Raw genomic sequence first — 57,671 nt, 5'->3', positions numbered from 1 at the left:
CATTGACTTTGTGAAAATCAAGGTGCCTTCTTACAATGTGCCCTTGGGATCGTTGATTCCGCAGGGGGTAGAGGGGCTGATAGTAGCCGAGAAAAGCATTGGGGTGACCAACATAGTGAACGGGGCTACCCGTCTGCAGCCGGTAGTGCTGGGTATTGGCCAGGCGGCTGGCGCATTGGCGGCCGTGGCGCTCAAAAACAACGTGCAGCCTAAAGATGTGAACATACGCGAGGTGCAGCAGGCCCTGTTAGATTCTAAAGCCTACCTTATGCCGTACATTGACGTGAAGCCGCAGGATCCCCATTTTGCTGCCCTGCAACGCATAGGCGCCACCGGCATCTTAAAAGGAACCGGGCTGCCGTACAAATGGGCGAACCAAACGTGGTTCTATCCAGAGCGCCCCGTGAGCGAATACGAACTGGTATCTGGCCTTAAGCCTTATTATGAAGCCTTGAAAACCTTTCAGGCCTCAGGTGCCAATCTTACCCTCAAGTTTCTGGGCGAAATTCTGGGTACAGTGAATTCCGCTGTCACTTATGACAAAGTAGCCGCTGAATACGGTGCCTTGCAACTAAACAGAGCTGCATCACCTGAGCTTGAGTTAAACCGCCGCGAGGCTGCGTTGCTGGTAGACCGTCTCTTAAACCCGTTTGCCGTGAAAATCAATTTTGACGGTCAACCTGTAGGGCAATAACTCTTTTATTAATCACCACAATCCTTTTCTCACGCCAAACTAAAAAAATGATGGTAAACCCACCAGGAGGGGCAATTTGCAAGAAACTTCTTGTTGCCCTTATGCTTCACGTTTTTATAATATTCTGTGCGTCTGTGACCGTAATGGCACAGAGTAGAACAGTGACAGGAGTAGTGACAGATGCCGCTAAAGTACCTTTGCCTGGCGTCTCTGTCATTGTGAAAGGCACCACCAATGGTTCATCTACTGATGTGGAGGGCCGTTTCAATGTGCAAGTGACGGAGGCAAATCCAGTGCTGGTATTTAATTACATTGGCTATGAGTCACAGGAAGTGGCGGTACAGGGAAACAGCGCATTAAGCATAGTGTTGAAAGACGCCGCCAAACAAATAGGCGAAGTAGTGGTGGTAGGGTACGGAACCCAAAAGAAGGTGAACCTGACCGGGTCAGTGTCTGTGGTGGAAGGACAGGAGTTGACCAAACGCCCCGTGGCTTCTACCGGTTTGGCCTTGCAGGGTATTGCCCCCGGGGTGAATGTGCAGCAGCAGTCCGGCTTGCCGGGCGGTGATTCCCCTACCATCCGGATCAGAGGGTTAGGTTCTATTGCGGCGGGTAGCAATCCGTTGGTGTTGGTAGACAACGTGGAGATGAGCTTAGATGCCATTGACCCCAATAACATTGAAAGTATTTCTATTCTGAAAGACGCCGCCGCTGCCGCAGTTTACGGGTCAAAAGCAGCGAATGGGGTGGTACTCATCACTACCAAGCGGGGCAGTGCCAAGGGCATTAACGTGCAGTACAACATGTACGCTGGTTGGCAGAAAGCCACCAACATGCCAGACAAGGTGAATGCCCTGGACCACATGAAGTATTTTGACATTGCCCAGGTAAACGACGGCAACCGGCCTTCTTTCACAGATGCCATTGCCCGCTATGAGGCTACCGGACCAGACAATTTCTCTCTCTTCAACACAGACTGGGTAGACGAAGTGTTGTCTAATAACGGGGCTATGCAGAGCCATAACCTCATCCTAACTGGCGGCACAGACAAAATCAAGACCTTTGCCTCTGGTTCTTATCTTAACCAGAACGGACTTACCCAAAACACCAACTACAAAAGGATAGACTTCCGGTTCAATACCGACATGGAACTGGCCAAAGGGTTGATGGCTTCCATGGACTTGGTCATGAACCGTGGTGACAGAACCTGGCCGGGAGATTCTTCCCCTGGGTTCCTCATCCGGCAGGCCATTGGTTTGCCCGCGTATGTGCCCGGCAGATTCAACACCGGTGAGTACGGTGCCGGCTGGGAAAACCGTAACCCCATTGCGCAGGCTGAGGCCTCAGGGTTCAATGACAAGATCACCAACTCCAGAATCATCAGCGGAACCTTGCGCTACACTCCTATTGAAGGCCTAGAGCTATTTGCCACTTACAGCATCAACAGAGCCAATGAACGGAGCACCAACCTGATCAGACAATACCAGGTGTATGAGCCGGACTTGGTAAACAATGTGCTGAAACTGAAAACCCTCTATCCGCCTAACTCCTTTATCTCAGACATGTCTACAGATATTGGGCAAGACCTGTTCCGTACGCAGGCTACGTATAACAAGTCTTTCGGGAAACATAATCTTACCTTGCTGGGCGGTTTTAGCACAGAAGACAATATCTACAATTTCATCAACGGGTCCCGCGCCAATTTGCTGACCCCGGATCTACCGTACCTCAGCAGCGGCGACCCTGCCACACAGATAGCTTTGTCTGGTGGCAGACGCCAGACCATGGTGTCTCTCTACAGCCGCGTAGCCTATAACTATGACGAGAAATACCTGTTGGAGCTGAACGGCCGCTGGGACGCCTCTTCCAGATTCCAGGATGGCAACCGCTGGGGCATGTTCCCGTCTATCTCTGCCGGCTGGCGTGTTTCCCAGGAGAAGTTCTGGGAAGGCATCTCTAACGTAGTAAATGAGGCGAAAATCAGGGCTTCTTACGGTGCTTTGGGCAACCAGAACCTGGGGAACAGTACCTTTGGCTTTTATCCTACCTACCCTTCTTATGCCGCCGGCAATGCTTATAATTATTTCTTCAATAACTCCGTTAGCCCAGGGTATGTGCTGTTAGATACCCCCAACCGGGGCATTCTGTGGGAAACCTCCAAAATCTTTGACATAGGCGCTGACTTTGGGTTGCTGAACAACCAACTCACCATCACCGCTGACTATTTCAGCCGCGACATTGAGGACATGCTTCAGCGCATTCCTATTCCTAACTACGTAGGTGCCGCCGCTCCTTATGTGAATGCCGGTACCATGCGCAACACGGGTTGGGAACTGGGCGTGACCTGGAAAGATGATGTCAAGGATTTCCACTACCAGATAACGGCTAACCTCTCAGACGTGAAAAACGAGGTGACCAACCTGAATGGGCAGGAGTACGTGACCGGAAACCTGATTGGCCGTGAGGGCTATGCCTACAATTCTTACTATGGCTATATCGCCGAAGGCCTGTTCCAGAGCCAGGATGAGGTAAACTCCTCTCCGCGTATTACCGGCAACAAACCCGGTGACGTGAAGTACCGCGATGTGAGCGGCCCTAACGGAATTCCAGACGGCGTGATTGACACCTATGACCGCGTAGTATTGGGTAACTCCATGCCACGCTATGAGTACAGCGCCAACTTTGCCGCCCAGTACAAAGGTTTTGACGCCACTGTCTTCTTCCAGGGCATAGGCAAGCGTGACAACTACATGTCTGGTACCGGCGTGCAGCCGTTCTACTCCGGTGGCTTCCAGGGTACCATGTATGAGTTCCAGAAAGACTTCTGGACGCCTGAGAACACCGGGGCCGCTTACCCACAGCTGAGCATAAAGAATGTGTCTGACAATCCTAACTACCGGCCTTCGTCTTACTGGATCAAGTCTGGCGCATACCTGCGGTTGAAAAACGTGGTGCTGGGCTACACGTTGCCACAGACACTGACCAAAAAAGTAAAAATCAGCTCCTGGAGATTCTACGCCAGTGCCCAGAACCTCTTCACCTGGGACAACTTCTACCCAGGTTTTGACCCGGAAATCAACGACAATACCGGTGATTTCTACCCCATCATGAAAACATTCACCTTCGGGATGAACATCAAATTCTAAGGACTAAGAAGATGAAGAAAAAGGTTTTATATATAGCGAGTTTGTGCCTGTCCATGTCTTTGCTGCCTGCCTGCAATGATTTTCTGGACCAGGTACCATTAGATACCCCCACCACGGCCACCTTCCTGCAGACAGAGGTAGAGATGAACGCCGGCCTCACCGGGGCATATAGTTCCATCAGGTGGGAGAGCGCCACTGTTCCGTTCCAGGTATTCTTTGACCACTGGACCGACATTGGGGTGGAGCGTAACCAGGGCAATGCCGCCGGGGTGTTTGATGTGAACAACGGTTCCGTGTCCAGTTTATGGAATTTCGCCTATACCACCATACAAAGAACCAACAACCTGATTGCCGGCATGGAAGCAGGCAAGGGCAATGTGCCGGAAGCAACCTATAACAGAATTCAGGCCGAGGCCCGGGTGCTGAGAGCATTCGCCTATTACCACCTGGTGTTCATGTACGGTGACGTGCCTTTGATCACCAAGCCACTTGCACCGGAGGAATTCTATACCCAGACCCGCACACCCAAGGCCGAGGTTGTGAGCTTTCTCTACAAAGAACTTGAGGAGGCAGCCCCAGCCCTGAATTGGGCGACCCAAGAAAGAGGCAGGCTCAACAAAGCCGTGGCCTATGGCCTCAAAGCCAGAATTGCGCTTTACAACAAAGACTATGAGACGGCTGCCGCCAGTGCCCAGTTAGTGATGGCAAATGCCGGATTAGATCTCAACCCCAAGTTCCAGGATCTGTTTACTACGGCGGGGCAGAAAGCTAATGTGAACAAGGAGATCATGTTTGAGCTCCTCTACTCAGATGCGTACACCAATTCCATTACTTATGTGCCGTTGGGCCACGGGTCCAGAAGCTTGGGCGGGCAGTCAGGCCGTTTCCCTACCCAGCGGTTGGTAGACATGTTTGAAGGCAAAGACGGCAAACGGATAGACGAGTCACAGGTGTATGATTCTTCCAAACCGCGTCTTAACCGAGACAAGCGCCTGAAATACACGGTGGTCATGAACGGTGATACCATCACAGAGAACAAGCAAACCGCCGTTTTCAATATTTACAGTGACAAAACCAATTTCCTGGAAAACGGGGCCTGGGTGACTAGAACCAATGGTGACTTCTCTAACGCGTTTGGGCCGGTGAAAAACGGGGTTGGGTACCTGTGGGCCAAATACAGCTTCTCAGATGAAACCCTCTTCACCTCCAAGGTAAGCTGGATCTTTATGCGCTACGCTGAGATTCTGCTCACGTACGCAGAGGCCAAAATTGAATTGGGCCAGATAGACAATACAGTCATTGACGCGCTCAATAAAGTGCGTGCCAGAGCCGGTCAGCCAAATGTGGATGCCTCTATTGCGGGCAACCAGCGGGAACTGCAGGAACTGGTGCGCCGGGAGCGTACCGTGGAACTGGCGTTAGAAGGGTTCCGGTGGTTTGACATCCGCCGCTGGCAGATCGCTGAGCTGGTGATGCCGGGTGCCGTGTACGGGGCCGCGCTGAACCCCGCCAACGTACCGGCCACGCCAAACTTTAAACTCACAGATAAGCACGACCTGAACAGCATTCCGGACTATACGGCTTCTGCGGCCCTGCGCTTCAAGCGGGACAACCGCCTCTTTGAGGCCAAGCATTACCTGTTGCCTATTCCGCAGCGCGAGCGTGACCTGAGCAAAACCCTCAGCCAAAACACCGGCTGGAATTAATCAAATTCCTGTTTTTGGCCTCTTTTTCAGAAAAGAGGCCAAAAACAGGAATAACAGTTGAAGCGTCTTTGCACGCTTCCTGGTAGTACTCTGTTTTAAATTTCGCTTACATGAAAAAAATATTTGTACCGGTGATTGGGGCTGCTTTGATGGCTTCCCTGAGCATGTGCTCCAAACCACAGTCAGCCACTCCCGCCGCCCCCTCGGCGCAAGCCAATCCCAACCCCATGGCCAACGCCAAAGGCCGCAACCTGCTGTACTTTGACGCCACTGCCAACTTTAAGCGGTTCTCTTACCAGGACTCAGTGAAGTATTACCTGGCCAAGTCAAAAGACGCCGGCGTGACTGATGTGATTGTAGACGTAAAACCCATCTCAGGCGAGGTGCTGTACCCCAGCCAGATTGCACCCGTGATGAACGAGTGGGCGGGTTTCACCAAAACCGAGAAATTTGATCTGCTCACCGCGTTCATTGAAGAAGCGCACAAACTGGGCATGACAGTACACGCGTCTACCAACATCTTTGTGGCGGGCCACAACCACTTCAGCCGCGGACCGGTGTTCACAGACCCGGCCAAGAAAAACTGGCAGTCATTGAATTACACGGCTGAGGGTATGAAACCCATCAGCACCCTCAAGCACAAATACTCGGCCATGGTGAACCCGGCTTTGCCTGAGGTGCAGAAATACGAGCTTTCCATCCTGAAAGAACTGGTGAGCAAATACCCCAAGTTGGACGGGGTGGTGCTGGACCGCGTGCGCTATGACGGCATTGAGGCAGATTTCTCAGACGCTTCCAGAAAGCTGTTTGAGAAATACATCGGCAAGGCCGTGGCTAACTTCCCGGCAGACATTTACACCTATTCCAAAGACGCCAAGAACAAAGACGGTAAGCCCGAACGCGTTCCTGGCCCGCTGTACAAGCAGTGGATAGAGTGGCGCGCCAAGGTGATCCATGATTTCATCTATGAAGCCCGCGCTGAGCTCAAGAAAATTAACCCCAAACTCATCTTCGGGGATTACACCGGCTCCTGGTACCCTACTTATTATGAAGTGGGCGTGAACTGGGCCAGCAAGGAGTATGACCCGTCGCAGACCTACAGCTGGGCCACGCCAAACTACAAGAACTTCGGCTACGCCGAGGCGCTGGACCTGTACACCACCGGCAGCTACTACTTTGAGGTAGCCAAGTCTGAAGCCAAGAATATTGACGTGAACACTGTGAACCGCACCGAGGCGGGTCAGGGCAAAGGCAAAGAAGACTGGTACACCGTGGAAGGTTCCGCCGAAATGGCCATGAAGATCACCAAAGGCAAAGTGCCGGTGTACGCCGGTGTGTACGTGGACCAATACATTGGGCACCCTGAGCAGTTTGTGAAAGCCTTGAAAATGTGCCGCGCCAAATCTGACGGGGCCATGGTCTTTGACATTGTGCACGTGATCAATGAAGGCTGGTGGGCTGAGCTGAAACGCGGTTTAAAAGAATAGTAAAAAGTCTGTTTTTGCCCTGTTTTTTGGAAAACAGGGCAAAAAGAGCAAGAAGTGCTTCGGCATTCTTGTCCTGATTATCATTCCTGCTTGAAGCTTCTGGTCAACAGCGGGCGTTCACCACACATGGCGTTATTGTTAGCCAGGGCCGGGCAGGGTGATAATTAGAAATACGGGAGGAGATGCTCCTGTCAATATTTTGAAATAAGTAGTATACCAGACCCAAGACACACGCCTTAAACACCATTCGCTATGGCTCTACTTGCCACTCCAACCCTTAAACCAAAACCATTTGCTGAAGCTCCCGCTGCTGTGGGAAAGCCTACGGCTGCACGGGCGTTGGGCATAGATGCGCTGCGGGGTTTGGCTATTATTGGCATGGTGTTCTCCGGGGTGTTTCCGCATGAGGCGCCGTGGCCAGGCTGGATGTTCCATGCGCAGGTGGGTCCGCCCAATTTTACTTATACCCCAGAGGTGCCCGGTATTACGTGGGTAGACCTGGTGTTTCCGTTTTTCCTGTTTTCCATGGGGGCGGCGTTCCCGCTGGCCATGGGCAAGAAACTGGAGCAGGGGCAATGGGCTGAGGTGCTCTTGAACGTGTTCAAGCGCGGGGCGCTGCTGCTGTTCTTTGCGGTGGTGATCCGGCATTTGAGCTGGTTCGGGCTACAAGGGCCGGGCTGGGTGAACCAACTGACCTCGCTGCTCACCTTCGGGTGTTTTTTCCTGGTGTTCATGCGGTTCCCGAAGGTAAGCAACGGTCAGGCTACTGGTTTGAAAGTAGCGGGCTTTGCCTTAATTGCGGCACTGCTGGGCGCGCACCTAATGTTCACTGACTTTACCTTTGACAAAAGCCGCAACGACATCATTATTGTGGTGCTGGCCAACATGGCGGTGTTCGGGTCCATCATCTGGATTCTCACCCGCCACAACCTGCTGCTGCGCATGGGGGCGCTGGCATTTTTTGCCGCTATCAGGCTCACGCATGACTTGGAAGGCAGTTGGACTAGCGTGATCTGGGACTTTCACCCTTCTGTGAAGTGGATGTACCAGTTCATGTTCCTGAAATACCTCTGCATTGTGCTGCCCGGCTCGGTGCTGGGTGATCTGCTGGTGAAATACCGTAGCACTGATGCATCTGCCGGAGCGGGTGTTTCCAGAGGTTGGCTGGGGTTGGTTTGCTTCGCGTTGCTGGTAACTAACCTGTACGGCCTGTACACCCGGCAGATGGGCCTCACGCTGGCGCTGGATGCCGCGTTGTGCGCGGCGGGGCTGTGGCTCCTGCGCAAACCACTTACAGTGCAGGAGCAGCTGTTCCAGAAACTCTTTGGCTGGGGCGTATTCTTCCTATTCCTGGGCCTCGCGTTTGAACCCTATGAGGGCGGCATCAAGAAAGACCCGTCTTCTTACAGCTTCTGGTTTCTGACCAGCGGCCTGGGTTTTTCAGCTTACATTCTCTGCGAGGTGCTTTCGCAGAAACTCTCCCGGAACCTGCTCTGGGAATCCATTATCCAGTCGGGGCAGAACCCCATGGTGGCGTACGTGGCCGCGGGTTTCCTGGTGTCTCCGCTGCTGGCGCTCACGCACCTCTCTGTCGGGCTGGAGGCCCTGCGCGAAACCAATGTGTACCTGGGCGTGGTGAAAACTTTTGTGATTACCGGCGCCGTGGTGGCCGTCACAGCTTTTACCACCCGCAAAGGCTGGTTCTGGCGCACCTAATTATCCTTGAGAACTGACAAACGAAACTAACAAACTGCCCAATAATTAAATTAGAATGAATTTAAGTGTACTAGATATTGCCATCATCTTTGCCTACATCGTGGGCATCTTGGGCATTGGGTTCTACATCTCCAAAAGGGCTTCTAAAGATATGCAGAGCTACTTTTTGGGGGGCAATACTATGAAATGGTACTACCTGGGGCTGAGCAATGCCTCGGGTATGTTTGATGTGTCCGGCACTATGTGGACGGTGATGATTCTGTTTGTCTACGGCCTCAAAAGCGCCTGGATTCCGTGGCTCTGGCCGGTCTGGAACCAGGTGTTCGTGTTTGTGTTCCTGGCCATCTGGATGCGCCGCTCCAAAGTAATGACCGGCGCGCAGTGGATAACCTTCCGTTTTGGTGACGGCAAAGGAGCCAAGCTTTCACACATCATCATTGTGGCCTTTGCCGTGATTAGCGTACTTGGGTTTATCGCCTACTTTTTTGAAGGGATAGGCAAACTGTGCACCACCATTTTGCCCTGGGACATGAGCTTCTACCTGGGTGACTGGTTTGTTTCTTCGGAGCGTTCGTATGCCTTGATCATCTGCGCTATTACCACCCTCTACACCGTGAAAGGCGGCATGTACAGCGTGGTGGCCACTGAGATTCTGCAGTTCATCATCATGACCATCTCGTGCTTTGTGATTGGGTACGTGGCCTATACCTCGGTAAGCGCCGAGCAAATCAACGCGGCCATCCCGGCGGGCTGGAAAGACCTGACCTTTGGCTGGAACCTGAACCTGGATTGGAGCAATACACCGTTCCCGGCGGTGAACCAAAAGCTGGAAACCGATGGCTTTGACCTCTTCGGGCTGCTGTTCATGATGATGCTGTTCAAGGGAATCTTCGCGTCTATTGCCGGTCCGGTGCCGTCTTATGACATGCAGCGCGTGCTTTCGGCGCGCACGCCGTCTGAGGCCGCCAAGATGAGCTTCACCACCATTTGGGTGATGTACATTCCGCGGTACCTCATGATTGCCGGGTTTGCAGTGCTGGCGCTGGTGTACCTGGTGCCTGAACTCAACGGCATGGGCGCGAACATGGACTTTGAGAAAATCCTGCCGTTCGCTATCAACAAGTTTGTGCCAGACGGGTTCAGAGGCTTGCTTTTGGCTGGTCTGCTGGCGGCGTTCATGGGCACGTTCTCGGCCTTCGTAAACTCAGCCCCGGCCTACATTGTGAACGACATCTACCGCAAATACATCAATGACAAAGCCTCAGATAAGAAGTACGTGCGCCTGAGCATCATCTCGTCTATTGTGCTGGTGATGGTGGGCATTGTGTTCGGGTTCAATGCGGGCTCTTTGAATAAACTCACGCTTTGGATTACCTCGGCCCTGTACGGCGGCTACGTGGCGGCTAACCTGCTCAAGTGGGTGTGGTGGCGCTTCACCGGCTACGGCTATTTCTATGGCATGCTGTTCGGGCTCATTGCTTCAACCATCAAGCTGTTCGTGTTCCCTGAGATTGTAGACATCTATGTGTTCCCCATCATTCTGCTGTTCTCTCTGATTGGCTGTTTGCTGGGTACGTACCTGGCGCCGCTGCCTAACCGCGAGGCTGTGAAAAACTACTACCGCGAGACCCGCCCGTGGGGCTTCTGGGGACCTATCAAGCGCGAAGTCATGGCCGAGGACCCCACGTTTGTGCCTAACAAAGACGGCGGCCGTGATGCCCTCAACATAGTGGTGGGCATTGTGTGGCAGATGTCACAGGTATTGATTCCTATCTACTTCATGATTAGGGAGAATTACTATGCCGCCGCCTGGACCGTGGTGCTGGTGATTACCAGTGTAATTCTGAAGAAGAACTGGTGGGACAAGCTCAAAGATGCCGATGAAGTACCGGCGGCACCTCAGCCTGTGAAAGAAAAGCTGGTAAAAATAGGGTAACGACATGGCTAGAAAGGTATTCTATCTTCTTATGCTGCTGGGGGTGCTCTTTGCTGTGGAGGCGTTTGCCCAGGCACCTGCCAAAATTGACAGCAGCTACGCCAACAGCCATTACCGCATGCGCCTGGATTTCTTTCGGCAAATGCCGAACCATAAGAAGGAGATTGTCTTTCTGGGCAACTCCATCACCGAGGCGGGGGAGTGGCAGGAGCTGGTGCCGTGCAAACCGGTGGTGAACCGGGGCATCAGCGGGGACGTGACCTGGGGCGTGCTGGCCCGGCTAGACGAGGTGCTGGCCTCCAAACCCGCCAAGGTGTTCCTGCTCATTGGCGTGAATGACCTCAAACGTGGCATAGACCCAGCCATGATTGCGCAAAACCACCGCCGCATTTTGCAGCGCATCAAAGCAGAATCGCCTAAAACCAGGGTGTACCTGCAAAGCGTGCTGCCGGTGAATGAAAGCCTGTTGAGCACCGCCTACCAGCATGTGACGCTGGCGCGCATCTCGGCCTTAAATCAAGAGCTGAAGAGGCTGGCCGAGCAGCTGCAGGTTCCGTTCCTGGACCTGCACCCGGCCCTGACCGATGCACAGGGGCAACTGGACAAGGAGTTGACCACAGACGGCATTCACCTCAAGCTGGTGGCCTACATCAAGTGGGTGAACCAGCTGAAACTGGCGAAAGCCCTGTAATTCCGTTTTCGGGCTGTTTTTCATAAAACAGCCCGAAAACGGAATTTGGCACTTCCTCCCGGTTATGCCGCGAAGCCCGAGTGAAAGAAAAAGATGGACTGCGTTTTTGACCTGTTTTTCAGAAAACAGGCCAAAAACAGAAACAGAGAAAAATGAGACAACCAATGGTTCGGTTCAAACAAATACTTAAAGCCGGGTTAGGTGCCCTTTGCTGCTCGCTTGCCCTGAACGGTTTTGCCCAAACCACCCGGATTGACAGCAATTACGTAAACCCGCACTATGAGCTGCGCATGAAAGAATTCAGTGCGCAGCCCATTCCCAAGAACGCAGTGGTGTTTCTGGGCAACAGCATCACGGCGCGGGGCAAGTGGGCGGAGCTGCTGCCGGGCGTGCCGGTGGCCAACCGCGGCATTGGCGGCGACATCACGCACGGTGTTCTGGCAAGGCTGGATGACATTTTAGCGACCAAACCCAGGAAGATTTTCCTGCTCATCGGCATCAATGATTTGTCGCGCCGTATTCCGGAGGCCATCATTTTGCAGAACTATGAGCGGCTGGTGCGGCGCGTGAAACAACAGTCGCCTAAGACCAAACTGTACGTGCAGAGCGTGCTGCCGCTGCTGGATGACATGCTAAAGCCCGATTACCTCAAGAACCTGAATCCAGCGGTGACCAGCCTGAACACGCAGCTCCAGGCCTTCGCTAAAAAGCACAAACTCACTTACATTAACCTGCACCCAATCTTCGCAGATGCCAGCGGCCAGCTCAAGAAAGAGTACTCGCTGGATGGCATCCACGTCACAGACGCGGCCTACCCGGTGTGGGTGCAATACCTGAAAGAGAAGAAATACCTGTAACCATACCCCTGAAAACAAGGAAAGCTGCGCCTGGCAGTTACCCCACTTTGAATAAACACGCATGAAGATTACCGGAACCTTTATAGACGAAATCTCCCATGACATTCCGCACCAGAACTGGGGCCGCGAAGAGTGGGACCGCGATTTCGGGTACATGAAAGCCGTGGGCATTGACACGGTCATCATGATCAGGAGCGGCTACCGCCGATTTATAACTTATCCGTCTGCCTATCTGCAGCAGAACTTCGGGTGCTATGAGCCGCCGGTAGACCTGGTGCAGATGTACCTGGAACTGGCCGAGAAACACGGCTTGAAATTCTACTTCGGGTTGTATGACAGCGGCCATTACTGGGATACCGGTAACCTGCAGTCTGAGATTGACGCCAACCGCTACGTCATTGACGAAGTCTGGAAACAGTATGGCCATTTCAAGAGCTTCGGGGGCTGGTACCTGAGCATGGAAATCAGCCGCAAGACCAAAGGCGCCACGGAGGCTTTCAGAACACTGGGCCAACAGTGCAAAGACGTGAGCGGCGGGCTGCCCACGTTCATCTCGCCCTGGATAGACGGCAAAAAAGCCGTGATGGCGGCTACCTCGCAACTCTCCAAAGAAGACGCGGTCTCACTGCGCCAGCACGAGGAGGAGTGGAGCGAGATCTTCTCGGGCCTGCACGGCAGCGTAGACGCGGTGGCCTTCCAGGACGGGCACATTGACTACCATGAGTTGGAAGATTTCTTCGCCGTGAACAAGAAAATGGCCGACCAGTTTGGCCTGCAGTGCTGGACCAACGCTGAGAGCTTTGACCGTGACATGCCCATCAAGTTCCTGCCCATCAAGTTTGAGAAGCTGCGCCTGAAGTTGGAGGCCGCCCGCAAAGCCGGGTATGACAAGGCCATCACGTTTGAGTTTTCACATTTCATGAGTCCGCAGAGCGCGTATTTGCAGGCGGGCCACCTTTACAACAGATACAAAGAGTACTTACAGAGCTTACGCTAATTATAGATTTTATGAATCACTATTCTACGCTGTACAAGCAGGAGTTATTGGAGAATGTCATCCCCTTCTGGATGAAGCATTCTAAGGATGAGCAACACGGCGGATTTTTCACCTGCTTAGACCAATTCGGGAACGTATTTGATACAGATAAATTCATCTGGCTACAGGGCCGCGAAACCTGGATGTTCTCCATGCTCTATGACAAGGTGGAGCAGCGCCCCGAGTGGCTGGACATGGCCGTACACGGCGCCGAATTCCTCAAGAAACACGGCCGTGACGCCGAAGGCAATTTCTATTTCTCCCTGAACCAGCAGGGCCAGCCGCTGGTGCAGCCGTACAACATCTTCTCAGACTGTTTTGCCGCCATGGGCTTTGGGGCGCTCTACAAAATCAAGCCCGAAGACGAGTACGCTGACATTGCGAAGAAAACCTTCCAGAACATTCTGGACCGCCGCCAGAACCCCAAAGGCAAATACAGCAAAGCGTACCCCGGCACCCGCGACCTGCGCAACTTCTCGCTGCCCATGATTCTGAGCAACTTGTCTTTGGAGATGGAGCACCTGCTGGACAAGAGCCTCATTGAGACACTTAGCCAGGAGATCATCCATGAGGTGATGAACGTGTTCTACCATGAAGAAAGCGGCCTTATTCTGGAGAACGTGTCGCCAGACGGTTCGTTTGCCGACTGTTTTGAGGGCCGTGTCATCAACCCTGGCCACATCATTGAGGCCATGTGGTTCATCATGGACCTGGCGGTGCGCCAGGGAGACAAAGCCCTGGTGAACCGCACCGTGGAGATTGCCCTCAACGCCCTGGACTACGGCTGGGACAACGAGTTTGGCGGTCTGCTGTACTTCAAAGACATCAAAGGGTATCCGCCGCAGCAGCTGGAGTGGGACCAGAAACTCTGGTGGCCGCACGTAGAGGCGCTGGTGTGCATGGCCAAAGCCTACGCCGTGACCGGCGATGAGCGTTGCCAGAAATGGTTTGACAAACTGCATGACTACACCTGGAGCAACTTCAGAGATGAGCAGTACGGCGAGTGGTTCGGCTACCTGAACCGCCGCAATGAGGTATTGCTGCCGCTCAAAGGCGGCAAGTGGAAAGGCTGTTTCCATATTCCGCGCGGCCTGTACCAGGTGTACAAGACGCTGGAGAATGTGCCTGCGCAGCCAGAGATTGTATTAGCCCGTTAACACTCTTTTGCCTTCGCCTGCTTGGGTAACCGGGCAGGCGATGCTATTCTTACTTTCTGTTTTCGGCCTGTTTTTCCAAAAACAGGCCGAAAACAGCCCTCATGCTTCGCCCACGCTAAACAAACAAAGCCAATGATCTCATTTTTTGTTGTCGTGGTGGTTCTGGTAGTAGGCTATCTGGTGTACTCTAAAGTAGTGGAGCGCATCTTTGTGATAGACCCTAACCGGCCTACCCCTGCTATTTCTATGCAAGACGGGGTAGACTATGTACCCATGCCGCGCTGGAAAATCTTCCTCATTCAGTTCCTGAACATAGCCGGGTTAGGGCCTATCTTCGGGGCGGTGGCCGGGGCCATGTGGGGGCCGTCTGCTTTCCTCTGGATTGTGCTGGGCTCCATCTTCGCCGGAGGCGTGCATGATTATTTCTCCGGAATGCTGTCTCTGCGGCACGGCGGGGAGAGCATCACGGAGACCACCGGCCGGTACCTGGGCAACGGCATGAAACAGTTCATGCGCGTGTTCACCATTATTCTCATGATCATGCTGGGCGCTGTGTTCATCATGGGGCCCGCCAAGATCCTGAACGACATCTCCGGCAACGCCGGCGGCGGCGTGACCATGTGGGTCTGGATTATTTTTGGGTATTATTTCCTGTCTACCATTTTGCCCATTGACAAACTCATTGGCAAGCTGTACCCGCTGTTTGGGGTGGCCATGCTGTTTATGGCGGTGGGCATCTCCCTGGTCATGTTCAAAGACGGCCTGCACGTGCCCGAGGTCACCTGGGATAGTCTGTACAACCAACACACCAGCCCCGACAAGTTTCCGCTGTTCCCCATGCTGTTTGTGACGGTGGCCTGCGGAGCTATCTCGGGGTTCCATGCGTCACAATCACCCATGATGGCGCGGTGCATGACCAATGAGAAACAGGGTCGCAGTATTTTCTACGGGGCCATGATCACTGAGGGCGTGGTAGCCTTGATCTGGGGGGCCATCAGTATGAGTTTCTTTGGCGGCGTACGTGAATTGAACGAGGTCATGACCCAGCAGAACGGAAACGCGGCCTGGGTAGTAAGCCAAATCTCCAACTCACTGTTGGGCAAAGTGGGCGGTATTCTGGCCTTATTAGGGGTGGTGGCTGCGCCGATAACCTCCGGCGACACCGCCTTTAGAAGTGCCCGCCTCATTGTGGCAGATTTCCTGAAGTCTGACCAGGGGCCTTTCAAAAACCGAATCTTCATCAGCTTACCCCTTTTTGCCGCCGGCTACGCGCTTACCCTCATTGATTTTGGCATTGTGTGGCGCTACTTCGCCTGGACAAACCAGTCTCTGGCCACGGTGGTGCTGTGGGTGGTGACGGCGTACCTCATCAGGGAGAAGAAACAGTACTGGATTTCACTGGTGCCGGCGGTGTTCATGACGGCGGTGGCTACGTCCTATATTTTGGTGGCCCCCGAAGGATTCCAGCTGCCAGTGGAGATTTCTTATGCGGTGGGAATTGGTGCGGCGGTGGTGCTACTAGGGTTCACTTTGCTGCACGTGTCCCGCGTGAAGAACAGTCCAACCACCGTGGAACTGGTGAAATAGTCCCAGTATGACAGGGAGGTCAATGTCTGTTTAGCGGCTCTTTTTAGAAAAACGGCCCCTAAACACACAATTCCTCTCGGCTGAATCTGCCATGGAGTGGCTTGCCGTTTAGCGGCTCCTTTTCTGAAAACAGGCTCAAAACGCATTTTCTATATCTCTGGAGGAAGGAGTTTGCTTCTTCCCAGCTATCTCTTTGCCCAATGATATCCTTTTGCCGCATGTCTAGAATTGGCTTTCTGCTTCTGTTGGTACTGGTCAGCTCCTCTGTTTTCGCCCAAAAAGCCAAGCCCGCCCCCGCCTTGGACCTTATTCCCGAGCCGGTGCAGGTAGCGCAGACCAACGGCACGTTTGAACTCACCGCCAAAACCGTTATTGTACTGCCGAAGGGGCACGAGGCCCATCTTGGGGTGGCGCAGCTCCTGTCACAGCGTTTGCAGGTGCCCACCGGCTATGCGCTGCCCGTAAAAGTGGGAAACCAAAAGAAGAACAGCATTCAGCTGGAGCTGCTCCCGCAGCCAGACCCGGAGCTGGGGCAGGAGGGCTATACGCTGCAAGTAACGCCGCAGGCTATCCTGCTTCAGGCCAACGCCCCGGCCGGGTGGTTCTACGGTATTCAGACACTGCTGCAACTGTTGCCGCCCGCGGTAGAAAGCAAGCAGACGGTGGCTGGCGTGCGCTGGGAGATTGCCGGGGTGAAGATCAAAGATTACCCCCGGTTGGCCTGGCGCGGGCTCATGGTAGACGTGAGCCGCCATTTCTTTCCCAAGGAAGTGATCATGGCCTACATAGACCAGATGGCCAAATACAAGCTCAACACGTTCCACTGGCACTTAACCGACAACCAGGGCTGGCGCGTGGAAATCAAAAGCCTGCCCAAACTGACCCAGGTAGGTGCCTGGCGCGTGCCCCGCACCGGCTACTGGAAAGGTTTTCAGGCGCCGCAACCCGGTGAGGCGGCCACCGAGGGCGGCTTTTACTCCCAGGAAGACATCAAAGAGATTATCCGCTATGCGGAAGAACGTTTTGTGACCATTGTGCCTGAGGTAGACGTGCCAGGGCACAGCCTCGCCTTGATCGCGTCTTATCCCAACCTGTCCTGCACCCAGACGCCGCAGCAGGTATTGGCCGGTGATCCCTGGAACCCCCAGCGTACCAACGTGCTGTGCGTAGGCAATGATTCTACCTTTACGGAGCTGGAGAAAGTCTTCTCTGAGCTGGCCCAGCTGTTCCCCGGCGAGTACCTGCACATGGGCGGCGATGAGGTGACCCGTTCTTACTGGGACAAATGCGCCAAATGCCAGCAACGCATCAAAACCGAAGGCCTCAAAAACTCTGAGGAGCTGCAGACTTATTTCCTGAAACGGCTGGCCCGCATTATTGAAAGCAAAGGCAAGAAACCCATGGGCTGGTACGAGAAACTGGAGGGCGGTTTGGCCCCCAACATGGCGGTCATGAGCTGGAAAGACATGAAAGGCGGCATTGTCGCCTCGCAACAGGGGCATAAAGTAGTCATGACGCCTGCCTTCAACACCTATCTGGATTTTTACCAGGGAGACCCTTATCTGGAGAACGGCCCCTTCACCGTGACCCGCCTCAATGCCACCTACAACTGGAACCCTGTTCCCCTGGAAGCCAATGCCGCCAATATTCTGGGCGGGCAGGGGAGTCTCTGGACCGAACAAGTAGCCCACGAGCGGAAGCTGCAATCTATGACCTGGCCCCGCGCCCTTTCCCTAGCCGAAGTCTTCTGGACGCCTCAACCCAAACGCCAGTGGGAGAACTTCATTCCGCGCCTGGAGGCCCATTTGCCGCGGCTGGACTCGGCGCAGGTGAACTACGCCACCCATTTCTATGAGCCCATTGTCTGGGGGGTGAAAGACAGTGCAGGAGCCCTAAAAGTGGTGCTTTCCTCAGAGATCAAAGACATTGAAATGTACTACACCTTTGATGATTCCAACCCAGACAAGTTCTACCCCAAATACCAGGGTCAACCGCTGGACATCCCCAAGGGGGCGCACCACATCAGGGTGGTGAGTTACCGCCACGGCAAACGGGTGGGCCGCGAGATTAACTTGCCGCTGTCTGAGGTGGAGAAACGGGTAAGGAAGTAACTATTATGTTTCCTGTTTTGGGCCTGTTTTCAGAAAAACAGGTCAGAAACGGAAAGGGATTTCTGCCCATCAATCATCAGCATCAAACTAATTATATAATCCTTTTACATCCTCAAACTTACCATGCGTATGCGTATTCAACCGCTGAAGAAAGTGGCCCTTGGCCTCCTCTTCGTCTCTGTGCTGGGCTGCAAAAGCACTTCGTCTTCCTCTACGTCTAATGGCGGCGCTCAAGACCAGAAAATTGCCGGCGAAATTCCTCCGGAAGCCTCCATTCCCTGTTTCCCCGGGGCCTATTACCGCAAGGTGGTGAGCAGTTATGACACCTGGACGGGCATTACGGGCGTAGTGGTCCTGGGGCACCCCTCCACCGACCCCAATCGCCTAGACAGCCAGCGCAACAACCTGCCGCTAGATAATTTCTCTATTTACATGGGCGGCAACGCCGGCGGGCATTATGAGGTAGACGCGGGCATGACCTGGACGTTCTCCATAGACAAAGCCACCGGCAAAACCAGCGCCCAACGCATTGCCTGGCGGCCGTTCTGGCGCACGAAGGTTTGGAACAACCCGCCCAACGTGGAGCATTACACCTGGCACCCGGGAGACACCATACAAATGTCGGTGGTGATGGTGGCGCCCCAGAAACTGCGCATGGTCATTGCCGATGCCGGGAAACACCCCAAGAAGCGCTTCGAGGTGGACTTTGACGCCGAAGGCTTCACCCCAGACGCCAAGCGCCAGTTCAAACGCGTGAACGCCATTGACCAGGTGCGCAACGAAGGCAAACCCGCCCAGGCCACCACGGCCAAGGTCACAGGTTCTGAATGGCTCTACACCACCCTGCACCACGGTGATCTGCAAGTGCCCATGCCCCCCGCCCGCCTCACCGACATGCGCTGCCCAGATGCCCAATACATTGTGGTCACGCCCACCGCCAATATTCAGCAAGGCGGCGAGAGAATTGATATTGTAGGGAAGCAATAGACTTGGTAGAGCATGCTTGGTTCCCTTTGGCACTTCAAAGAGTGCTGGCGCAGCTGTACACCTGGCCAGTACCCTGTTTTAAGCTGATTTTGGAAAAGTAGCCTTAAAACAGAAGAACAAGCAGACGGCTGCTACAGCAGGGAAAAATCTTTCCTGCCGCCACCGGAATTCGCGCGGACTTTTGGGTTTTGTCTAGCGCTAAACTAAGTTTAAACCTATTCTTAGGCAGACAGCCCAGCTGGGGCAGAGAATCTTTCTCTACCCCAGCTGGGCTGCTTCTTTTAGAGGACAGACACCTCTTGGTAGAGCTGTTTTAGCCTTGTTTTGAGAAAAATAGCCTAAAAACGCTAGAAAAAGTGAGAGGTTGTCTGTTCTGATACAAGAGGAGAGGGCGTAAATATGCCGGTAAAGGAAGAGGGCCGCCTGTCAAGACTTTGTCTAGCAGGCGGCCCTCTTTTGTTGACCTTGTAGGGGTGGGGTGGCGGTTACGGCAATATTGTAATCTCCAGTTCTTTCACCATAGATTTCTGGCCGTCTATAGTGCCGTTGGTGGCCACAAAAGTGACTTTATAGGTGCCCGGTTTGCTGTATAAATAAGCATGCGAGGTCTTCCGTCTGGAGAACTCCTTGATGGCGACTCCACGGTCTGGCGTGACTTTGTTGGGGTTGAACGGTTTAGAGATGGCCCAGTCTTCAGTAGCCAGAGGATTAGTGGCAATATGGTTAGGCGCTAGCTGTAGGTAGCTATTGGCGTAAATCCATTTGTTGTTCGGGTTTTTGAAGTCTACGTTTACCCAGGCGGCATTGGCCAGGTTAGATACCGTGGCCACGGTGCCGTCTGGGAACACATTGGTCATGGAGAGGCTGAAGATACGCCAGGTGCGTTGGGTGGCCACGCTGGTAGGTGGTTTGGCCGCTTTGTACTGGTACGCCAGGTACAGCGGTTTACCGCTTACCAGCAAATCTGAAATGTTCGCCTTGCCTGATTCCTGGTTCGCGCCTACTCCGCCGGGTACCGGAGTGGCCCAGGTAAAGCGGTTGGAGATGTCTGTCCAGGTGGCATTTTTGACGCTAGTGGTGTCATAGCTGCCATTGAAGTTGGTGGAGACCAGTAGTTTGATGTCTCCCTCAGAGGCGTACAACGCCCGGCTCACAAATTCCAGGAACAAAGTTCCGCCGGTTAGCTCCAGCCGGTCTTTGTACTGGTACTCACGGCCCTGCTCCCCTGAATAGAACGTAAGAAAGTCTGTATCACCGGTGAAGTTGAACCGAACGGAATCCCCTAGTTTGTACTGGAGGCTGGTAGGCTGTACGTCAAAAGAGGGAGACTCTACTTCAGTATCCTGGCAGGAGTAGAAGCTAAGTGAAAGCAGCAGGTAAAAGATATAGTTACGTTTCATGATATGGTTGTTTCTTGAATAGGAACGTCAGAAATCTTAAGATACTACCAGCCGCTGTTTTGTACAATGGCGCTGTTGAGGGTGGTCTCACCCGTTGGGATAGGCAACAGCAGGTGCTTCTCGGTCACGTTAGTAGCCGCTCTTCCCGCATAGCCATAACCAGAGGGCGCCGAAACGGCTATCTGGTTAGACAGGGCCCGCATCACCTCCAAGTATTCGCCCCACCGTATGAGGTCAAACTTGCGGAGGCCCTCTGAGAACAGCTCCCTTGCCCGTTCATCCTGGATAAAGGTAAGTAGTTGATCCTGGTCTAGATTTGCCGGTACGTCTGCAATAGTGCCGGCCGCCGGGTTGGTGGGGTCTGGGGCAACAGCGTACGCACGGCGCCTTACCTGATTTACGAGCTCTTTGGCCAGGGGAGTGGGCCCATTTACAGCGTTTTCGGCCTCGGCCAGCATCAGGAGCACATCTGCGTAGCGTAAGATGGGGAAGTTGGCCGGGGAACTATTGGTGTTCTTAGGCAATGCCGTCTGGTAAATGCGTCTCCATTTGCCGTTTTTACGGTTGTAGATCTGGTCTTTGCTGTAAGCAATGCTGTCTTTCCCAGAGTAGTAGAACGGAGCAATATTCCAGTCACGACGGGTATCACGGGAATCTTCTACCGTGATGGTGGCCGGTGTTACATTGGTTCTCACAAGCGTGCGGGTGCCACTGATAGGGTATAGGTCATAGTGGCTTTTCAAAATCTGGATGATACCGTAGCTGTAGCCAATTTCCGGGTCTCCGGTAGGAATCCCACCTGTTACCCCCAATGAACCTTCTTCATACGCAAGGCCGGGCCCGGCGCTGGCAAACTCGGCTTCCCACATAGACTCACGGTATTGTAGATCATAGCGGTCTTGCATGTGGTTAATGAAGATTTGTTTATAGCTGGGGTTGAGGCTATGGAGTCCAGACTCTTTCACTTTGGTGGCCCACTTGATCACTTCGCTGTAGCGGCTTCTGTCATTAAGGGGGGCACCCGCCATTTTAAGGTTTACCCGGGCCAGAATGCCTTGTACAATGGTGTTGGTTACCCGGCCAGCATGGTTGAACTTATAGATGACCGTGGTGCCGCCTGTGTTTTTGGTACCTGTTACCTCCACCATGGCTTCTGCTTCTTCCATTTCCCGCACAATAAAGTCATAGATGGTTCTGGACGGGGTTTTGGGTATGTTCACTTCTTTCACAGAGGCGGTCGCATTCAGGCGCAGCGGCACATCTCCCCAGTTGGTTACCAGCAGGAAGTAGTAGTACGCCCGCAGGAACTTCGCCTGCCCCAGCACCTTTGTCTTGGCATCCTGGGGCATGTCGGCTTTGTCCAGGTTCTCCAGGAGCATGTTGGCGCGGTTAATGCCCAGGTAGAGAGACTGCCATAAACCGGCCACCTTGGTGTCTGTGGCGTCATAGTTGTTTAAAGAAAAGTCTACAATAGCGTTGGAGCGGTTATCAAAGAACTGGTCAGCTACGTCCAGCTCCCACCACAGGGTGCGGCCGTACGTTTGGTTTCGGCCCAGAATGTCATACACCCCGGCCAGGGCGGCATTCACCTCTTCCTCGTTTCGGTAATAGTTGGCTGGTGTCACAAAATCATCTGGGGTGGTCTCCAAAAAGTCTTTGCAGGAGGAGAGACCCAGGGTTGCTAAAACGGTGACGGTATAGAAAAATCTTTTCATGACGGTTCTTAGAAATCAATTAGAAAGTAACATCTAGCCCAACAGTGGTAGTTCTGGCCCTTGGATAGGCAGAATAGTCAAAGCCCTCAGTCAAAGCCCCTGGTCTTACAGATACTTCAGGGTCATAGCCACTGTAGTTAGACCAGGTGTGCAGGTTCTGTGCGGCCACATACAGACGCAGGCTCTTTATTTTGGCACGGCTGAGCAAATGCTGTGGTACTCTGTAGCCCAACTGCACCGTTTTAAGTCTGATAAAGGAACCATCTTCCACAATGCGGGAGGAATAGGTGCTGTACAGCTGGCCTTTGGCGCGCGGAATATTAGAGGTAGGGTTCTCCTCAGACCAGCGGTCTGCAAACGTGGCGTACTGGTTTACGTTGTAGCGGTAACCAGATTCCAGAAAGATTCTGTTGGCGTTGATGACATCATTGCCATATGACCACTGAAAGAAAACGCTCAGGTCAAAGCCTTTGTAGGCGAAGTTGTTGGAGATCCCGCCAAAATGGATGGGGTTAGGATTGCCAATGATGGTTTTGTCATATTCATTGATTACGCCATCCTGGTTAATATCACGGTATTTGATATCGCCGGGGCGTATGCTGTTTCTGGGGGTGCCATTATCAGGTACCAGGTCTTTTAGGCTATACGCCCCGGAGGCAGACACATCAAAATCTTCATAGGTATAGACCCCGTCCCAGATGAGGCCATACATCTGTGCTATAGGCTTCCCTATTTTAGCAATGTACGCAGGAATAGCGGTCCAGCCGTAGTCCCAGCCAATGGCCGTGAGCAATGAGGTTTCGTTCTCAGCCAGAGACAATACTTTGTTCCGGTTGAAGGAGATGTTGATGTCTGTGGTCCAGGTGAATTCCTTTCCCTGGATGGGCGATAACCCCAAAGCCATTTCCAGGCCTTGGTTCTGCACTTTCCCTATGTTTTTGAAGCCTCTGCTGTACCCAGTAGAAAGGGGCAGGTTGGCGTTCAGGAGGAGGTCATCAGTTGTTTTGCGGTACACATCTGCGGTGAATGTAACCCGGTGGTTGAACAAGGCCAGGTCTATGCCCAGGTCTACCTGACGCGTACTTTCCCATTTCAGGTCAGAGTTACCCAGATCAGTGGGGTAAGAACCCTTGCTGGGTTGGTTCCCGAAGAAATAGCCGCCGTCTTGCGGTACGGTAATGCGTGGCATATAAGAGTAATCTCCTACGCGGTTATTGCCCGTAATTCCCCAGCTGGTTCTTACTTTGGCGCTATTGATGAAAGCAAGTTCTTTCATAAACTCCTCCTTGCCCAGCTGCCAGGCAAAAGATCCGGAAGGAAAGTAACTCCACTTGTTGCCCGTGGCAAACTTAGAGGAACCGTCTGCCCGTAAAGAAACCGTGAGCAGGTATTTAGACTTGTAGTTGTAGTTGACCCGGCTTAGGAACGAAAGCAGCGTCCAGTCTGAGGAAGCAGCGCTCACGGTACCAACGGTTCCCTCATCCAGGCCACTCAGGCCCAAGGTCTCGTTGGGTAGTAGCTTTGCGGTGGCGCCATAGGTAGAGCCCTCTGACCCCTCGGCACTGAACACCCCCACCACGTTCAGGTTATGATGGGAGGCAATCTTCTTGTCAAAGGTAAGCGTGTTGATGCTCTGCCAGCTGGTGGAGGCGATGTTGGTGAATCCGCCATTTACTTTATCGTTGGCTTGGGCACTTCTGGACTTGGAGCCGTTAAAGAACTCAAATTTTCTACTGGAGCGGGTAACGCCCCCGGCTACCCGCAGCTTCAGGTTTTTCAGGATGCTGTAGTCTGCAAAAGCGTTTCCAATAAGAGTCTCAAAGTTGTTGTCCCGTAACTCATTCTGCACGGTGAGAATAGGGTTGAACCGGAACTCATTGTTGGTCTCAATCTCAGGGTCATCTGTTAGTTCTATCAGGTTGATTCCCTCAGAAGACACCGGCCTGTACCCCCAAACGCTGTAAAGCAGGTTGTTCTGGCCAGAGCCCTGGCCGGCTGAAGGAGGCGTGCCATAGGATTTATATTGGGAGTAGGAGGCATTCACATTCACGCGCAGCTTTTCAGATACGTCCTGGGTAAGGGAGAATCTGGACTGGAAGCGGTCAAAGCCGGAGTTGATGATGACCCCTTCCTGGTCAAAATAGGAGGCAGACAAGGTATAGCGGGTTTTCTCACTGCCCCCAGAAAGGGAGACCTGGTGGCTCTGAATGGGAGCTGTCTGCATGATAGCGTCTTCCCAGTCATAGCCTTGCACGTTGCGGTAGTCTTCCAGGGTTTTCCCTTTCCCCGCCAGATAGAGCTCTGCGGTTTTGATGGGATCCAGCTCCTGCTGCAGTTTCACAAATTCATACGGGCTGAGTACTGGCATACGTTTGTTGCTTTCCTGAATACCGTAGTAGCCGCTGTAGGTGATAGAAGGAGTGCCAGCTTTCCCTTTTTTAGTGGTGATCAGGATGACCCCATTAGCCCCCCTTGCTCCGTAAATAGCCGTAGCCGAGGCGTCTTTGAGAATATCAATTGACTCAATCTCATTAGGGCTGAGGGCATTGATGCTAGGGTCTTCAATAGGGAACCCGTCAATGACGTAGAGGGGCGCGTTATTTTGGGTAATTGAGTTAGCCCCCCTGATCACGATGTTGATGGGCGAGCCGGGTTGTCCTTCTGAAGACGTTACCTGCACCCCCGCCACGCGACCGGCCAGCGCCTCATCAAACGATTTGACCGGGGCTTTGTACAGATCGGCCATGTTAACGGTACCAATGGAACCAGTCAAGTCTGCTCTGCGGGCCTCGCCGTAGCCAATATTCACCACCTCAATTTCTTGCAGGGCCTGGGCATCTTCTGACAGCTTTATATTATAGACCGTGGCATTGGTAACGGGAACCTCACGGGTGGTGTACCCAATATAAGTGAAGACTAAAGTGCCTGACGCCTCTGGGAGCCTCAGAGAGAAGATACCGTTCCCATTGGTTGAAGTGGCAAGGGTAGTTCCTTTTAATACCACCGTTACCCCAGCCAGGGCCTCCCCGCTGGCAGAGGTAACTTTCCCGGTAATTTCAGTGGGTACAGGAAGCCTTTCCCGCTTTTTCAGAGAGTGAGCTGGTGCCTCTGTCATAGGTTTGCCGGCACTGGCAGCCATGGCGCCCGTGTTTCCTACAGTACACTGTAGAGCTAAACCTAAAAGGACTAAGTTGAAAGGGTGTAAATTTTTTTTCATACAGGTACTAATCACGAACAGATTGGGCGTAGAAAAACTTTAGTAAAGACTGGTAAGGGAATACAGACATGGCCGGAGGGGGGAGTAGACATGCCAAATGTATTTCTTGGATAAATATATATGAACTTATTATTAAATAAAATTAAAATCTTAAATATCTTTTTAAAAAATTGACAAACACAAGATTCATTTAAACCAGAGGGATTAAAAAGAATGGGTTTGGATAAAATTTTATTTCTGGGTGGGGCAACTCCCTGGCCAGTACACGGCTCTCTGTGTATTTGAATTCATGGTGGCGCTGGCACACTCTAAGACCACTGGAGCATAACTATGCAGTGGTTCAATAGTTTTCGGTTCAGAAATGTAGCGATCCAAGTATTTTAAGAACATCTAGGCTGCTCCTGAAGCCAACAGGGTTTTACCCATCTGCTTGTATATGCGTATGTAAGAAAAACTTCTTTTAAGCCATGAATGCCCAAGACCCACGCACTCCTCTTGACGAACGCCTGAAGTGGGTAGAGTCTATCTCCCGTTTACTGGACAACCAGTGTAAAGTGCCCGGGACTAACTTCAGGTTTGGACTGGACCCTATCATGGGACTGGTTCCTATTGTGGGAGATCTGTCTTCCTTTGCCATGTCTGGGGTGCTGGTAATGACCATGGCCCGCCACGGCGCAAGCCGTTATCTGGTGATCAGGATGTTGTTTAACATTTTCCTGGATGCCGTGATCGGTAGTATTCCTATAGTAGGGTGGTTGTTTGACTTTGGCTATAAAGCCAACCAGCGCAATGTGGAAATGCTGCGCCGCCATTATCAGGAGGGGAAGTACCAGGGAAAGGGTACCGGATTCCTGATAGCAGTACTGCTTGCGTTTATTGTGCTGTTTGGCGTGCTGCTGTACGGCCTCTGGAAGTTAGCTGAATACCTGTGGCTCTGGGCTTCCTCGGTATGGTAGACCTGGCGGAGAAGGGGAAGCCAGCAACTACTCCTTATTATAATTTAGGTAATAGAGTAGCACCTGTTTCTATTTGCCCGTAGGGGCAGCCTTTGTTCCCCTTGGTGACGTTGGAGCACACAGGAAGTTTGAAGACTTCTTAGAGGGGCTATCTGTCAGAATATTACTAAAGGCAGAAGAAAGGCTGGTTAAGGTTCTGGAGAAGCGGTTTGAGAGCCTCGCTTCTGCTATTCCCCGCTGTTATTTCTGTGGCTTCTGCCTCTCTCGCTGTGTTTTGCGGTTTTCTGTTTTCGGCCTGTTTTCAGAAAAACAGGCCAAAAACGCCATTCCTTTCTCGCTTTGTTCAAATAACGTGCTCCTCCTCTTCTGCTAAGGTGCCAACAGCAGAGGGGCCAGCCTCAATCCTTTTGGGGGAGAACCCGCAGTGAAACTGGCTGGGCAGCAGTGCCAGGAAGTTCTGCCTGTGCATGCGCTTCACACCGTTTTTTACTACCTTCACTCCGTGGCAGCAGGGGCAAGTGGCGCACGTAGTTCTCCTGCCCTTTACTTCCTGCAGGCTATCTTGCTGCCGTTTTCCCCAGACACCATACAAACACAACTTAATTTTACAGCACACCCATTTGTTAAATGATATGACCACCAGAATCACTGCCTGTCTTTTAGGAGCCTCCGTCTTATTGTTGAGTAGTAATTGCTTTGCACAAAACCAACCTGCCCTCACCGTTGAGAAAATAATGCAGGATCCTGCCCAATGGATAGGCACCTCCCCCAGCAACATTTACTGGTCAGATGACAGCAGGCAGGTGTTCTTTCAGTGGAATCCGGAGAAGGCGAAGCGCGACTCTTTGTACTGGGTCTCTGCCAGGGGAGGGCAGGTGCAGAAGGTGCCTGCCGCCAAAAGAAAAAACAGTACTGCCCCCACCGGGATTTTTAATCTTCAAAAAACCCTGCGGGTGTATGAGCGTGGCGGTGATTTGTACTTGCTAAACGTGAAGAAGGGAGAGGTGAGGCAAATCACCAAAACGGTTGAACGGGAATATGCACCGGCCTTCACCTTTGATGAAAAAGACATCACCTTTCTGAGGGACGGGAATTTGTACACCTGGAACCTCACCAATGGGCAGGTAAGTCAGCTGACAGACTTCAGAAAGGGCCGTAAGCCCTCCAACCCTGATCTGATCAAGGACAAGCAGGAGCGTGCCCTGCGGGAGCAGCAGGTGGAGTTACTGCAGATCATACAGAAGCGGGAGGAAGAACGGGCCAACCTGCGCCGGCAGCAGGCCGAACTTTCAAAGAACAAGCCCAAAGAGATTTATACCGAAGACAAATCTGTGGACAACATTGTGCTGGCCCCTAATAGAAGGTACATCACGTACAGACTGGTAGGGCGGCCGGCCAACTCCAAGATTGCCCAGGTGCCTAATTATATCACCGCGTCTGGCTATACAGAAGACATTCCTACCAGAACCAAAGTTGGGGCGGGGCAGGCTACCTATGAACTTGCGCTGTATGATGTGCAGTTAGACACCACCTACGCCATTTCCTTTTCAGGTTTACCAGGCATTAAGGAGCAGCCGGCGTACCTGAAGCAAGAGCAGAAAACCTCAGCCGCAGAAAACAGGCAGCTGATGATGTTTGGTCCGTACTATTCTAAAGACGGTAAAAATGCCGTACTGGTGGCTAGGTCCCTGGACAACAAAGACCGCTGGATTATGGGCTTTGACCCGGCTACCAGAGCGGTAAAGGTGCTGGACCGGCTGCATGATGAGGCGTGGGTGAACGGCTATGGCCCCGGTGAAATAGGGTGGATGCCCAACCATCAGCAGGTGTGGTTCCTCTCTGAAGAAAGCGGCTATGCCCATCTTTACGTGCTAGATGCCACCACCGGGCAGAAGAAAGCATTGACCTCCGGAAACTTTGAAGTGCAGAATGTCAGGATCTCAGCCGATGAAAAATACTGGTATTTCACCTCCAATGAGGTGCACCCCGGGGAGCAGCATTTCTACAGAATGCCTCTGACCGGTGGCAAACGGGAGCAAATCACCAAAATGACAGGAGCCCATGAAGTAACCCTGTCGCCAGATGAGAAGACGTTGGCCATCAGGTATTCTTACACAAACAAGCCCTGGGAGCTGTACCTCATGCCCAACAAGCCGGGCGCAAAACCGGAGCAGATCACCCAATCTACCACCCAGGAGTTTAATGCGTACCCATGGCGGGAACCCGAGGTGATCTCTTACAAAGCGGCAGACGGGGCAGATGTCTACGCCCGTCTGTACAAACCTGCCAAATCTGCCGGTTCAGGCCCAGCCGTGATTTTTGTGCACGGGGCGGGGTATCTGCAAAACGCCCACAAGTGGTGGAGCAGTTACTTCAGGGAATATATGTTTCACAACCTGTTGGTTGACAAAGGCTATACCGTACTGGATATTGATTACCGGGGCAGCGCCGGCTACGGCCGTGATTGGCGTACCGGAATTTACCGCCACATGGGCGGAAAAGACCTGAGTGACCATGTAGACGGCGCCAAACTCTTAGTAGAAAAATATGGCGTGGACCCTAAACGGATTGGGATCTATGGCGGGTCCTATGGTGGATTTATCACCTTGATGGCCATGTTCACCCAGCCAGATGTTTTTGCCGCCGGCGCAGCCCTGCGGTCTGTAACTGACTGGGCCCATTATAACCACGGCTATACCTCCAACATTCTAAATGAGCCCCAGACAGACAGCCTCGCCTATACCAGAAGCTCACCCATTTATTTCGCAGAAGGCTTGAAGGGCGCACTGCTCATGTGTCATGGCATGGTAGACACCAATGTGCACTTTCAGGATATTGTACGGCTCTCCCAGCGCCTCATTGAGCTGGGCAAAGATAACTGGGAGCTGGCGGTCTATCCGGTAGAAGACCACGGGTTTGTGGAGCCTTCCAGCTGGACAGACGAGTACAAACGTATTCTAAAACTTTTCGAGACAAATCTCAACAAGTAAGCACTCTGCGGTTTCTGGCAAGGAAGCCTGTTCCTGTTTTGGGGCTGTTTTTCTAAAAACACCCCCAAAACAGGAAATTGAAAAACCTCTCTCAGGCTGTGGGCATTCCAGCTCAGGACAACAGATAGCCCTAATACAGAAACACCCGGTACAACAATGCCGGGTGTTTCTGTTTTTGACCTGTTTTTGGGAAAACAGGTCAAAAACGCTTGGTCAACGCAACCCCCTGTAAGTAGTCTCCCGCAGCTGCTTCTGATGAGGGCACCAGGCGCCAGCTGGTTTCATGGTTGTTCTTATGCAGCTCAGGCACTAGAATCCCAATGCTGGCTCCCACCGCGTACCCAATGAGGTTGTCGCTCAGGAAATGCTTTCCGGCCTTCAGCCGAAGATAGCCTACGGTGGCGGGTACAGCGGCAGCGGCCGTCCACACCACCGGCCGCCAGGGCGAATTGGGGTGGAGGTCATGGAACACCTTGGCCGTAAAAAAAGTGGCACTGGCGGTTGCGGCGGTATGGCCGGCAAAGAAGGAATTGGTGGCGTACTTGTGCAGCCGTTCTTCTACGGGGGCATGCGTGGCATAGACATTGGGCCGCTTCCGGTTGGTTAGGCCAGCCGTCAAGGCATACAGTCCTCCCGCCAGAGAAACGGTCTGGGCGTACAGAAAATAGATGTCTGGTGCGTGCGGCCGTGCATTCTGATCTGCCAGAAACAGCAGCGGTAAGGCAAAAGACGTGTAAAAGGGGATATCGCTCGCGTCTTGGGCCTTTTTACTGTAATTACCAGCCGCCCAACGGTCAAATTTATTCACCTGGTCTGGGTTGATAGAAGCCAAATCTGCCTCCGTCAATCGGTCTTTATTAGTAAGCAGCAAAGATCCGGTCACCGCCATGGTCACTCCGCCTGCGGTAATTAAACCATCGCGCAGCAAACTGGTGTGGTAGATCTTTTCTGGCGGTTGGGCATGTAGGGGCAACGGCAGGCTTAGCCACAGAGAAAAGACAAACAGGAACGGGAGCGCTGAAATCCTCATATTAGAACTTGTACTGCAGGGCCACGCCATCTACATACTTTCCGGGGACAGGGATCACACTTGGTGAAATAGAAATACCGCTGTTATTCCCTTTCTTGTGCAGCTGCGGTACCAGAATACCAATGGCGGCACCCACGCCATATCCTACAAGGTTGTCACTCAGGAAATGTTTTCCGGCTTCCAGCCGAAGATAACCCACCGCGGCAGGGACAATGGCCGCTCCGGCCCACACAAACGGGCGCGCCGGCGAATCTGGGTTATAGTCATGGAAAACCTTGGCGGTGAAAAAGGTCATGGTAGAGACAGCGGCAGTGTGCCCTGCAAAGAAAGAGTTTTGGGAATTGGCTCTGGTTTTCTCCCCAATTTCCACCTCAGGGCTATACGTGAGAGGCCGCGCCCTTGGGAAGGCCGCTGAGCTTAACGTGAAGACCGCACCCGTAATAGACATGGTTTCCAGGTAAAGCGCGAGCATTTGCCCGGTGTTGTCATTGATTTTGTCATTAAACAGCAGCAGGGCAGGGGCGGCAATAGAACTATAAAGCATGACGTCACTCACTTTCTTGGCGCTTTCACTATGATTACCGGCCGCAAAGCGGTCAAACCCGTTGACATCCTCCTTGTTCAGGTTCATTGCCTCTGTATTGGTAAACGGGTCCTTCTGCTGCATCAGGTACAGGCCCAGACCGCTTAAACCAGCCCCGGCCACCGTGATAGGGGCATCTACTTTGAAAGATGTTTTGTAGGGAGAGTTAGACTGCCCCATGGTTTGGGTCAGGGTAACTGCGGTCAAGAAGAGCGTATAGAAATATTTCTTCATCATCTGAAAAGAATATAAGTATGGGTAAATAGTAATTGAAAGATGGTTAGAAAACGCGATGCCCTCTAAAAGGTTTTTGTTTCTGTTTTAAGGCTGTTTTCCTGAAATCAGCCCGAAAACAGAAACAGGGGTAGATTCTTGAGGGAAGGCAATGTCCCATAAAGCCTCTGAATTCTTATTCATCTTTTTGCATATCCGGCAATTCGCGTAATTTTGTCTCTCATGGCTCTGCAGAGGGCCTGTTCTATCTTGTAAATAATCTTTTTATAGATGCCTTATCTTTTTACATCTGAGTCAGTTTCGGAAGGACATCCGGATAAAGTGGCTGACCAAATATCTGATGCGCTTTTAGATGAGTTCTTGAAGCAGGACCCCCAGTCAAAAGTTGCCTGTGAGACACTGGTAACCACAGGGCTGGTGGTGTTGAGTGGCGAAGTGAAGACAGATGCCTACGTAGATGTGCAGAAAGTGGCGCGTGACGTGATCAAGCGCATTGGCTACACCAAGTCTGAGTACAAGTTTGATGCTGAGGCCTGCGGCGTGATTTCTGCCATTCATGAGCAGTCTGGTGATATCAACCAGGGCGTGGAGCGCGAGAACCCGGAAGACCAGGGAGCCGGTGACCAGGGTATGATGTTCGGCTATGCCACCAATGAGACTGATAGCTATATGCCACTGGCTCTGGAGATCTCCCATTTGCTGCTCAAGGAGCTGTCTGCCATCAGAAAAGAGGGTAAGGAAATGACCTACCTGCGCCCAGACGCCAAGTCTCAGGTGACCATCAGGTACTCAGACAACCACGTGCCGGAGAAGATTGACACCATTGTCATCTCTACCCAGCATGATGAGTTTGAAGCTTCTGATGCCAATGACCGTGCCGCCTCTAAGGCCGCTGAGGAGAAAATGGTAGCCAAGATCAAAGAAGATGTGCTGAATATTCTGCTGCCGCGCGTGAAAAGCCGGTTGCCGCAGCGTACGGTAGATCTATTCTCCGGTGATATCACGTACCACATTAACCCCACCGGAAAATTTGTGATTGGTGGCCCGCACGGTGATACCGGTCTGACAGGCCGTAAAATTATTGTAGACACCTACGGTGGAAAAGGTGCGCACGGCGGAGGTGCTTTCTCTGGGAAAGACTCTTCTAAGGTAGACCGTTCTGCCGCGTACGCCGCCCGCCACATTGCCAAGAACTTGGTGGCTGCGGGAGTGGCTGATCAGGTGCTGGTGCAGGTGGCCTATGCCATTGGGGTAGCCGAACCGGTTGGTTTGTATGTGACCACCTACGGCACCACCAAAGTAAAAGGCACCAACGGCGAGACCATGACTGACGGCGAGATTGCCAATAAAGTGAATGAGCTGTTTGAGATGCGCCCGTATGATATTGTGACCCGTTTCGGGCTGCAGAACCCTATTTTCTCTGAGACTGCCGCCTACGGCCACATGGGCCGCCAGCCGGGCACCAAGAAAGTGCAGTACACGGTGAACGGAAAGTCTGAGGAGCGTGAGTTTGAAACCTTCACCTGGGAAAAACTGGATTACGTAGATAAAATCAAAACTGCCTTCAACCTGTAAGAAGTGCGTTTCTGACCTGTTTTAACGAAAAGAGCCCCAAAATGGGGCTCTTTTTATTTATGGTGTATTCAGTGCTTAGTGGGTGGCAATTTTCTCTTTGTACCTGATAAGCTGCTTCTTCATGTCATCTACCGCTTTGTCTGTGGCGGTTTCAAAAGTGTTGGCCTCCTCTTTGCAGAAGAGCGTGGCACCGGGAACAAACAGTTTGACCTCCACCAGTTTGTTATCTGTCGTTTCTGTGTTCTGTACGCGCAGTACTACTTCGCCGCTTACAATCCGGTCAAAGAACGTGTCAAGTTTGTCAAGCTTCTTTTGCAGAAAGTCTAGCAAGCTTTGGTCGGCAGTGAAGTGCACAGATCTGATTTGTAGTTTCATAGTTTACTTCTTTAGGGTGATACTAGTTAAGCCTTTGGGTGAGCCTTCTCAAAGACGGCTTTGAGTTGCTCAATAGAGTTATGGGTGTACACTTGGGTGGCCGCCAGGCTGGCGTGGCCAAGTAAATCTTTGATGGCCACCAAGTCGGCTCCCCGGTTAAGTAAGTGAGTGGCAAATGAGTGACGTAGCACGTGCGGGCTGTTTTTTGCAGCCGTAGACACCATGCCCATGTACTTTGTCACCACCCGGTATACATACTTTGGATAGAGCGGTTCCCCTTTATCCGTAACGAATAGGAATGAAGAATTGTTATCAGGAAAAGCAGTTTGACGCAGACTCAGGTAGTTCTCTATAACTGCCGTGAGTGAGGTGTTGAGGGGGAGAATTCGCTCTTTGTTGCCCTTGCCCAGTACTTTAAGGGTGCTGGCGGAAAGGGAAAGATCAGAAATCTTGAGGCCAAGTAATTCTGCCAGGCGCATGCCGGTCCCATACAGCAGCTCCAGAATGAGCCGCTCGCGCTGGCCTTTGAAGGTGTTGGGGAAGTCTCCCTGGTCCAATACCTGGGTAAAGGTGTCTTCAGGAATGAATGCCGGGAGTTTTTTGGCCAGTTTAGGAGCCTTGATCCGGAGGGTAGGGTTGTTTTGAGCCAGGCCCCTTTGCACCATAAAGCGGAAATAGGAGCGAAGGGAGGCAATCTTGCGGTGAATAGTACGGCTGTCCAGCTCCTTCTGCACCAGTGATACCACCCATGACCTGATAATGGCGTGGTTGGCCTCTTTGATGTCCTCCAAGTGGTAAGTCTCCTTTAGGTATTCTTGAAACTGCTGAAGGTCAACCTGGTAAGAGGTGATGGTGTGCGGGCTGAACCGCTTTTCGTACTGAAGGTATTTAAAAAATAATTCCATAAACCAGAGGTGCCTACTGGTGCAGGACTTCCCTCTAATTTATGGAATTACCACGTAAGTTCTAAGAATAACGACTAGTAGTTGTCGTTGGCGAACAGTTGTTGCTTATACACAGCTCTTTCTTTCTGCTTTCTCTTTGTTACAGAGGGCTTCTGGAAGAAAGTTCTGGCACGCAACTCTTTCAACACGCCGGTTCTCTCAAATTTCTTCTTAAATCTCTTTAAGGCTTTGTCTACAGACTCGTTATCCTTTACGTTGATGATGATCATATAAATTGATTGATTTTAAAGTCAATTGTTTTTAAGGAGTGCAAAGATATTGACAAATCTTCTGACAGTCAATAGCTAACTCCCAATTATTTTAATACGGCTCTGGAAATAACAAGTTTTTGGATTTCTGAGGTGCCTTCACCAATGGTGCAGAGTTTGGCATCACGGTAGTATTTCTCAGCCGGATAGTCTTTGGTGTACCCGTAGCCGCCAAAGATTTGCACGGCCTCATTGGCTGCCCGCACACTTACCTCAGAGGCATATAATTTAGCCATAGCTGATTCCTTGTTCACATTCTCCCCTCTGTCTTTCATGGCGGCGGCTCTGTAGGTGAGCAATGCCGCTGCTTCTATCTCAGTGGCCATGTCTGCTAATTTGAAGGCAATGCCCTGGAACTGTGAAATAGGCTTGTTGAATTGATGGCGCTCTTTTGAATATGCAAGAGCCGCTTCATAGGCACCTTGGGCAATTCCCAGACTCAGGGCGGCAATTGAGATTCTACCGCCATCCAGCACTTTCATAGATTGGATGAATCCTTCGCCTACTTCGCCCAATATGTTCTCATGCGGTACGCGGCAGTCTTCAAAGATCAACTCAGTTGTCTCTGAAGCACGCATGCCTAATTTGTCTTCTTTTCTTCCGGCACTGAAGCCTTCTGTAGGCTTCTCTATCACAAAGGCTGTCATGCCGTGTGAGTCGCCCACTTCTCCTGTGCGCGCAATCACTACGGCAATGTTGCTAGACTTGCCGTGGGTAATGAAGTTCTTGGCCCCGTTCAGGGTCCAGTGATCCCCGTCTCTTACCGCCACCGTACGCATGTTACCGGCATCTGAGCCGGTATTAGGCTCAGTTAAGCCCCAGGCGCCAATCCACTCAGCCGAAGCCAGCTTAGGGAGCCACTTCTTTTTCTGCTCTTCATTGCCAAACTGCAGAATATGGCCGGTACAGAGCGAATTGTGGGCTGCCATTGACAGGCCAATAGAGCCATCTATTTTAGACAACTCTGCAATAGCGGTTACGTATTCGAGGTAGCCAAACCCAGACCCGCCGTATTCTTGTGGTACTAGTACGCCCATCAATCCCAGATTGCCTAACTCCTTGAACACATGAATTGGAAACTCCTGTGACTCATCCCATTTCATCATGTCCGGTTTGATAGACTTTGCCCCGAAATCTCGGATCATATCAGCAATCATCTGCTGGTTTTCTGTAAGGGTAAGTTGCATGTTGGTAGGTGTTTTGTGGGGTTTAGAGTCTAAAGATACAAGGTTTATGGTTGCCAAGCTAACGTATGTTAGGTTAAATTGTTGCCAATTGGCAAGTAGCGGGCGGCAAAGGCGTTTTGAGGAGAAGCCGGTAAGGTTAAATCTTCCTGCTGGGGGAATTTTGGCGTACCCATTACTTTTAGCTTACTTTGTACTTGGCTTTGTCTGCTTTGGATAACTAGATACCGCATACTTTTACTAAAATATCTTTATAATGTCTCACTTCTCATTGCTAAGGCATTGCATACAATTACTCCTTGTTGCCATCATTGTTTCCCTTGGCTCCTGCAATGTGTACCGGCAGAATATAATGTTTAAAACTGACGGAGATGTAAATTCTGAACTTCTAAAAGCCTCTGTAACTGTGGCTACTCAGAATTATCAGATACAGCCCAATGACATTCTTGATATTAAAATTTATACGAACAAAGGAGAGATATTAGTTGATCCCAATAACTTCCTGCGCATTGAGCTAACCCAAGGGAGCAACGGTGGCTCTAGTAATCAAAATAGGAATCAACAAGTTGAGCAGCCTTCTTATGTGGTACAGCCAAACGGGGAGGTGAAGGTACCTATGATTGGGTATATAAAAGTTTCTGGTTTGACCGTTGCCCAAGCTGATAGCGTGTTCCAGAGCCAGTTTGAAACTTATTATAAGGGGACCTATGTTTATACACAAGTAGTCAGCAGAAGAATAGTAGTGTTAGGTGCTGCTGGGGGGAAGGTTGTGCCTCTTACGAACGAGCGGATGAATCTTGTAGAGGTAATAGCTTTGGCAGGAGGTGTTCCCGATAATGGGAAAGCCCATAACATAAGGCTGATCAGGGATATAACTTCTGATAAGCCTATTGTGCAGGTGATAGATCTTTCTACTATTGCAGGTGTTCAAAGAGCCAGTTTATATGTAAAGCCAAATGACGTGGTGTATATAGAACCGGTTAGGAGAGTCTTTAATGAGTCTCTTAGAGATGCATTAACAGTGTTAGGCGCAGTATCTAATATTCTCACCACTTATTTGGTGATTGAGAATTTAGTAAAATAAAATTTCAATAGAATTTCAATGAGTGTGAAAACAGCCAATGATCTAGATGAGTTAGATCAGCGCTTGGTGTCTGCTGATGCAGAAGTTGAGGAAGATAGTGGTGCAAGCATAGATTTTGTTACTCTTTGGCATGTCATCCGTAGGAGCATTCCCTGGGTCATTCTCTTGGTATTACTTGGATTAGCTGCATCATATATGTTCTTAAGATATACGAAGAATATATATGAGTCTTCGTCTGTTCTTAAGCTGGAAGAGCAGTCTGAAGCAACTGTTCTTGGCCTTGGCGCCACCAGTGCAGATGCTGAGATAGGTAAACTGCAAGGGGAAGTTGATTTAATCAAGTCTGATTTAGTCTATGAAAGATTAAAGCAGAGTATGCCCTTGCAAACCAGCTACTATGTAAAAGCCCGTGTACTTGATGCCGAGCTTTATAATGAAAGCCCTTTTCAGGTATCATACAATGGGGGCAGTTTCAGTCTGTTTGATAAAAAGATCTTTGTTGATTTTTTATCTAAAGCAAAGTTTACTGTTAAGGTGGGAGAGGATGGTAAGGCTTCCACATATCAGGTGGGCAGCCCTGTTTCTATTGATGGGAATAATTTTATATTAACTACCACCTCCTCTTTTGGCGCCAGTTCAATTGGTCAAACGTATTTTTTTATTGTACGAAGCAATAAAGCCTTGAAGAGTTATTTAGATAATAACTTATCAGTTGCTATCATTAATCCAGACGCTAAAACTCTGTCTATCTCTTTCAAAGATAACAATAGGTACAAAGCCAGGGATATTGTAAATAAACTGGACACTGTGTACCTCCAGCAAAAGCTTGCGAGAGGCAATCAAGCCAGCCAACAGACGGTTGATTTCCTAAATGAACAATTGCAAGAGACTCAGGATAATCTAAGGAAAGCCGAGTTTGACATGGAGTACTTTGTCAAGCAAAATAAGTCATATGACGTACGGGCTGGCTTAGAAGAGGCTATGGGCCAGATTCAGCAACTTGAACAGCAAAAGCTTGATCTGAGATTTAAAAGTTCATTGCTTCTAGATCTGCAGCAAAAGATTCAGAAGAACGAGGATCTGAGTCTGGTGATTTCTGGTATGCAATTGCAGCAGCAGCAAGACCCTCAGCTACTTGAGCAGGTAACTACTTTGAATGAGTTGCAAGCCCGTAGGAGAAAAGCCTTGACTACTACGCAAGGAACTACTGCTGCTGATAATCTCCTGGAGTCGCAGATCAGATTTGCCCAGAATAGAATAGCAACCTTGGTGCAGGAAGGTAAAAATTTTATTCAGACCCAAATCAACAACATAGACAAGCAGCAGTCTCTGTTAACGGGTAAGATTTTACAAATGCCTACCCAGGAAACGGAGAGAGCAAGGCTTACTCGTATTCTAGGTATTTATGAGAAGTTCTACCTGCTCTTAATGGATAAGAGAGTAGAATATGGCATTTCAATGGCAGGTACTACCCCAGATTTTCAGATCCTGTCTCCTGCCAGCCTGCCAAGCGAATCTGATCCTGTGTATCCAAATGCCTTTTTAATTTATGCAATTGGGTTAGCTGGCGGCCTTTTTTTAGGAGTGGGATTGATTGCAGCTCGTTATCTCATGCATAATACGGTGACCAATGTGCGTGAGCTGGAAAGAAACACCTCTGCGCCAGTGTTAGGGATTGTACCCTCTTATGACAAAGAGAAAATGCCGGTTTCCAAACTGGTAGTCAATCAGAATCCTAAATCGGCGTTGAGTGAGTCTATCAGGTCTATCCGGACAAACCTGGAGTTTTTGAGTTCAGGAAAGAAGAAGCGCATCATTTCTATCACCTCTACCATTAGTGGGGAAGGGAAGACGTTTGTTGCGTCCAACCTAGGTGGGATTATTGCTATGTCAGGTCAGAAAGTAATACTGCTTGACCTGGATATGCGTAAGCCAAAAGTACATATTGCTCTAGATGGTGATAACATCAAGGGAATGAGTACAATACTTATTGACAAGCACACTATTGCAGACTCAATTCAAAGAACCTCTATTGCGGGTTTAGACTTTATTTCTGCAGGCCCTACTCCTCCCAATCCCTCAGAACTGATCATGTCTCAACGGTTTGATGAGATGCTGCAGGAGTTGCATCAGGAGTATGATGTCATCATTGTAGATAGCCCGCCGGTGGGGCTGGTGACAGACGGGGTGCTGATTATGCGAAAAGCAGATATTCCATTATTCATTGTGCGGGCTAATTATTCTAAGAAGGCCTTCTTAAAGGGAATTGATAAGGTGATTCGTACCAATCAATTGCACAACATGGCAACTATCTTAAATGATACCCAAAGTGTAAACATGTATGGCTACTCGTATGGCTACGGCTACGGGTATGGCTACGGTTACGGGTATGGGTATTATGAAGAAGAGGCAAAACCTACTTTCTCCAGTAAAATAAAATCCTTGTTTAAATAGTCTTCATGTGGGAGGGTCTTAAGCGCTTGTTCGGGGGAACCCCTGAGGTGACATCATCTTATGCCGGGCTGGTTGCAGATATGCATTCGCATTTGTTGCCGGGGCTGGATGATGGTGCCGCCACGCTGGAAGACTCGCTTCAGTTGCTGGAGGTATTGCAGCGGTTGGGGTTCAAAAAACTTTGCATGACTCCCCACATTATGGGGGACTTCTACCGGAATACACCCAGTGGGGTTAGAGAAAAACTTAACCTTCTGAAAGAGGCCACTGCTGCAAGGGGGCTCCCGCTGGAATTAAGCTGCGCTGCGGAGTATTATTTAGATGAGTGGTTTCTGGAAAAGCTGGAAGGGCCTGAAGACCTGCTCTCATTTGGAGGTGACAGAAAATTCCTCCTGATAGAAACATCCTATATTAATGAACCAGCTCAGCTTAGGCAACATGTGTTTGCCATTCAGGCGGCAGGTTATACGCCTGTTTTGGCCCACCCTGAGCGGTACACCTACTTTTACGGGCGGCTTGATGAGTTGCTGTCGCTTCGGGATGTAGGGGTATTGTTTCAAATAAACACCAATTCTATTAGTGGATATTATTCAAAGGGAGCCAGAGAAGTGGCTAAACAGCTGATTCAGCGACAGGCAGTGGAGTTTTTGGGGACCGATACCCACTCTATGAGACATACCCGGGTTTTGGAGCGTACGTTAGCTGAGCCTCTGCTGGCACAAGCGCTTAAGCTTCCTCTTTTGAATTCTACCCTTTAATTCCTCCCTCTTTGAAAAAAGTTTTGCTTACCGGAGGCACAGGTCTGATAGGCCATTTCCTTTTAATGCGGTTACTGCAGGAGGGGCACACTGTGAAAGCGTTGGTCAGGAATACCGTAAGTGAGGTCAGGCACAGTAACCTGGAATGGCTGCAGGGAGACATATTGGACCCTTTGTTGATAAGAGATTTAGTAGCAGAGGTAGATGAGGTGTACCATTGTGCGGGGTTTGTGTCATACGCCCCGCAGGATGTGGGGCTTTTGCAGCAAATAAATGTGGCCGGAACTACAAATGTGGTAGATGCCTGTTTAGAAAACCCTTCTGTCCGGTTGTGTTATGTGAGCTCTATTGCGGCTATTAACAGAAGGAAAGGGGAGAAAGTGATTCAGGAGAAGGCACAGTGGGACCCAGCAGTTGAACGGTCTGCCTATGCCGTCTCTAAGCATTATGGGGAGATGGAGGTATGGCGCGGTGTCTCAGAGGGTTTGAAGGCTGTCATTGTGAACCCCTCTATTGTTTTAGGGCCCCGTGACTGGAGCCGTAGCAGCACGCAGCTTTTTAAATATGTGGCAGAGGAGCGGGCCTTCTACAGCCATGGCTATGGCAACTTTGTAGATGTACGGGATGTAGTAGAAGCAATGGTGCGGTTGATGAACGGGAAACAATGGGGCGAGCGGTTTATCTTGAACGGTCACCAGCTCTCCTATGTGGATTTCTTTCGGCAAGTGGCACAGACCATGAATAAAAAGGCACCTTACCTATTAGTGCCAAACTGGATCACCGAGTTGGTATGGCGGGTAGAAGCAGTGAGGGGGAAATTAACAGGAACTAGACCTCTAATTACAAAAGAAACAGCCCGTATAGCCAAAGAAGAACACTTCTATAGTAATGAAAAAGTAAAAGAAGCAACTGGAATGTCTTTTCGGCCGTTGCAGGAAACCCTGCTTTGGTGTAGTCGGCAGTTAGTTTCTAAAGGTTCTGCTTAAACCTGGAAATTGTGAATGTGAACGCTGGGTAGCACCAGTAAGTGAAGCGAAACTAAATTAAATGAACGATAATTTCAATGAATTCTCTGGCGAAGATTTAGACCTGATTCAGCGGTTTGAAAGCATGCAGGAGAATAATGGGGCTGTGTTCTTTGATCTTTCAGATTTTGAGACGATCATAGACTACTATGCCAATAACTTTAATTACAGCCAGGCCCTCAAGGCCTGTGACGCTGGTATTGCCCAGTATCCGTTCTCATCAGAGTTGCTCATAGATAAAGCCCAGGTGTTAGCTATGTTGGGCGCGTTTGATGAGGCTTTGGCTCTGGTTGAAGAAGTGGCGCTAAGAGAGCCCCAGAACGAAGACATTGCCCTTACCAGAGGAATCATCTTTAACCAGAAGGGTGATTTTGCGTTAGCCATTGACTGTTTCAAAGAGGCTGCTGAAAACTCAGAGGTCAAAGACGACATCTTCTTTAACATTGGTTTGTCTTATCAGAGCTGGGGTAAGTTCAAATCAGCCATGAAGTACTATAAGAAGAGCCTCAGCCTTAACATTGAGAATGAACTGGCGCTACAGGAACTCCTCTATTGTTTAGAAATCACTGGAGATGGTGAGCAGGTGGTTTCCTTCTTTCAGGAGTTTGTAGACGCAGATCCTTACTCGGCCATGGCGTGGTTCAACCTTGGGCTTACCCACAGCCGTCTGGGCAATTATGAAAAGGCCATTGCCGCCTATGAGTATGCCACCCTCATCAAATCTGATTTTGCCGCCGCCTTTGTCAATATGGCCAATAGCTATGTGTACTTAGGCGAGTTCTCAAAAGCCATTGAAGCATTCAAAGCGGCTAATGAGCTTGGTGAGCCCAATGCAGACATTCTCTGTAACATAGGAGAATGTTATGAGAAGCTGTCACAGTGGGATCTGGCCCATAAGTATTATCAAAAAGCTATTGACCTTTCTCCGGAAATGGACGAGGCGTGGTTTGGCATAGGCATTGTGCTGGATCTGCAGGGAAGATGGCTGGAGGCGGTGCATTATTACCGCAAAGCACTCACCTTCTATGCTGAGAACCCTGATTACTGGCTCGCCCTGGCCGCGGCTGAGTACCAGTTGGGGAATATCATCTCCAGTGTAGAAGCCTATGAGCAGGCAAGTATTCTGGCTCCTGAGAATAAAGATATCTGGCTTAACTGGTCTATCATCTTGTATGAACAGGGCAATTATGAAGGCGCTATTGACTTATTGCAGAATGCAGTAGAACTCCAGCCAGACGAGGCCGAACTTCACTACCGGCTGTGCGCGTACAGTTTAGCGGCAGGAAAATATAAACAGGCATACAATTATTTGGAAAATGCCTTAATTTTGAATTTTGAGAAGCATACGCTTTTATTTGAATTCTTTCCTGAACTTGAGTCGCAGAAAGCCCTGGCGCGCCTGATTGACCAATACCGCAAATAGTACCTTCATGAATTACGAAATTACCCAAGTACCCGAACGCACCGCTAAACCTAGAGAAAGTGGTTTTACCATGGCCATGGACAAAGGACTTAGCCTCAGAGAGGCTGAAAACTTTGTAGAAGTGTCTGGGGAGTTTGTAGATATTGTGAAGTTAGGCTGGGCTACCTCTTATGTGACCCCTAACCTGGATAAGAAAATCGCCATTTTTCATGAGGCGGGAATTCCTGTGTACTTTGGAGGCACCCTCTTTGAAGCCTTTATTGTACGGGGGCAGTTTGATGATTACCGTAGGCTTCTAGATAAGTATAACCTTTCTTACGCAGAAGTTTCTGATGGTTCCATTGATATGGACCATGAGCTGAAGTGCAAGTATATTAGAACCTTGGCTGAACAGGTGACAGTGTTGTCTGAGGTAGGTTCTAAAGATGCTGAGAAAATCATCCCGCCTTATAAATGGATCAGCCTGATGCAGGCTGAACTGGACGCTGGTGCCTGGAAGGTAATTGGGGAGTCAAGGGAAGCTGGCAATGTAGGGCTCTTTAGATCAACAGGGGAGGTAAGAAGCGGTCTGGTAGAGGAGATCCTGACAAAGATTCCGTTTGAGAAGATTATCTGGGAAGCCCCTCAGAAAGCACAGCAGGTGTTTTTTATAAAATTGCTGGGTGCCAATGTGAACTTGGGGAATATAGCCCCCAATGAGATCATTCCCTTGGAAACCATACGCTTAGGCCTGAGGGGAGATACCTTCAGCCATTTCTTAGATACCAAGTCGCTGGAGAAACTAGTATAGTCGTTACCCTTATTCTTTTCCCCTCATGGAGCTTCTCCGGCAGTTTTTAGATTTCTTTCTTCATCTTGACCAACACCTGAGCCAGATCATCTCTGAGTATGGCGTCTGGACCTATATTATTCTGTTCCTGATTATCTTCATTGAAACAGGGGTGGTGGTCATGCCTTTTCTGCCGGGAGACTCCCTGCTTTTCGCGGCCGGCGCCTTTGCCGCCACGGGTGTGCTGAATGTCTGGTTGCTGTTGCTGCTGCTGTTTATTGCTGCTTTCCTGGGAGATACACTCAATTACGCCATCGGCAATTATTTTGGCCCCAAAGTGTTCAGGCGAGATTACCGGTTCTTAAAGCGGGAGCACCTGCTCAAGACCCAGGCCTTTTATGACCGGCATGGGGGCAAGACCATCATCTTTGCCCGGTTTATTCCCATCATCAGAACCTTTGCCCCTTTTGTGGCGGGGGTAGGCACCATGAAGTACAGCAAGTTCCTGTCTTATAACGTGATTGGGGGCTTTTTATGGGTGGTGGGCTTCATTGCGGCAGGTTTTGTGTTCGGCAACATTCCGGCGGTTAAGAAAAATTTCACCCTGGTGGTGTTTGGGATTATCCTGGTCTCCGTGATTCCGCCTATCTATGAGTTGGTGAAGCAGAAATTCAGCAAGCGTTAAAACAGGTAGATAGAATTCTGCCAGTCATTTCTTCTATGGAAAACGAATATGGTTTGGTTGGCTACAAACTCAGCCACTCTTTTTCCCAGAGCTATTTTACAGAGAAGTTCAGGACAGAAGGTATCGTCAACAGCGTGTACCATTTGTTTGAGCTGAACAGCATTCTGGATTTCCCCCGGTTAATTGCCAGCCACCCTAACCTGAGGGGGTTAAACGTTACTATTCCCTACAAAGAAGCTATCATCCCTTTTCTAGACGGGTTAGAAAGTGCGGCCGCTCAGATAGGGGCAGTCAATGTCATTAAGTTTGAAAACGGCAAACTGATAGGGCATAACTCAGACTACCAGGGGTTCATGCAGTCTCTGCAGAACTTCTATCCCTGCTATCCGCACTCCCAGGCGCTGGTGTTGGGCACGGGCGGTGCCGCCAAAGCAGTGCTGGCCGCCCTAGAGTACCTGAACATCTCCTACAGGTTGGTTTCCAGAACCAGCCAGGCAGGCATGTTAACCTATGAAGAGCTTACCCCCGGTGTCATGGCTTCGGTTTCTTTGATCATCAATGCCTCGCCGGTAGGTACGTTCCCCAAGGCAGATGTGGCTCCTGCCATACCGTATGAACTGCTGTCTTCTCACCATTACCTGTATGACCTGGTGTACAACCCCGCTGAAACGCTTTTCCTGAAACTTGGAAAGGAGAGGGGGGCCAAAACCAGCAACGGCTTTGAGATGCTGTGCTTACAGGCAGAAGTAGCCTGGGAAATCTGGAACAGTTAGTTCTGTTTTCGGGCTGTTTTCAGAAAAACAGCCCGAAAACAGAACCAAAGATATTGCCCTGGAAGTGCCTGAGTTCATCAGAGAGAAGTACGGGTAACCAGCCAGCAGAGCTAGCCTTGCCCATATAGCTACAGGTGAGGAGGCTGTTTTGTCAAGCCCTTTGGGAGAACAATAGAAAGAGCCGTAGGCTATAATTTTATATGAAGCGAAATTTTTAAACGAAAGGAATACAATATCAAAGCTGTTTAGAGATTTCTGGCTTATACAGGAGGGCGCAGACATTTGCTGGTGCGGTACGGGAGCACCCTGTTTCTGGGCTGTTTTCTGAAAAGTAGCCCAGAAACGTCGGCCACGGCAAATGCCAGCGCCCTGGATAAGCCCTCCCAGACAGATAAGGGAGAAACTCTGAACAGGTTCATTTTATAAAATACACTTCTGCCGTTCCTATTCATGGACAAGCTGCACTAGAGCGCATCAAGAATTTTTTCAATTCTTTCTGGCCTCATGCAACCTTTGCTCCCGCAAGGGAATCTCAGGAATAGATGAGCATTCAGTAAACCCCCTGTTGAAACTTTTTCAGTCACAGAATCCTACCGAAGCCGACCTTCTTAAAGAGGCCATTGCCGGTAAAAGGGAAGCACAGCGCCTGCTTTACCAACGCTACGCCAGCAAGATGCTGGCTGTGAGCAAGCGCTACGCCCGTACAGATTTTGAGGCTGAAGATATTCTGCAGGATGCCTTTATGAAGGTGTTCACCCATCTGAAAAATTTTAAAGGGGAGTGTCCTGTAGAGTTCTGGATTAAAAGAATTGTGATCAACACCGCCCTTAAGCACCAGCGCAGCAACCGCCACCTAATGGTCACCGACCAGGAGGAGGAATGGGAGGAGGCCTCTGAGCAGGACTGCTTTGATAGTCAATACGGTTATGAAGAATTATTGGAACTAGTACGAGAGTTGCCGCCCCGGTATCAGGCTGTTTTCAACCTGTATGCCATTGAGGGTTTCTCCCACAAAGAGATTGGGGAGATGTTAGAGATCACTGAGAGTACTTCTAAGTCACAATACTCCCGCGCACGTGCCAGCTTACGCCAGGCGCTCCTGCGGTTAACACGCCAGTACCATGAAAAAGTCACCGGCTGAAAGAAAGACAGACAGATCAATGGAGGACATTTTCAGAGAAGGCTTTGAAGGTGTTGAAAGCATGCCCTCCTCCAAAATCTGGGAGAACCTGGACCGGGAGCTAGACAACCAGGAACTGAACCGCTATAGAAGACAGGTAATCTGGTACAGATCAGTTGCCGCCGCGTGCCTGCTGCTGCTCTGTGCCTCTGGTCTGTTCTTTTGGCGCTACCAACCCGCCGGTTCCAACCAATTGGGAGATGCCGCTTTAGTTGCAACACCTGGAGCTGAAGGCCCACTGGGATCAGTGGCCGTGGAACAAAGGGACTTGTTACATCCCCCACGTCAGGCAGAGGGGCAGGTGGCTTCTGTTTCTGAGCCGTTTTCTGAAAAACAGGCCAAAAACAGAAAAATTCCGCAAGCCCCACCAACCGCTCTTGCACTGACCGGCAAAGGGTTTTCTTCACAAGCAGTTCTGGAAAAAGGTACTGTTAACAAGGCTAACGCAAAAAGGAATACTAGGGAAGCCGTTGTGGTAGCATCTGTTTTTGAAGAAAAACAGGCCCCCATAAGGGGTATTACAGGCGAGAAAACAGAAATATCAGGGGCAGAAGTGGCCGTGGGGGCGTTGAAAGCGGCCCCTGAACCTACAGGAGCCATGGCCGGTGCACCAGAAAGAAACCCTCCAGCCTTGGGGGCAGACTCACTTTCAGTACCCAGAGCCGCCACAATTTTGGCACAGAAGAAGGCAGAGGTGGCAGAGGGCTTGAACCCCACACCTGAACCTGCGGGCAAGAAGGAAGACCAGCAAGGCCCCCGCGGGGGAAGATGGAGCCTGGCCATGGCCTATGTGCCTCAGTACGCCTATACTCCGGCCTCCTTGGGTTCTAATGCTGCCCAGGCAGACGCCCCCCTTAACATGGCTGCCCAGCCCCGGCTCTATGAACAATACCAGGAGGCGGTAGATGAATATAACAAGACCTATACCCCCGGCTACTCTTACAGCGCCATGGTAGGGGCAAGTTATAAACTGAATGATAAATGGCAGGTAGAAGGGGGGCTGTTGTACTCTCAGAACGAAGCCAGCACCCATCATACCCTGCTCATCAGAAGCAATGGCATGCGAGAGAATTCCCTCCAGGCCGGGTTGGTAGTTGCCAAGGCAGAAGCTATCTTCAGCAATGCCACCAGAGAAATGGCAGGCGGGAATGTCATGTCCATCACCCGTACAGACGAGTACAACATCAAGTACAAGTTCCAGCAAGTGGGGGTGCCTGTCAGGCTTGCCTACAGACATGACATTAATAAGCTTTATGCGTTTGCCTCCGGCGGGTTGAACCTGAGTCTGATGATCAGGAACAGTATCACCCCAGACAATGAGATGGTGGAGGCCGTGCAGTACAAGTTTCAGGATGAGGAGTCACCGTTCAGGGCATGGCAGTGGGCCGTGGCTACCTCAGTGGGCTTGGGGTATGACCTCAACAGAATGATGAGTGTGGTGGCTGGGCCGGAACTGACCTACTCTATCACCCCCATTTTGAAAGGAGATCAGCAAAGCACAGACAACTACAAAATAGGGGTAAGTGTTGGCGCCAGATGGCGTATCTCCAGATAATAGAAATAACCAGGCATTATACACACCGCATAGGGGTTTCCCTTAAGTTGTTTGTCTTATAAAAAGATAGCCAGATTTTATTACGTTTTTGCAATGAATACTACTTACACTCTCTCAAAAGTGGTGAGAACTTGGCTGCTGCTGCTTTCTGTGCCTTTATACATGGGAACAGCTGCTCTTTGGATGAAAGAGGAGATTAAATTTGTGCTGGGGGAGAAGGAGGAGACAACGTTTGCTCTTTCTCAGAAAGAAGAGTTTCCCAAACCTGTGGTCACGAAAGTCTCACAGGCGAAAAGAGTGCTGGTGCCTTAACTGTTCCTTTTTCATAGAATCTGGTAAGTAGAAGAATACGCGTACATGCACAAAATAAAGGGAAGTCTTGCCTGCTTGCTGTTGCTCATAGGGGCAGCCGGGTGCAGTGAAGAGGAAGTGGCAAGTGACTGTTATCCCGCAGTGGTGAAAGATCAGGGTTGCGGAACCGTGTTGGCCATTTTGGATGTAAGGGCTGCTGAGGTGCTGGGGGTAAAACCCAAGGATGATTCTGTGTGGGTCAATACATTCAGTCTGCCGCCGGTGTATCAGGTGCCAGGCAAGAGGTTATTTGTAAGGGTAGCCAACGTGCCCAAGAATGAAACCCCCTCCTGCCCGGGTTTTATTCCCGTTGTGTACCCCCACGTACGACTCCTGAGCTTTCAGGAGGCCCCTTGCCAGTAGACACAGTTGCCTTTTGGCAGGGCCAAAGTGAGAATACGTTCAAACACTAAGATAACCTCTACATACAAACCTATATTGCAAAAAACGCCGCTTTATCCAAAGCGGCGTTTTTTGCTTCATTTGAGAAATATAACCCAAAAACGCTACTTTCTTTAGCAAATGCTAAACTCTATTGCGGCAGTAGGTGTTATAAAACGTTACCTTTGAGTGTAAATCTTCACGTATGAAGTTCCAATTAACATCAGAATTCAAACCCACCGGCGACCAGCCCCGGGCCATTGCCCAACTGGTGGAGGGTGTCAATAACGGCGAGCCTGCCCAGGTACTGCTGGGCGCAACCGGCACCGGTAAAACCTTTACCGTAGCTAATGTGGTGCAGCAGGTGCAGAAGCCCACGCTGGTGCTGTGCCACAACAAAACCCTGGCCGCGCAGCTCTACGGCGAGTTCAAGCAATTCTTCCCCAACAACGCGGTAGAGTACTTCATCTCGTACTATGACTACTACCAGCCAGAGGCCTACATCGCTTCCTCTGATGTGTTCATAGAGAAAGACTTGGCCATCAACGAGGAGATAGAAAAGCTGCGGCTGCACGCCACCTCGGCATTGTTATCAGGCCGCCGCGATGTAATCGTGGTGGCCTCGGTGAGCTGTATCTATGGTATAGGTAACCCAGAGGAGTTCGGGAAGAACGTGATTCCGCTGGCGCCGGGCATGAAGGTGAGCCGCAACAACCTGCTCTACCAGTTCGTGTCCATTCTCTACAGCCGCACCGAGGTGGAGTTCACACGTGGAACGTTCCGGGTGAAGGGCGATACCGTGGATATTTTTCCCGCCTACGCCGATTTCGCCTACCGCATTTACTTCTGGGGCGACGAGATTGAGTCTATCCAGCGCATTGATCCGCAGTCTGGCAAAAAAATAGCGGATGAGGAGAGCATTTCCCTGTTCCCGGCCAACCTCTTCGTGACGGGCAAAGACACGCTTAACCAAGCCATCAACGAGATTCAGTTTGACATGGTGGCCCAGCACGAGTATTTCCTGAAAGAAGGTCGTGACGGGGAAGCAAAACGCATCAAGGAGCGTACCGAGTTTGACCTGGAGATGATCAGAGAACTGGGTTACTGCTCCGGTATTGAGAACTACTCGCGCTACTTTGACCGCCGGGCCCCGGGCGCGCGCCCGTTCTGCCTGCTGGACTATTTCCCGGATGATTTCCTGATGGTCATTGACGAGAGCCACGCCACCTTGCCGCAGGTACGTGCCATGTGGGGCGGTGACCGTTCCCGCAAGACCGCGCTGGTAGAATACGGCTTCCGACTGCCCGCCGCCATGGACAACCGCCCGCTCACGTTCAACGAGTTTGAGAGCGTCATGCACCAGGTCATCTTCGTGAGCGCCACGCCCGGCGATTACGAAATTCAGAAATCCGAAGGCGTGGTAGTGGAGCAGATCATCCGCCCAACGGGCTTGCTGGACCCCGAGATTGAGATCAGACCCAGCCAGAACCAGATTGACGACCTGCTGGACGAGGTGGACAACCGCATCAAACGCGGCGACCGCGTGCTGGTTACCACCCTCACCAAACGCATGGCCGAGGAACTGACCAAGTACATGGAACGCCTCAACATCAAAGTCAAATACATTCACTCCGAAGTGAAGTCCTTGGAGCGGGTGGAGATCCTGCGCGAACTGCGCCTGGGCATCATAGACGTGCTCATTGGCGTAAACCTGCTCCGCGAAGGCCTGGACTTGCCCGAGGTAAGTTTGGTCGCCATCCTGGACACCGACAAAGAAGGCTTCCTGCGCGACCAGCGTTCCCTCATCCAGACCATCGGCCGCGCCGCCCGTAACGAGAACGGCAAAGTACTCATGTACGCCGACCGTATCACCGGTTCCATGCAGCGCGCCATTGATGAAACCAACCGCCGGAGAGCCACCCAGATGGAGTACAACCTGGAGCACGGCATTACGCCGCGCACGGTGTACAAATCCAAGGAAGCCATCATGGAACAAACCTCCGTGGCCGACTCCAATAAACGGGAGCCTAAGGTGTACGCCGGTCCAGACGAAAGCCTGATGTCGGTGGCCGCAGATCCGGTGGTGCAGTACATGAAGAAGGACGAGCTGGAGAAGGTCATCAAGAAAACCGAGAAGCAGATGGAAGCCGCCGCCAAAGAGCTGGACTTCCTGCAAGCTGCTAAGTTCAGAGATGAACTGGCCGAACTCCGTAAGCTGCTCAAAAGTAAGCGGGATTAAATAATTTGCCACCATTTCCGTTTTTGGTCTGTTTTCTGAAAATCAGGCCAAAAACGGAAATGGCGGAGACACTCGTAGGAGCTGCGCACACTACGAGGTCGTTTGAGTCACCGCTTTTGCTGTTTCAAACCTCACAGGTTTTTAAAACCTGTGAGGTTTTTTTGTTTGATAAGCAGAACCCACCCAGAAAATGGTTTATTCATGCCGCTAAGATTTACCAACGGTGCCAGCTCCAAAGACCTCGTAGTGTGCGCAGCTCCTGCGAGCGTCTCCGCCAACAGCCTCTCTGATTAACTCAGAAAGTCAGGGAAGACACCTCCACGCCATAGGAAGAAACTCCGTTTTTGGCCTGTTTTCAGAAAAACACCTCCAAAACAGAAAGCCTAACTGGCGCGAGTCTTCAGACTCGCCGGGAACCACAGGCTTTGCGTTACGTTGCGTTATCTGCCGCTGAAAAGATTGCTCCATGCGTACTTTCGCTGCCAGGCAGCGAGGGGAGTCACAGACTCCCCAGCATCAGAAGGCACGAGTCAGAGACTCGCGCCAGTGGTTAGCAATTGACAATTGCTGTTTTGGAGCAGTTTTTCCAAAAACAGGTCAAAAACGCAAAAGCCCCCTCTCCATGGGAGAGGGGGTTGGGGGTGAGGTCACTTAAATCAACTTATCCGGCGTGATAGGTAACTCACGAATCCGTTTGCCCGTGGCGTTGAAGATGGCGTTGGCAATAGCTGGGGCTACACCGATGATGGCGATTTCCCCGATGCCTTTGGTGCCGTTCGGGTTGTTGATGAGGTCCGGTTTGTTCACGAACAAGGACGAGATGTTCGGCGCATCGGCGTGGACGGGCACGTGGTACTCGGCTAAGTCTTTGGTCACGTACCGCCCGAAACGGTGGTCCATCACGGCGCCTTCGGTGAGGGCCATGCCAATGCCGCCTACCGCGCCGCCAATCATCTGGTTGCCGGCGGTTTTGGCGTTGATGATGGTGCCCGCATCGGCGCAGGAAACCATATTGGTCACTTTGATTTGGCCCGTCAACGGATGTACCTGTACCTCGGCAAAATGCACCGAGTAGGAGTACATGGAGTATTTCTGCCGAAGGCTGGCATCTGGGGTAGATTCCTCGGTGACTTCCAGCTCCGGTAAATTCTGCTGCTTCAGGATATCGGCGAATGAGAGCCGCGCCGAAGGGGAGGCCGTCATGGAAACGTAGCCGTCTTTGAACGTGAGGTTCTCTACGGTGGCGCCTTTGAAGCTGGTATCAGAGTTACCGGCCACCATGCTGGTCAGCCGCTGCTTGAGCACCTGGCACACCGCATGCACCGCCGAGCCCACCGTGGCCACCGTCGCCGACCCGCCCTGGCTGGGCGAAGGCGGATACAAAGAACTACCCAACTCAAACACAATCTTCTCGGGCGGCAAGCCCAGGTTCTGCGCAGCAATCTGCACCATGGCCGTTCCGGTGCCGGGACCGATATCCGTGGTGGCGCTTTGCATCACCAGCGTGCCGTCTTTGTGCAGGGTAGCTCTTACTTTGGCCCGGCCGCGGTTCGCCCCGAAGGTGCCCACACCCATGCCGTAGCCTACCAGCCACTCACCGTTTTTCACCATACCGGGTTTGAGTTGGCGCTTGTTCCAACCAATCCGTTCGGCGCCCATCTGCATGGCTTCTTTGAGGTATTTGGTGGACCAGGGCAGGTTTTTTTCTGGGTCTTTGTCGGTGTGGTTAATCAAGCGGAATTCTAGCGGATCCATGCCCAGCACGAAGGCCATCTCGTCCAGCGCACTTTCCAGAGCAAAAGCTCCGGTTGCCTCGCCGGGACCGCGCATCCAGATGGGCGTGCTCACGTCCAGCGGCAGGATGCGGTAACGGGTGGTCACGTTGGGGCTGGTGTACATCATGCGCGTCTGCTGCAAGGTAGACTCGGTGAACTCCTCATAAGAAGACGTCTGCCCGATGGCCTCGTGCGTAATGGCGGTGATTTTGCCGTCTTTGGTGGCGCTCATGCCCACTTTCTGCCAGGCGTGCGGCCGATAGCCCACCATGGTGAACATCTGCTCGCGCGTCAGCATCAGCTTTACGGGGCGGTTCACTTTTTTGGCGGCCATGATGGCGGCGGTCTCGTGCGGCCAGGTGTGCAGCCCGTTCCCGAAGGCTCCGCCCACAAACGTGGCAATCACCTTCACGTTCTCCACCGGAATTTTCCAATCTTTGGCGAAAGCGTTCTGCGTACCTATCACGGCCTGGGTTTTGTCATAGACGGTGAGTTTGTCAGCGGCCTCCCAGTGCGCGATGATGGACTGCAACTCCATGGGGTTGTGAAACTCCGTAGGAATCACATACTCGCTCTCAATCTTCAGAGGCTCGGTTTTATATGCGTCTTCTTTGCCGCGCACGTAATCGCCCAGCGGGTGTTTGGGATTGCGTTTGGCGGCGGTGGGCAGGAAGGCTTTACTGGTGTTCTTGTTGAAATCAGTGGCGTGCTTTTCCTCGTTGTACTGCGCTTTCACCAGCTTGGCCGCGTACATGGCGCGCTCCAAGGTGTCGGCCACTACTACGGCAATGGGGTGGTCGTTGAAGTTGATTTGGTTGTCAATGAAGAGCTGGAGCGGCTGCCCCACAGGCTTGGGCTCAGTAGGGTGCGCGGCCTGCGCGTAGCCGGGCACTTTGGGCGCATTCTGGTAATGCAGCACCGCCAGTACGCCCGGCGCATTTTCGGCTCGTTTGGTGTCTAGGCTTTTGATGCTGCCTTTGGCGATGGTGCTGCCCACCAACACGGCGTGCGCCATGTTGGGCAACTCGTATTCAGCGGAGTATTTGGCGGCACCCGTTACTTTCAGGCGACCATCTACCCGGTCCATGGGCTTACCAACGGTATCTTGGAAGAAATAATCTTTCATAAGGAAGAAGGGTTAAGCAACGCCTGCTGCGTTTTTCAGGGCCTGTACAATGGTGTTAGGACCCAAGGTGAGTTTGAATTTATTGTGTTCAAAAGCTTTCGCGCCGCGCATGGCAATTTGGGCGGCTTGCCGGAAGGTGGCTTCAGTGGCGGGTTTCCCGGCCAGGAACTGTTCGGCCTCGTTCAGTCGCCACGGTTTGTGCGCCACACCGCCCATAGCCAACCTAGCCGATTTGATGGTGCTGCCCTCCAAGTCCAGCGCCGCGGCCACCGAAACCAGCGCAAAGGCATAGGAGTTGCGGTCGCGTACTTTGAGGTAATGCACGTGTTTGGTGTACGGGTTCTCCGGTACATCAACCGCCATAATCAACTCACCCTGTTGCAGGTTGGTGTGGATTTGGGGCGTATCGCCGGGCAGGCGGTGGAACTCCGCGAATGGGATTTTTCTATCGCCTTTAGGGCCAGAAACCAGTACGACGGCATCCAGCGCCACCAACGCCACGTTCATGTCTGAGGGATTCACGGCAATACATTTGTCGCTGTGCCCGAAGATGGCGTGCATGCGGTTGTAGCCTTCTAGCGCGCCGCAGCCGGTGCCCGGTTCGCGTTTGTTGCAGGGCATGGCCGTGTCATAGAAATAGGGGCAGCGCACGCGTTGCATCATATTCCCGCCCACGGTGGCCATGTTCCGGAGCTGCGCCGAGGCGCCCGAGTTCAAGGCCTGCGCCAACAGCGGATGCTTCTCCAGCACCAGCTTGTCCTCGGCCACGGCTCCGTTCAGTGCCAGAGCGCCAATGCGTACATTTCCGTTTTCCCGCTCTATTTTCCGGAGCGGAAGTTTGTTGATATCCACCAGTTTCTCGGGGTTCATGACGCCGCGCTTCATGAGGTCCACCAGGTTGGTGCCTCCGGCGATGAACACAGCCGACTGGTCTTTGGCTACCGTGTCAATGGCCGCCTTGGGTTTGCTGGGCTTTACGTATTGGAACTGAATCATACCCGCTGTCCTCCGTTTTTAACTTCTTTGATGGCGTTCACAATGTTGGGGTAAGCGCCGCACCGGCAGATGTTCCCGCTCATGTACTCGCGTATTTCCTCGTCAGAATCGGCGTGGCCTTCCCGTACGCAGGCCACCGCGCTCATAATCTGGCCCGGCGTGCAGTACCCGCACTGGAAACCGTCATGCTTGATGAACGCTTCCTGCATGGGGTGCAGTTTGTCGCCGTTGGCGAGGCCTTCAATGGTGGTCACTTCCTTGCCGTCTACCATGGCGGCCAGCGTAAGGCAAGACAGAACGCGCTGTCCGTCTACGTGCACGGTGCAGGCGCCGCACTGGCCGTAGTCGCAGCCTTTCTTGGTGCCGGTCAGGTGCATCTGTTCGCGCAGCAAGTCCAGCAGCGTAGCCCGCGGCTCTATAGACAGTTTGTGTTTTTTGCCGTTGATGCCTAGCGTCACTTTCACCTGCTCAAACACGGCGGCTACTTTCTCCTCAAACTTCAGTTCGGCGGCTTTGATGGCCGCGCTGGGAGCCAGGGCCAGGGCCGTCAAGAGCGAGGATTGCTTCAGGAACGTGCGTCGGGCATCTGAATGTTGTAGCCCGTTCTCCTCTTCAGGGAGGTTTTTTTCGGGGAATTTATCGGAAGACATATAAATGTGCGGTGGATTTCTGGTTTAACCTACTAGTATACGCAGGTGTGTCCTTAGAAAGTGTATAAATAAGGACTGAATCCAGACGAATTTCCACCGCTCAAAACTTGTTACGAGATTCCAGTTTGGGGCTGATTTCAGAAAAACGGCCCCTAAACGCAACGCTGACCTCGGTTTATCCGGAGCGGGATTCTCCTTTGATATTCTGGCCTGTATCTTTGGGTAAAAAACGCCGCATGTCCGCTCACTCCACCAATACCTTCACCTTCCGCCCCGGCACTTCCGCCGACGCATCTTTGCTCGCCGATTTAGGCTGGCGCACCTTTGACGAGACCTTCGCGGCCTACAACAAACCCGAGGACATGGCCGCTTTCCGGCCCACCATGTACACCCCGGAACTTCAGGCCGCTGAACTAGCCGACCCGTACACGGAGTTCCTGATTGCTGAAGCCGAGGGCGAGGCTGTGGCCTACGTGAAATGGAATACCGCCCCGGCTCCCGCCGAAATCTCCGGAGAGAAGCCTTTCCAGATTAGCCGCCTGTACCTGCTGCAAGCCTGGACTGGCCGAGGGTTAGGCGATACATTGATGAAAATGAGTCTGGCGAAGGCCAACGAAAACGGGCATGATGTAGTGTGGCTCACCGTGTGGGAAAGCAATGAGCGCGCTATTAGATTCTATCAGAAATACGGGTTTCAGGAAGCCGGAGAGCTGGAGTTTGTGCTAGGCCAGGATGTGCAGCGCGATCTGTACATGCAGCGCCCGGTGTAAGCTAATGGCGCAGACGCTCGCAGGTCCTCCGGACGCTACGAGGTCTTTGGAGCAAACGCTTTCGGTTCTCGTATAGTGATAGATGCAAAAGACGAAGGATTTAGAGCCTTGTAAGTTCTACCATATTTATACGCGAGGCAATAACAGCGAATCAGTTTTCGTAAGTCAAGAAAGCTACTTGCATTTCCTGCAGCTATACCGGAAATATGTAGCCCCGTTTGTGCATACCTACTGCTATTGTCTGTTGCCTAATCATGTGCATTTTCTGATTCAGGTCAAGGAAGCAGAGGCTCTCTTGAAGAGAAGCGAGCAAAACCAAGAGTTCATTCCGGTAAGTCTTCAAAGGCAATGGGGACATTTACTTAACGCTTTCACAAAAGCGATGAACATCCGCTATGGGAGAGTAGATAGCCTGTTTCAGAAGCGCTTCAGAAGGAAAGAGGTTACCTCCGAGGCATACTTTACACGCCTGATTTTCTACATTCATTTCAATCCACAGCACCACGGCCTGATTCAGGACTTCAAGGATTGGCCCTATTCGTCCTATCATAGCCTCTTATCAAAGAAGACCACCAATCTTGAGCGAGACACAGTTTTAGAATGGTTTGGCGACAGGGAACACATGGAGAGATTCCATCGAGAAGACGCTGATTTCCGCACCATAAGCCCTCTTATCGAAGAAGACGAACTGTAATACCGCCTACTCAAAAGACCTCGTAGCGTCCAGAGGACCTGCGAGCGTCTGTGCCAACCACCTTACACCACCAACAACCCGCGCTCGCGCAAATCCAGCCACGTATCCGTAATCAGAAACTCCTGGAAGGTGAATTGCTGGCCCTCGGGGTAATCAGCGGCCAGGTCTTTTATCAGATATTTGGTGCCGAGGTCTTCTGACAAACGCGTGAGCCAGGTGTGCAGCCATTGGCCCACTTCCGGCGAGGTGCGGATTTCGTATTCCTCCGTTTTCTCGGTGAAGGTGAGCAGGGCGTTCTGGAAGGTGCGGCCTTTCTTGGTTTTGGTCACCACTTCCATTTCTGGGGCATTGCCCAGCCACAGCACGCGCAGGTTCTGCTTCTCAGAATCAGGTTTACCGATGGCTTCCACGGCTTGGGCAATCATATTTTTTGGGTGCGATGCACGTGGAACCTTGAAATCGAACCAGAACGAAAGCGGTTCTTCCAGCCCGATGCCGTGCATGTAGTTGTACAGCGCCTTCGCCAAACCCGCCCCGAAAAGTTCGTGGTCTGCGCCTTGGGGGTCTTCGTGCCACAAATCATTATCAGCGAACAAGCCGGGTTCGGGACCCACTTTCACCACGCCGTACTTCTCAGGGTTCTTACCTACGGGACTGTGGGCGGTCATGGAGAAACGGTGCCAGTAACCACTCTGAATCACGTTCTGCTCAAACAACTGCCGAACCACTTCCAAAGAGTCAATGGTTTCTTGCGCGGTTTGCGTCGGGAAGCCGTACATCAGATACGCGTGCACCATGATGCCGGCAGCGGTGAAATCCCGAGTTACCCGCGCCACCTGCGCAATGCTCACGCCTTTCTCCATCTTCGCCAATAATCGGTCAGAGGCCACTTCCAACCCGCCCGAGACGGCAATACAACCACTGGCGGCCAGCAAGCGGCAAAGGTCAGCGGAGAAGGTTTTCTCGAAGCGGATGTTCCCCCACCAGGTAATTTTCACGCCTCGGCGGAGCAGTTCAATGGCTAAATCGCGCAAGGCCAAGGGCGGGGCGGCTTCGTCCACGAAGTGGAAACCGGTCTGGCCCGTCTGCGCGATAATCTGCTCGATGCGGTCCACCAGCAGCGTGGCGGGCGCGGTCTCGTAGCGGGAAATATAGTCTAGGGTGATGTCACAGAAGGAGCAGCGTTTCCAGTAACATCCGTGGGCCACGGTGAGTTTGTTCCAGCGGCCGTCACTCCAGAGGCGGTGCATGGGGTTGAGCACTTCCACTACGCTCAGGTATTCAAGAAGCTTTAAATCTGAATAATCAGGGGTGCCCACCTCGGTGTGCGGAATATCTGCATCGGTGGAGCCGTTGATGTATTGTACTTCGCCGTTCTGTAACAAGAAGGTGCGTTGCAG

Annotated in this window: 44 protein-coding genes (2 of these 44 cut by a window edge); 31 read left to right on the top strand and 13 right to left on the bottom strand. The window is 51.6% G+C overall.

Going from position 1 to position 57,671, the window contains the following annotated elements; genetic code table 11:
- From FHS90_RS17325 to FHS90_RS17265, 13 genes are all read left to right on the top strand, one after another.
- Positions 1-694, top strand: partial view of an FAD-dependent oxidoreductase gene (locus FHS90_RS17325; protein ID WP_246387139.1) — the 3' portion only. The gene continues 1,082 nt to the left of window position 1, outside the view; the window shows 694 of its 1,776 coding nt (coding positions 1,083-1,776); the start codon falls outside the window, past its left edge; it ends in the stop codon at positions 692-694.
- A 143-nt stretch (positions 695-837) separates the two neighbouring features.
- Complete coding sequence (locus tag FHS90_RS17320) at positions 838-3,840, top strand: SusC/RagA family TonB-linked outer membrane protein (RefSeq protein ID WP_182513970.1); 3,003 nt, start codon at positions 838-840, stop codon at positions 3,838-3,840.
- Positions 3,841-3,851: 11 nt separating this feature from the next.
- Positions 3,852-5,546, top strand: a complete 1,695-nt coding sequence (locus FHS90_RS17315; RefSeq protein WP_182513969.1) for a RagB/SusD family nutrient uptake outer membrane protein — start codon at positions 3,852-3,854, stop codon at positions 5,544-5,546.
- Positions 5,547-5,656: 110 nt separating this feature from the next.
- Positions 5,657-7,033 (top strand): alpha amylase family protein, encoded by a 1,377-nt coding sequence (locus FHS90_RS17310; RefSeq protein WP_182513968.1) that lies wholly within the window; start codon positions 5,657-5,659, stop codon positions 7,031-7,033.
- A gap of 252 nt (positions 7,034-7,285) precedes the next feature.
- Positions 7,286-8,749, top strand: a complete 1,464-nt coding sequence (locus FHS90_RS17305) for a DUF5009 domain-containing protein (RefSeq protein WP_182513967.1) — start codon at positions 7,286-7,288, stop codon at positions 8,747-8,749.
- A 55-nt stretch (positions 8,750-8,804) separates the two neighbouring features.
- On the top strand, positions 8,805-10,685 hold the full coding sequence (locus FHS90_RS17300) for a sodium:solute symporter family protein (protein ID WP_066836401.1): 1,881 nt from the start codon (positions 8,805-8,807) through the stop codon (positions 10,683-10,685).
- Between the two features lie 4 nt (positions 10,686-10,689).
- Positions 10,690-11,376 (top strand): GDSL-type esterase/lipase family protein, encoded by a 687-nt coding sequence (locus tag FHS90_RS17295; RefSeq protein WP_066836399.1) that lies wholly within the window; start codon positions 10,690-10,692, stop codon positions 11,374-11,376.
- Between the two features lie 152 nt (positions 11,377-11,528).
- Positions 11,529-12,233 carry a GDSL-type esterase/lipase family protein gene (locus tag FHS90_RS17290; protein WP_220483100.1) on the top strand — a complete coding sequence of 235 codons (705 nt, stop codon included), beginning with the start codon at positions 11,529-11,531 and terminating at the stop codon, positions 12,231-12,233.
- Positions 12,234-12,294: 61 nt separating this feature from the next.
- On the top strand, positions 12,295-13,230 hold the full coding sequence (locus tag FHS90_RS17285) for a DUF4434 domain-containing protein (RefSeq protein WP_066836393.1): 936 nt from the start codon (positions 12,295-12,297) through the stop codon (positions 13,228-13,230).
- A gap of 11 nt (positions 13,231-13,241) precedes the next feature.
- Complete coding sequence (locus tag FHS90_RS17280) at positions 13,242-14,426, top strand: n-acyl-d-glucosamine 2-epimerase (protein ID WP_182513966.1); 1,185 nt, start codon at positions 13,242-13,244, stop codon at positions 14,424-14,426.
- 132 nt (positions 14,427-14,558) lie between these two features.
- Positions 14,559-16,013: a carbon starvation CstA family protein gene (locus FHS90_RS17275; RefSeq protein WP_182513965.1), complete on the top strand. Its 1,455-nt coding sequence runs from the start codon at positions 14,559-14,561 to the stop codon at positions 16,011-16,013.
- A gap of 218 nt (positions 16,014-16,231) precedes the next feature.
- Positions 16,232-18,124: a beta-N-acetylhexosaminidase gene (locus FHS90_RS17270; RefSeq protein WP_182513964.1), complete on the top strand. Its 1,893-nt coding sequence runs from the start codon at positions 16,232-16,234 to the stop codon at positions 18,122-18,124.
- Positions 18,125-18,253: 129 nt separating this feature from the next.
- On the top strand, positions 18,254-19,111 hold the full coding sequence (locus tag FHS90_RS17265; protein WP_182513963.1) for a hypothetical protein: 858 nt from the start codon (positions 18,254-18,256) through the stop codon (positions 19,109-19,111).
- A gap of 485 nt (positions 19,112-19,596) precedes the next feature.
- On the opposite strand, the gene FHS90_RS17260 is transcribed toward FHS90_RS17265, so the two are convergent.
- Genes FHS90_RS17260 through FHS90_RS17250 form a run of 3 tightly spaced genes read right to left on the bottom strand, consistent with a single transcriptional unit; the run spans position 19,597 to position 25,341 of the window.
- On the bottom strand, positions 19,597-20,511 hold the full coding sequence (locus FHS90_RS17260; protein WP_066836389.1) for a DUF5017 domain-containing protein: 915 nt from the start codon (positions 20,509-20,511) through the stop codon (positions 19,597-19,599).
- Between the two features lie 44 nt (positions 20,512-20,555).
- Positions 20,556-22,226, bottom strand: a complete 1,671-nt coding sequence (locus FHS90_RS17255) for a RagB/SusD family nutrient uptake outer membrane protein (RefSeq protein WP_182513962.1) — start codon at positions 22,224-22,226, stop codon at positions 20,556-20,558.
- A 19-nt stretch (positions 22,227-22,245) separates the two neighbouring features.
- Positions 22,246-25,341, bottom strand: coding sequence for a SusC/RagA family TonB-linked outer membrane protein (locus FHS90_RS17250; protein WP_182513961.1), 3,096 nt, complete (start codon positions 25,339-25,341; stop codon positions 22,246-22,248).
- Between the two features lie 569 nt (positions 25,342-25,910).
- On the opposite strand from FHS90_RS17250, the gene FHS90_RS17245 reads away from it, so the two are divergent.
- The gene (locus FHS90_RS17245; RefSeq protein ID WP_182513960.1) at positions 25,911-26,399 is read left to right on the top strand and encodes a DUF4112 domain-containing protein; all 489 of its coding nucleotides are present in this window, start codon (positions 25,911-25,913) and stop codon (positions 26,397-26,399) included.
- 632 nt (positions 26,400-27,031) lie between these two features.
- On the top strand, positions 27,032-29,389 hold the full coding sequence (locus FHS90_RS17240) for a S9 family peptidase (RefSeq protein ID WP_182513959.1): 2,358 nt from the start codon (positions 27,032-27,034) through the stop codon (positions 29,387-29,389).
- Between the two features lie 199 nt (positions 29,390-29,588).
- On the opposite strand, the gene FHS90_RS17235 is transcribed toward FHS90_RS17240, so the two are convergent.
- On the bottom strand, positions 29,589-30,419 hold the full coding sequence (locus FHS90_RS17235) for a phosphatase PAP2 family protein (RefSeq protein WP_182513958.1): 831 nt from the start codon (positions 30,417-30,419) through the stop codon (positions 29,589-29,591).
- 1 nt (position 30,420) lies between these two features.
- A complete protein-coding gene (locus FHS90_RS17230) occupies positions 30,421-31,239 on the bottom strand; it encodes a phosphatase PAP2 family protein (protein ID WP_241499048.1) in 819 nt (272 codons plus the stop codon).
- A gap of 267 nt (positions 31,240-31,506) precedes the next feature.
- Between FHS90_RS17230 and metK the strand changes: the two genes are divergently transcribed.
- The gene (gene metK / locus FHS90_RS17225) at positions 31,507-32,811 is read left to right on the top strand and encodes a methionine adenosyltransferase (protein ID WP_182513957.1); all 1,305 of its coding nucleotides are present in this window, start codon (positions 31,507-31,509) and stop codon (positions 32,809-32,811) included.
- 75 nt (positions 32,812-32,886) lie between these two features.
- Here metK and hpf read toward each other — a convergent pair whose 3' ends face one another.
- The 4 genes from hpf to FHS90_RS17205 all read right to left on the bottom strand — a co-directional run bounded on the left by hpf (position 32,887) and on the right by FHS90_RS17205 (position 35,586).
- Complete coding sequence (gene hpf / locus FHS90_RS17220; protein ID WP_066835586.1) at positions 32,887-33,186, bottom strand: ribosome hibernation-promoting factor, HPF/YfiA family; 300 nt, start codon at positions 33,184-33,186, stop codon at positions 32,887-32,889.
- 26 nt (positions 33,187-33,212) lie between these two features.
- Positions 33,213-34,091 carry a tyrosine-type recombinase/integrase gene (locus FHS90_RS17215; RefSeq protein WP_066835588.1) on the bottom strand — a complete coding sequence of 293 codons (879 nt, stop codon included), beginning with the start codon at positions 34,089-34,091 and terminating at the stop codon, positions 33,213-33,215.
- Positions 34,092-34,165: 74 nt separating this feature from the next.
- Positions 34,166-34,360 (bottom strand): 30S ribosomal protein S21, encoded by a 195-nt coding sequence (gene rpsU / locus FHS90_RS17210; protein WP_066835594.1) that lies wholly within the window; start codon positions 34,358-34,360, stop codon positions 34,166-34,168.
- A gap of 86 nt (positions 34,361-34,446) precedes the next feature.
- Positions 34,447-35,586: an acyl-CoA dehydrogenase gene (locus FHS90_RS17205; RefSeq protein WP_182513956.1), complete on the bottom strand. Its 1,140-nt coding sequence runs from the start codon at positions 35,584-35,586 to the stop codon at positions 34,447-34,449.
- A gap of 349 nt (positions 35,587-35,935) precedes the next feature.
- On the opposite strand from FHS90_RS17205, the gene FHS90_RS17200 reads away from it, so the two are divergent.
- From FHS90_RS17200 to uvrB, 13 genes are all read left to right on the top strand, one after another.
- Entirely contained in the window at positions 35,936-36,667 is a 732-nt protein-coding gene (locus tag FHS90_RS17200; RefSeq protein ID WP_241499020.1) for a polysaccharide biosynthesis/export family protein, read from the top strand.
- Positions 36,668-36,691: 24 nt separating this feature from the next.
- Entirely contained in the window at positions 36,692-39,121 is a 2,430-nt protein-coding gene (locus FHS90_RS17195; RefSeq protein WP_161947747.1) for a GumC family protein, read from the top strand.
- Positions 39,122-39,126: 5 nt separating this feature from the next.
- Positions 39,127-39,879, top strand: a complete 753-nt coding sequence (locus tag FHS90_RS17190; protein ID WP_066835600.1) for a CpsB/CapC family capsule biosynthesis tyrosine phosphatase — start codon at positions 39,127-39,129, stop codon at positions 39,877-39,879.
- A gap of 11 nt (positions 39,880-39,890) precedes the next feature.
- Positions 39,891-40,865 carry an NAD-dependent epimerase/dehydratase family protein gene (locus FHS90_RS17185; protein WP_074987979.1) on the top strand — a complete coding sequence of 325 codons (975 nt, stop codon included), beginning with the start codon at positions 39,891-39,893 and terminating at the stop codon, positions 40,863-40,865.
- A gap of 61 nt (positions 40,866-40,926) precedes the next feature.
- Positions 40,927-42,327 (top strand): tetratricopeptide repeat protein, encoded by a 1,401-nt coding sequence (locus FHS90_RS17180; RefSeq protein WP_066835602.1) that lies wholly within the window; start codon positions 40,927-40,929, stop codon positions 42,325-42,327.
- Between the two features lie 7 nt (positions 42,328-42,334).
- On the top strand, positions 42,335-43,117 hold the full coding sequence (locus FHS90_RS17175; protein WP_182513955.1) for a phosphosulfolactate synthase: 783 nt from the start codon (positions 42,335-42,337) through the stop codon (positions 43,115-43,117).
- Between the two features lie 25 nt (positions 43,118-43,142).
- The gene (locus tag FHS90_RS17170; protein WP_066835604.1) at positions 43,143-43,781 is read left to right on the top strand and encodes a DedA family protein; all 639 of its coding nucleotides are present in this window, start codon (positions 43,143-43,145) and stop codon (positions 43,779-43,781) included.
- A 35-nt stretch (positions 43,782-43,816) separates the two neighbouring features.
- The gene (locus tag FHS90_RS17165) at positions 43,817-44,554 is read left to right on the top strand and encodes a shikimate dehydrogenase family protein (protein WP_066835605.1); all 738 of its coding nucleotides are present in this window, start codon (positions 43,817-43,819) and stop codon (positions 44,552-44,554) included.
- Between the two features lie 565 nt (positions 44,555-45,119).
- Complete coding sequence (locus FHS90_RS17160; RefSeq protein ID WP_241499022.1) at positions 45,120-45,695, top strand: RNA polymerase sigma factor; 576 nt, start codon at positions 45,120-45,122, stop codon at positions 45,693-45,695.
- Positions 45,676-47,289 (top strand): outer membrane beta-barrel protein, encoded by a 1,614-nt coding sequence (locus FHS90_RS17155; RefSeq protein WP_182513954.1) that lies wholly within the window; start codon positions 45,676-45,678, stop codon positions 47,287-47,289. The genes FHS90_RS17160 and FHS90_RS17155 overlap by 20 nt, the downstream gene beginning before the upstream one ends.
- 51 nt (positions 47,290-47,340) lie before the next feature.
- Entirely contained in the window at positions 47,341-47,601 is a 261-nt protein-coding gene (locus FHS90_RS17150) for a hypothetical protein (protein ID WP_182513953.1), read from the top strand.
- 45 nt (positions 47,602-47,646) lie between these two features.
- A complete protein-coding gene (locus tag FHS90_RS17145) occupies positions 47,647-48,003 on the top strand; it encodes a hypothetical protein (RefSeq protein ID WP_153042739.1) in 357 nt (118 codons plus the stop codon).
- Positions 48,004-48,226: 223 nt separating this feature from the next.
- Entirely contained in the window at positions 48,227-50,260 is a 2,034-nt protein-coding gene (gene uvrB, locus FHS90_RS17140; RefSeq protein ID WP_182513952.1) for an excinuclease ABC subunit UvrB, read from the top strand.
- Positions 50,261-50,911: 651 nt separating this feature from the next.
- On the opposite strand, the gene FHS90_RS17135 is transcribed toward uvrB, so the two are convergent.
- Genes FHS90_RS17135 through FHS90_RS17125 form a run of 3 tightly spaced genes read right to left on the bottom strand, consistent with a single transcriptional unit; the run spans position 50,912 to position 54,807 of the window.
- On the bottom strand, positions 50,912-53,161 hold the full coding sequence (locus tag FHS90_RS17135; protein ID WP_182513951.1) for a xanthine dehydrogenase family protein molybdopterin-binding subunit: 2,250 nt from the start codon (positions 53,159-53,161) through the stop codon (positions 50,912-50,914).
- Between the two features lie 12 nt (positions 53,162-53,173).
- On the bottom strand, positions 53,174-54,157 hold the full coding sequence (locus FHS90_RS17130; protein ID WP_182513950.1) for an FAD binding domain-containing protein: 984 nt from the start codon (positions 54,155-54,157) through the stop codon (positions 53,174-53,176).
- Positions 54,154-54,807: a (2Fe-2S)-binding protein gene (locus FHS90_RS17125; protein WP_182513949.1), complete on the bottom strand. Its 654-nt coding sequence runs from the start codon at positions 54,805-54,807 to the stop codon at positions 54,154-54,156. The genes FHS90_RS17130 and FHS90_RS17125 overlap by 4 nt, the downstream gene beginning before the upstream one ends.
- Before the next feature lie 236 nt (positions 54,808-55,043).
- Here FHS90_RS17125 and FHS90_RS17120 point away from each other — a divergent pair, with 236 nt between their 5' ends.
- Both FHS90_RS17120 and FHS90_RS17115 read left to right on the top strand, forming a co-directional pair.
- On the top strand, positions 55,044-55,577 hold the full coding sequence (locus tag FHS90_RS17120) for a GNAT family N-acetyltransferase (RefSeq protein ID WP_182513948.1): 534 nt from the start codon (positions 55,044-55,046) through the stop codon (positions 55,575-55,577).
- A gap of 256 nt (positions 55,578-55,833) precedes the next feature.
- Positions 55,834-56,271, top strand: a complete 438-nt coding sequence (locus tag FHS90_RS17115) for a hypothetical protein (RefSeq protein WP_182513947.1) — start codon at positions 55,834-55,836, stop codon at positions 56,269-56,271.
- Between the two features lie 62 nt (positions 56,272-56,333).
- Here the strand turns inward: FHS90_RS17115 and FHS90_RS17110 are convergent, their stop codons facing one another.
- Positions 56,334-57,671 carry the 3' portion of a B12-binding domain-containing radical SAM protein gene (locus tag FHS90_RS17110; RefSeq protein ID WP_182513946.1) on the bottom strand. It continues 870 nt past the right edge of the window, so only the last 1,338 of its 2,208 coding nucleotides appear in the window; the start codon falls outside the window, past its right edge — the gene reads right to left on this strand; it ends in the stop codon at positions 56,334-56,336.

Source organism: Rufibacter ruber (assembly GCF_014138425.1).
Classification (GTDB): domain Bacteria; phylum Bacteroidota; class Bacteroidia; order Cytophagales; family Hymenobacteraceae; genus Nibribacter; species Nibribacter ruber_C.
The sequence above is the reverse complement of the archived record's forward strand: the minus strand, read 5'-3'. Positions and strand labels throughout refer to the sequence as shown.

Bases quoted from the DNA above. Each gene is read 5' to 3' on its own strand.
- FHS90_RS17305 (WP_182513967.1), top strand. From the start codon at position 7,286: ATGGCTCTACTTGCCACTCCAACCCTTAAACCAAAACCATTTGCTGAA.
- FHS90_RS17295 (WP_066836399.1), top strand. From the start codon at position 10,690: ATGGCTAGAAAGGTATTCTATCTTCTTATGCTGCTGGGGGTGCTCTTT.
- FHS90_RS17130 (WP_182513950.1), bottom strand. From the start codon at position 54,157: ATGATTCAGTTCCAATACGTAAAGCCCAGCAAACCCAAGGCGGCCATT.
- FHS90_RS17120 (WP_182513948.1), top strand. From the start codon at position 55,044: ATGTCCGCTCACTCCACCAATACCTTCACCTTCCGCCCCGGCACTTCC.
- FHS90_RS17170 (WP_066835604.1), top strand. From the start codon at position 43,143: ATGGAGCTTCTCCGGCAGTTTTTAGATTTCTTTCTTCATCTTGACCAA.
- FHS90_RS17275 (WP_182513965.1), top strand. From the start codon at position 14,559: ATGATCTCATTTTTTGTTGTCGTGGTGGTTCTGGTAGTAGGCTATCTG.
- metK (WP_182513957.1), top strand. From the start codon at position 31,507: ATGCCTTATCTTTTTACATCTGAGTCAGTTTCGGAAGGACATCCGGAT.
- FHS90_RS17255 (WP_182513962.1), bottom strand. From the start codon at position 22,226: ATGAAAAGATTTTTCTATACCGTCACCGTTTTAGCAACCCTGGGTCTC.
- FHS90_RS17250 (WP_182513961.1), bottom strand. From the start codon at position 25,341: ATGACAGAGGCACCAGCTCACTCTCTGAAAAAGCGGGAAAGGCTTCCT.
- FHS90_RS17235 (WP_182513958.1), bottom strand. From the start codon at position 30,419: ATGAGGATTTCAGCGCTCCCGTTCCTGTTTGTCTTTTCTCTGTGGCTA.
- FHS90_RS17310 (WP_182513968.1), top strand. From the start codon at position 5,657: ATGAAAAAAATATTTGTACCGGTGATTGGGGCTGCTTTGATGGCTTCC.
- FHS90_RS17135 (WP_182513951.1), bottom strand. From the start codon at position 53,161: ATGAAAGATTATTTCTTCCAAGATACCGTTGGTAAGCCCATGGACCGG.
- FHS90_RS17145 (WP_153042739.1), top strand. From the start codon at position 47,647: ATGCACAAAATAAAGGGAAGTCTTGCCTGCTTGCTGTTGCTCATAGGG.
- FHS90_RS17300 (WP_066836401.1), top strand. From the start codon at position 8,805: ATGAATTTAAGTGTACTAGATATTGCCATCATCTTTGCCTACATCGTG.
- FHS90_RS17165 (WP_066835605.1), top strand. From the start codon at position 43,817: ATGGAAAACGAATATGGTTTGGTTGGCTACAAACTCAGCCACTCTTTT.
- FHS90_RS17175 (WP_182513955.1), top strand. From the start codon at position 42,335: ATGAATTACGAAATTACCCAAGTACCCGAACGCACCGCTAAACCTAGA.
- FHS90_RS17315 (WP_182513969.1), top strand. From the start codon at position 3,852: ATGAAGAAAAAGGTTTTATATATAGCGAGTTTGTGCCTGTCCATGTCT.
- FHS90_RS17280 (WP_182513966.1), top strand. From the start codon at position 13,242: ATGAATCACTATTCTACGCTGTACAAGCAGGAGTTATTGGAGAATGTC.
- FHS90_RS17260 (WP_066836389.1), bottom strand. From the start codon at position 20,511: ATGAAACGTAACTATATCTTTTACCTGCTGCTTTCACTTAGCTTCTAC.
- FHS90_RS17240 (WP_182513959.1), top strand. From the start codon at position 27,032: ATGACCACCAGAATCACTGCCTGTCTTTTAGGAGCCTCCGTCTTATTG.
- FHS90_RS17200 (WP_241499020.1), top strand. From the start codon at position 35,936: ATGTTTAAAACTGACGGAGATGTAAATTCTGAACTTCTAAAAGCCTCT.
- uvrB (WP_182513952.1), top strand. From the start codon at position 48,227: ATGAAGTTCCAATTAACATCAGAATTCAAACCCACCGGCGACCAGCCC.
- FHS90_RS17320 (WP_182513970.1), top strand. From the start codon at position 838: ATGGCACAGAGTAGAACAGTGACAGGAGTAGTGACAGATGCCGCTAAA.
- hpf (WP_066835586.1), bottom strand. From the start codon at position 33,186: ATGAAACTACAAATCAGATCTGTGCACTTCACTGCCGACCAAAGCTTG.
- FHS90_RS17290 (WP_220483100.1), top strand. From the start codon at position 11,529: ATGAGACAACCAATGGTTCGGTTCAAACAAATACTTAAAGCCGGGTTA.
- FHS90_RS17180 (WP_066835602.1), top strand. From the start codon at position 40,927: ATGAACGATAATTTCAATGAATTCTCTGGCGAAGATTTAGACCTGATT.
- rpsU (WP_066835594.1), bottom strand. From the start codon at position 34,360: ATGATCATCATCAACGTAAAGGATAACGAGTCTGTAGACAAAGCCTTA.
- FHS90_RS17285 (WP_066836393.1), top strand. From the start codon at position 12,295: ATGAAGATTACCGGAACCTTTATAGACGAAATCTCCCATGACATTCCG.
- FHS90_RS17245 (WP_182513960.1), top strand. From the start codon at position 25,911: ATGAATGCCCAAGACCCACGCACTCCTCTTGACGAACGCCTGAAGTGG.
- FHS90_RS17270 (WP_182513964.1), top strand. From the start codon at position 16,232: ATGTCTAGAATTGGCTTTCTGCTTCTGTTGGTACTGGTCAGCTCCTCT.
- FHS90_RS17190 (WP_066835600.1), top strand. From the start codon at position 39,127: ATGTGGGAGGGTCTTAAGCGCTTGTTCGGGGGAACCCCTGAGGTGACA.
- FHS90_RS17265 (WP_182513963.1), top strand. From the start codon at position 18,254: ATGCGTATTCAACCGCTGAAGAAAGTGGCCCTTGGCCTCCTCTTCGTC.
- FHS90_RS17155 (WP_182513954.1), top strand. From the start codon at position 45,676: ATGAAAAAGTCACCGGCTGAAAGAAAGACAGACAGATCAATGGAGGAC.
- FHS90_RS17205 (WP_182513956.1), bottom strand. From the start codon at position 35,586: ATGCAACTTACCCTTACAGAAAACCAGCAGATGATTGCTGATATGATC.
- FHS90_RS17230 (WP_241499048.1), bottom strand. From the start codon at position 31,239: ATGATGAAGAAATATTTCTATACGCTCTTCTTGACCGCAGTTACCCTG.
- FHS90_RS17215 (WP_066835588.1), bottom strand. From the start codon at position 34,091: ATGGAATTATTTTTTAAATACCTTCAGTACGAAAAGCGGTTCAGCCCG.
- FHS90_RS17125 (WP_182513949.1), bottom strand. From the start codon at position 54,807: ATGTCTTCCGATAAATTCCCCGAAAAAAACCTCCCTGAAGAGGAGAAC.